General features: G+C 62.1%; 49 protein-coding genes. 16 read left to right on the top strand and 33 right to left on the bottom strand.

Features of this window, described 5'->3' with window-relative positions; genetic code table 11:
• Window positions 1-42: 42 nt before the first annotated feature.
• Together F2S13_RS26735 and F2S13_RS26730 are read right to left on the bottom strand one after the other, a co-directional pair.
• On the bottom strand, window positions 43-336 hold the full coding sequence (locus tag F2S13_RS26735) for a DUF1330 domain-containing protein (RefSeq protein ID WP_166366585.1): 294 nt from the start codon (window positions 334-336) through the stop codon (window positions 43-45).
• A 48-nt stretch (window positions 337-384) separates the two neighbouring features.
• Window positions 385-876, bottom strand: coding sequence for an Lrp/AsnC family transcriptional regulator (locus F2S13_RS26730; protein WP_166366583.1), 492 nt, complete (start codon window positions 874-876; stop codon window positions 385-387).
• 135 nt (window positions 877-1,011) lie between these two features.
• On the opposite strand from F2S13_RS26730, the gene kynB reads away from it, so the two are divergent.
• From kynB to kynA, 3 genes are read left to right on the top strand one after another with little or no spacing between them, the layout of a single operon-like run.
• The gene (kynB, locus tag F2S13_RS26725) at window positions 1,012-1,662 is read left to right on the top strand and encodes an arylformamidase (RefSeq protein ID WP_166366581.1); all 651 of its coding nucleotides are present in this window, start codon (window positions 1,012-1,014) and stop codon (window positions 1,660-1,662) included.
• On the top strand, window positions 1,659-2,909 hold the full coding sequence (gene kynU / locus F2S13_RS26720; protein ID WP_166366579.1) for a kynureninase: 1,251 nt from the start codon (window positions 1,659-1,661) through the stop codon (window positions 2,907-2,909). Before kynB ends, kynU begins: the two co-directional genes overlap by 4 nt.
• A gap of 11 nt (window positions 2,910-2,920) precedes the next feature.
• Window positions 2,921-3,766, top strand: a complete 846-nt coding sequence (kynA, locus tag F2S13_RS26715) for a tryptophan 2,3-dioxygenase (RefSeq protein WP_166366577.1) — start codon at window positions 2,921-2,923, stop codon at window positions 3,764-3,766.
• A 164-nt stretch (window positions 3,767-3,930) separates the two neighbouring features.
• Here kynA and F2S13_RS26710 read toward each other — a convergent pair whose 3' ends face one another.
• Window positions 3,931-4,941 (bottom strand): AraC family transcriptional regulator, encoded by a 1,011-nt coding sequence (locus F2S13_RS26710; RefSeq protein WP_166366575.1) that lies wholly within the window; start codon window positions 4,939-4,941, stop codon window positions 3,931-3,933.
• 313 nt (window positions 4,942-5,254) lie between these two features.
• Between F2S13_RS26710 and antA the strand changes: the two genes are divergently transcribed.
• Genes antA through antC form a run of 3 tightly spaced genes read left to right on the top strand, consistent with a single transcriptional unit; the run spans window position 5,255 to window position 8,182 of the window.
• The gene (antA, locus tag F2S13_RS26705) at window positions 5,255-6,649 is read left to right on the top strand and encodes an anthranilate 1,2-dioxygenase large subunit (RefSeq protein ID WP_166366573.1); all 1,395 of its coding nucleotides are present in this window, start codon (window positions 5,255-5,257) and stop codon (window positions 6,647-6,649) included.
• Window positions 6,646-7,137, top strand: coding sequence for an anthranilate 1,2-dioxygenase small subunit (antB, locus tag F2S13_RS26700; protein ID WP_166366571.1), 492 nt, complete (start codon window positions 6,646-6,648; stop codon window positions 7,135-7,137). The genes antA and antB overlap by 4 nt, the downstream gene beginning before the upstream one ends.
• Before the next feature lie 19 nt (window positions 7,138-7,156).
• Window positions 7,157-8,182, top strand: a complete 1,026-nt coding sequence (gene antC / locus F2S13_RS26695) for an anthranilate 1,2-dioxygenase electron transfer component AntC (protein ID WP_166366569.1) — start codon at window positions 7,157-7,159, stop codon at window positions 8,180-8,182.
• Between the two features lie 881 nt (window positions 8,183-9,063).
• Here the strand turns inward: antC and F2S13_RS26690 are convergent.
• From F2S13_RS26690 to F2S13_RS26680, 3 genes are all read right to left on the bottom strand, one after another.
• Window positions 9,064-9,384, bottom strand: a complete 321-nt coding sequence (locus F2S13_RS26690) for a hypothetical protein (protein ID WP_166366567.1) — start codon at window positions 9,382-9,384, stop codon at window positions 9,064-9,066.
• Window positions 9,385-9,834: 450 nt separating this feature from the next.
• Window positions 9,835-11,238, bottom strand: coding sequence for an amino acid permease (locus F2S13_RS26685; RefSeq protein WP_166366565.1), 1,404 nt, complete (start codon window positions 11,236-11,238; stop codon window positions 9,835-9,837).
• 81 nt (window positions 11,239-11,319) lie between these two features.
• Window positions 11,320-12,648 carry an OprD family porin gene (locus tag F2S13_RS26680; protein ID WP_166366563.1) on the bottom strand — a complete coding sequence of 443 codons (1,329 nt, stop codon included), beginning with the start codon at window positions 12,646-12,648 and terminating at the stop codon, window positions 11,320-11,322.
• 299 nt (window positions 12,649-12,947) lie between these two features.
• Here F2S13_RS26680 and ribBA point away from each other — a divergent pair, with 299 nt between their 5' ends.
• Window positions 12,948-14,057, top strand: coding sequence for a bifunctional 3,4-dihydroxy-2-butanone-4-phosphate synthase/GTP cyclohydrolase II (gene ribBA / locus F2S13_RS26675; RefSeq protein WP_166366561.1), 1,110 nt, complete (start codon window positions 12,948-12,950; stop codon window positions 14,055-14,057).
• Window positions 14,058-14,116: 59 nt separating this feature from the next.
• Here the strand turns inward: ribBA and F2S13_RS26670 are convergent, their stop codons facing one another.
• The 5 genes from F2S13_RS26670 to F2S13_RS26650 all read right to left on the bottom strand — a co-directional run bounded on the left by F2S13_RS26670 (window position 14,117) and on the right by F2S13_RS26650 (window position 17,640).
• The gene (locus F2S13_RS26670; protein ID WP_166366559.1) at window positions 14,117-14,881 is read right to left on the bottom strand and encodes an ABC transporter ATP-binding protein; all 765 of its coding nucleotides are present in this window, start codon (window positions 14,879-14,881) and stop codon (window positions 14,117-14,119) included.
• Between the two features lie 22 nt (window positions 14,882-14,903).
• Window positions 14,904-15,614, bottom strand: coding sequence for an ABC transporter permease (locus F2S13_RS26665; RefSeq protein ID WP_166366557.1), 711 nt, complete (start codon window positions 15,612-15,614; stop codon window positions 14,904-14,906).
• On the bottom strand, window positions 15,611-16,339 hold the full coding sequence (locus F2S13_RS26660) for an ABC transporter permease (RefSeq protein ID WP_166366555.1): 729 nt from the start codon (window positions 16,337-16,339) through the stop codon (window positions 15,611-15,613). Before F2S13_RS26660 ends, F2S13_RS26665 begins: the two co-directional genes overlap by 4 nt.
• A 55-nt stretch (window positions 16,340-16,394) precedes the next feature.
• Entirely contained in the window at window positions 16,395-17,180 is a 786-nt protein-coding gene (locus tag F2S13_RS26655) for a transporter substrate-binding domain-containing protein (RefSeq protein ID WP_166366553.1), read from the bottom strand.
• 271 nt (window positions 17,181-17,451) lie between these two features.
• Window positions 17,452-17,640 carry a hypothetical protein gene (locus F2S13_RS26650; protein ID WP_166366551.1) on the bottom strand — a complete coding sequence of 63 codons (189 nt, stop codon included), beginning with the start codon at window positions 17,638-17,640 and terminating at the stop codon, window positions 17,452-17,454.
• A 236-nt stretch (window positions 17,641-17,876) separates the two neighbouring features.
• On the opposite strand from F2S13_RS26650, the gene F2S13_RS26645 reads away from it, so the two are divergent.
• Genes F2S13_RS26645 through F2S13_RS26630 form a run of 4 tightly spaced genes read left to right on the top strand, consistent with a single transcriptional unit; the run spans window position 17,877 to window position 21,824 of the window.
• Window positions 17,877-18,902 carry a polyamine ABC transporter substrate-binding protein gene (locus F2S13_RS26645; protein ID WP_166366549.1) on the top strand — a complete coding sequence of 342 codons (1,026 nt, stop codon included), beginning with the start codon at window positions 17,877-17,879 and terminating at the stop codon, window positions 18,900-18,902.
• Window positions 18,899-19,840, top strand: a complete 942-nt coding sequence (locus F2S13_RS26640; protein WP_166366547.1) for an ABC transporter permease — start codon at window positions 18,899-18,901, stop codon at window positions 19,838-19,840. Before F2S13_RS26645 ends, F2S13_RS26640 begins: the two co-directional genes overlap by 4 nt.
• Before the next feature lie 6 nt (window positions 19,841-19,846).
• Entirely contained in the window at window positions 19,847-20,656 is an 810-nt protein-coding gene (locus F2S13_RS26635; protein WP_166366545.1) for an ABC transporter permease, read from the top strand.
• A 16-nt stretch (window positions 20,657-20,672) separates the two neighbouring features.
• Window positions 20,673-21,824, top strand: a complete 1,152-nt coding sequence (locus F2S13_RS26630) for an ABC transporter ATP-binding protein (RefSeq protein ID WP_166366543.1) — start codon at window positions 20,673-20,675, stop codon at window positions 21,822-21,824.
• A gap of 127 nt (window positions 21,825-21,951) precedes the next feature.
• Here F2S13_RS26630 and F2S13_RS26625 read toward each other — a convergent pair whose 3' ends face one another.
• The 20 genes from F2S13_RS26625 to F2S13_RS26530 form a co-directional block, all read right to left on the bottom strand.
• Entirely contained in the window at window positions 21,952-22,818 is an 867-nt protein-coding gene (locus F2S13_RS26625; RefSeq protein WP_166366541.1) for a CsgG/HfaB family protein, read from the bottom strand.
• 26 nt (window positions 22,819-22,844) lie between these two features.
• A complete protein-coding gene (locus F2S13_RS26620) occupies window positions 22,845-23,258 on the bottom strand; it encodes a curli assembly protein CsgF (protein WP_166366539.1) in 414 nt (137 codons plus the stop codon).
• Window positions 23,255-23,626, bottom strand: coding sequence for a curli production assembly/transport protein CsgE (gene csgE / locus F2S13_RS26615; RefSeq protein WP_425500252.1), 372 nt, complete (start codon window positions 23,624-23,626; stop codon window positions 23,255-23,257). The genes F2S13_RS26620 and csgE overlap by 4 nt, the downstream gene beginning before the upstream one ends.
• A gap of 80 nt (window positions 23,627-23,706) precedes the next feature.
• Complete coding sequence (locus F2S13_RS26610) at window positions 23,707-24,267, bottom strand: type II secretion system protein (protein ID WP_166366537.1); 561 nt, start codon at window positions 24,265-24,267, stop codon at window positions 23,707-23,709.
• Window positions 24,242-24,616, bottom strand: coding sequence for a type II secretion system protein (locus F2S13_RS26605; RefSeq protein ID WP_166366535.1), 375 nt, complete (start codon window positions 24,614-24,616; stop codon window positions 24,242-24,244). The genes F2S13_RS26610 and F2S13_RS26605 overlap by 26 nt, the downstream gene beginning before the upstream one ends.
• A 4-nt stretch (window positions 24,617-24,620) precedes the next feature.
• Window positions 24,621-25,094 (bottom strand): type II secretion system protein, encoded by a 474-nt coding sequence (locus F2S13_RS26600; protein WP_166366533.1) that lies wholly within the window; start codon window positions 25,092-25,094, stop codon window positions 24,621-24,623.
• The gene (locus F2S13_RS26595; RefSeq protein WP_425500251.1) at window positions 25,091-26,857 is read right to left on the bottom strand and encodes a secretin N-terminal domain-containing protein; all 1,767 of its coding nucleotides are present in this window, start codon (window positions 26,855-26,857) and stop codon (window positions 25,091-25,093) included. The genes F2S13_RS26600 and F2S13_RS26595 overlap by 4 nt, the downstream gene beginning before the upstream one ends.
• Window positions 26,858-26,952: 95 nt before the next feature.
• Window positions 26,953-27,489 (bottom strand): hypothetical protein, encoded by a 537-nt coding sequence (locus tag F2S13_RS26590; RefSeq protein WP_166366529.1) that lies wholly within the window; start codon window positions 27,487-27,489, stop codon window positions 26,953-26,955.
• Complete coding sequence (gene pilO / locus F2S13_RS26585; RefSeq protein ID WP_166366527.1) at window positions 27,486-28,037, bottom strand: type 4a pilus biogenesis protein PilO; 552 nt, start codon at window positions 28,035-28,037, stop codon at window positions 27,486-27,488. Before pilO ends, F2S13_RS26590 begins: the two co-directional genes overlap by 4 nt.
• On the bottom strand, window positions 28,024-28,569 hold the full coding sequence (locus F2S13_RS26580; protein ID WP_166366525.1) for a PilN domain-containing protein: 546 nt from the start codon (window positions 28,567-28,569) through the stop codon (window positions 28,024-28,026). The genes pilO and F2S13_RS26580 overlap by 14 nt, the downstream gene beginning before the upstream one ends.
• Window positions 28,570-29,376, bottom strand: coding sequence for a hypothetical protein (locus F2S13_RS26575; protein ID WP_166366523.1), 807 nt, complete (start codon window positions 29,374-29,376; stop codon window positions 28,570-28,572).
• On the bottom strand, window positions 29,357-31,081 hold the full coding sequence (locus tag F2S13_RS26570; RefSeq protein WP_166366521.1) for a GspE/PulE family protein: 1,725 nt from the start codon (window positions 31,079-31,081) through the stop codon (window positions 29,357-29,359). The genes F2S13_RS26575 and F2S13_RS26570 overlap by 20 nt, the downstream gene beginning before the upstream one ends.
• Window positions 31,082-31,151: 70 nt before the next feature.
• Entirely contained in the window at window positions 31,152-31,691 is a 540-nt protein-coding gene (locus F2S13_RS26565) for a response regulator (RefSeq protein ID WP_166366519.1), read from the bottom strand.
• A 221-nt stretch (window positions 31,692-31,912) separates the two neighbouring features.
• A complete protein-coding gene (locus F2S13_RS26560) occupies window positions 31,913-32,608 on the bottom strand; it encodes a SurA N-terminal domain-containing protein (RefSeq protein ID WP_166366517.1) in 696 nt (231 codons plus the stop codon).
• A gap of 12 nt (window positions 32,609-32,620) precedes the next feature.
• Window positions 32,621-34,156: an ABC transporter substrate-binding protein gene (locus tag F2S13_RS26555; protein ID WP_166366515.1), complete on the bottom strand. Its 1,536-nt coding sequence runs from the start codon at window positions 34,154-34,156 to the stop codon at window positions 32,621-32,623.
• A gap of 11 nt (window positions 34,157-34,167) precedes the next feature.
• Window positions 34,168-34,773 (bottom strand): SCO family protein, encoded by a 606-nt coding sequence (locus F2S13_RS26550; RefSeq protein ID WP_166366513.1) that lies wholly within the window; start codon window positions 34,771-34,773, stop codon window positions 34,168-34,170.
• Complete coding sequence (locus F2S13_RS26545) at window positions 34,770-35,423, bottom strand: SCO family protein (RefSeq protein ID WP_425500250.1); 654 nt, start codon at window positions 35,421-35,423, stop codon at window positions 34,770-34,772. The genes F2S13_RS26550 and F2S13_RS26545 overlap by 4 nt, the downstream gene beginning before the upstream one ends.
• Window positions 35,424-35,433: 10 nt before the next feature.
• Window positions 35,434-37,371, bottom strand: a complete 1,938-nt coding sequence (locus F2S13_RS26540) for a YncE family protein (RefSeq protein ID WP_166366587.1) — start codon at window positions 37,369-37,371, stop codon at window positions 35,434-35,436.
• A 147-nt stretch (window positions 37,372-37,518) separates the two neighbouring features.
• Complete coding sequence (gene mnxG / locus F2S13_RS26535) at window positions 37,519-43,305, bottom strand: manganese-oxidizing multicopper oxidase MnxG (protein ID WP_281354592.1); 5,787 nt, start codon at window positions 43,303-43,305, stop codon at window positions 37,519-37,521.
• Between the two features lie 249 nt (window positions 43,306-43,554).
• Window positions 43,555-44,160 (bottom strand): lytic transglycosylase domain-containing protein, encoded by a 606-nt coding sequence (locus F2S13_RS26530; protein WP_166366509.1) that lies wholly within the window; start codon window positions 44,158-44,160, stop codon window positions 43,555-43,557.
• Between the two features lie 209 nt (window positions 44,161-44,369).
• Here F2S13_RS26530 and gspG point away from each other — a divergent pair, with 209 nt between their 5' ends.
• Together gspG and F2S13_RS26520 are read left to right on the top strand one after the other, a co-directional pair.
• Window positions 44,370-44,801 (top strand): type II secretion system major pseudopilin GspG, encoded by a 432-nt coding sequence (gspG, locus tag F2S13_RS26525; protein ID WP_166366507.1) that lies wholly within the window; start codon window positions 44,370-44,372, stop codon window positions 44,799-44,801.
• Between the two features lie 17 nt (window positions 44,802-44,818).
• Window positions 44,819-46,006, top strand: a complete 1,188-nt coding sequence (locus F2S13_RS26520; RefSeq protein ID WP_166366505.1) for a type II secretion system F family protein — start codon at window positions 44,819-44,821, stop codon at window positions 46,004-46,006.
• Between the two features lie 187 nt (window positions 46,007-46,193).
• Here the strand turns inward: F2S13_RS26520 and F2S13_RS26515 are convergent, their stop codons facing one another.
• The gene (locus tag F2S13_RS26515; RefSeq protein WP_166366503.1) at window positions 46,194-47,477 is read right to left on the bottom strand and encodes a Zn-dependent hydrolase; all 1,284 of its coding nucleotides are present in this window, start codon (window positions 47,475-47,477) and stop codon (window positions 46,194-46,196) included.
• 14 nt (window positions 47,478-47,491) lie between these two features.
• Window positions 47,492-48,988: an NCS1 family nucleobase:cation symporter-1 gene (locus F2S13_RS26510; RefSeq protein ID WP_166366501.1), complete on the bottom strand. Its 1,497-nt coding sequence runs from the start codon at window positions 48,986-48,988 to the stop codon at window positions 47,492-47,494.
• A 363-nt stretch (window positions 48,989-49,351) separates the two neighbouring features.
• Between F2S13_RS26510 and hydA the strand changes: the two genes are divergently transcribed.
• The 3 genes from hydA to preA all read left to right on the top strand — a co-directional run bounded on the left by hydA (window position 49,352) and on the right by preA (window position 53,599).
• Window positions 49,352-50,791 carry a dihydropyrimidinase gene (gene hydA, locus F2S13_RS26505; RefSeq protein WP_166366499.1) on the top strand — a complete coding sequence of 480 codons (1,440 nt, stop codon included), beginning with the start codon at window positions 49,352-49,354 and terminating at the stop codon, window positions 50,789-50,791.
• Between the two features lie 165 nt (window positions 50,792-50,956).
• On the top strand, window positions 50,957-52,324 hold the full coding sequence (locus F2S13_RS26500; protein ID WP_166366497.1) for an NAD(P)-dependent oxidoreductase: 1,368 nt from the start codon (window positions 50,957-50,959) through the stop codon (window positions 52,322-52,324).
• Window positions 52,325-53,599, top strand: coding sequence for an NAD-dependent dihydropyrimidine dehydrogenase subunit PreA (gene preA / locus F2S13_RS26495; RefSeq protein WP_166366495.1), 1,275 nt, complete (start codon window positions 52,325-52,327; stop codon window positions 53,597-53,599).
• Window positions 53,600-53,942 lie beyond the last annotated feature (343 nt).

Here is a 53,942-nt window from a genome sequence, read left to right as displayed (position 1 = left end):
TTACCGGACACTAGTGACGCTGAGCGTGGGAACGAGATGGCGTCAGGGTTCGTATCCCTCGACAATAATCACCTCAGCCTTCGCCACCCCTTGGCGAAACCCGCAAGCCTCCTGATACTCCGCCGACCGATAACACGCCACCGCCTGCTCATACGACTCGAACTCGATCACCACACTGCGTTGCGGTGTCTCCCGGCCTTCCATCGCCTCCGAGCGCCCGCCCCGGGCCAGAAGCTTGCCGCCGTACAGCGCGAATGCCGCCGGTGCGCGCTGGGTGTATTGCTGATACTGCTCAGGGTCGGTGACGTCTACGTGGGCAATCCAGTAAGCCTTCATGTGTAACCTCGCTGACGGATAAATATGTATTATGGTATACCATAATATTCAATCCCCGCTACGCGATTGCGGGCGCACCAGATCAAGCAGGTTATCCCTGGATTTGATGCTCTGCAGGATGATGTCCGAACGGATGTCGGTCACCCCTGGCGTGCGATGCAGCTGATTGACGATAAAGTCGGTGTAATGCTTGAGGTTGCGGGTGCGCACGCGCAGCAGGTAGTTGCTGGCGCCGGTGATGATGTAGGCGTCCGCCACTTCCGGCCAGCGCTGCAGGGCTTCGATGAAGCGTTCGTGCCACCCCTCGACATCCTGGCGCACGTTGACGTTGACCATCGCCTGCACTTCGATGCCCAGTTGCTCGGCGTCCAGGCGCACACCATAACCGGCGATGATGCCTTCGCTCTCCAGGGCGCGCAGGCGGCGCAGGCAGGCCGAGGGTGAGAGGGAAACCTTTTCCGCCAGTTCCTGGTTGCTCATGCGTCCGTCCTGGCTCAGGCAGGCGAGGATGCGCAGGTCGATGCTATCGAGTTTGGCCATTGCAGAATGCACTCTTTGAAGGGCAATTATTCGAATAATATTCGAATATTCAGCCATCCCATGCTCATGTTCGCAAGATAATTCTCTCTCGACGCTCATATCATTTCTCTCACCAAACCGAGAGCGATCATAACAATGAGCCATGAGCCCGCCTGGTGGGATATCAGCCCGCCCTTGAACCCCCAGACCCCAACCTGGCCCGGTGACACACCCTTTGCGCAAGAGCGTGTCTGGCAACTGGGCGCGGATTGTCCGGTCAATGTGGGGCGCATCACCCTTTCACCGCACACCGGCGCCCATGTCGATGCGCCGCTGCATTACAGTGCCGACGGCCTGGCCATCGGCGCCGTTGCACTGGACACCTATATGGGGCCGTGCCGGGTCATGCACTGCCTGGGCTGCGGCCCGCTGGTCGAGCCGCGCCATATCGAACACCTGCTGCAGGATGTGCCACCACGCGTGCTGCTGCGCACTTGGCGGCAAGCGCCGCTGACCGAATGGGACCCGGACTTCAGCGCGGTCGCCCCGGCCACCGTCGAGCTGCTGGCCAGCCTCGGCGTGCGCCTGATCGGCATCGACACGCCATCGCTCGATCCGCAGAGCTCCAAGACGCTGGACGCCCACCAGGCCATTGCACGCGCTCATATGGCCATTCTCGAAGGCATCGTTCTGGATCTGGTACCGGAAGGTGACTACGAGCTGATCGCCCTGCCCCTTCGCTTCACCGACCTGGACGCAAGCCCCGTGCGCGCCGTACTCCGCCCCCTGAAAGGAAATCAAGCATGACAACAAAACAACACCTGCTCGAACTGGACCAGGCTGACCCGCTGGCCCCGCTGCGCGACGAATTCGCCCTGCCCGAGGGGGTCATCTATCTCGATGGCAACTCCCTCGGCGCCCGCCCCCACGCGGCCCTGGCCCGTGCGACGCAGATGATCGAAGAGGAATGGGGCCAAGGCCTGATCCGCAGCTGGAACACCGCCCAGTGGAGCACCCTGTCGACCCGTCTGGGCGACAAGCTCGCCGGCCTGATTGGCGCAGGCAAAGGCGAAGTGGCAATCACCGATACCACTACCGTCAACCTGTTCAAGATCCTCGCAGCCGCCTTGCGCGTGCAGGCTGACCGTGCGCCCAAGCGCAAGGTGATCCTGTCCGAGCTGCACAACTTTCCTGCCGATCTGTATGTGATCGAAGGCCTGGCCGACCTGCTGCAGCAAGGCTACGAGCTGCGCCTGATCGAACGACCGGAAGACCTGCCGGGGCAGCTCAACGATGAGGTGGCGCTGACCCTGCTGACCCACGTCAACTACAAGACCGGGCACATGTACGACATGGCCGCCACCACGGCCCTGGTCCATGACCATGGTGCCCTGGCCCTGTGGGATCTGGCCCATTCGGCCGGTGCCGTGCCGGTGGACCTGAAAGCCGCCAATGCCGACTACGCCATTGGCTGCACCTACAAATACCTCAACGGCGGCCCGGGCTCGCCGGCATTCGTCTGGGTAAAGCCTGCGCTGTGCGACCAGGCGTGGCAGCCCTTGTCCGGCTGGTGGGGCCACGCCCGCCAGTTCGCCATGGAGCCGCATTACGAGCCGGCTTCGGGCATCACCCGCTACCTGTGCGGCACCCAGCCGCTGGTGTCCCTGGGCATGGTCGAATGCGGCCTGGACATCTACGCCAAAACCGACATGCAGGCGCTGCGCAGGAAGTCCCTGGCCCTGACCGACCTGTTCATCGACCTGGTCGAGACGCGCTGCGGGCACTTCCCGCTGACCCTGGTCACCCCGCGCGCCCATGCCGAACGTGGCAGCCACGTCAGCTTCGAACACCCGCACGGCTATGCTGTAATGCAGGCACTCATCGCCCGGGGTGTGATCGGCGACTACCGTGAACCGCAGATCATGCGTTTCGGCTTCACCCCGCTGTACACCTCCTTCAGCGATGTCGGCGAGGCCGTGGAAGTCCTGTTCGACATCCTCGACAACGAAACCTGGCGTGACGCCCGATTCCAGACCCGTCACAGCGTGACCTGAGGAGCAGGACCATGAGCCAATGCCCTTATTCGCCAAACCCGGAATGGCACAACGCCCAGCTGAATTTCAAGGACGCCATGAGCTATGGCGACTACCTGGACCTGGGGCGCATCCTCAGCGCCCAGCATCCCCTGTCGACAGACCACAACGAGCTGCTGTTCATCATCCAGCACCAGACTTCCGAACTGTGGATGAAGCTGATGTTGCACGAGCTCAAGTCGGCCCGCGAACACGTCAAGCGCAATGAACTGCCGCCGGCATTCAAGATGCTGGCGCGAGTCTCGCGGATCTTCGATCAGCTGGTCCACGCCTGGACCGTGCTGGCGACCATGACCCCGACCGAGTACGCGGCGATTCGCCCGTCGCTGGGTCAGTCTTCAGGGTTCCAGTCGTTCCAGTACCGCGAGATCGAGTTCATCCTCGGCAACAAGAGCGCCGCCCTGCTGCAACCCCACGCCCACCGCCCAGAGCTGCTGGCCGAGCTGGAGCAGGCCCTGGCGACGCCGTCGCTGTACGACGAAGCGATCAGGCTACTGGCGCACGCGGGTCTGCCGGTCGATGCGCAACGCCTGAACCTGGTTGCAAGCGGGCCGACCGTACAAGACGACTCGGTGCAAGCCGCCTGGACGACTGTCTACCGCCATCCCGAACAGTATTGGGACCTGTACCAGCTGGCCGAGAAGTTCATCGACCTGGAAGACTCGTTCCGCCAGTGGCGCTTTCGGCATGTGACCACGGTGGAGCGCATCATTGGCTTCAAGCAGGGGTCTGGCGGGACGGAAGGTGTCGGGTATTTGCGCAAGATGCTTGATACCGAGTTGTTTCCGGAGCTTTGGCAGTTGCGTACTACTCTTTGAATTTCGCGGCGTCTGCATCGCTGGCAAGCCAGCTCCCACAGGGATTATCTGCGACCATTAATGGCAGGCTAGATACAAAACCTGTGGGAGCTGCGGTGCGACGATTCGACTTGCCAGCGATGAGGCCTTGGCAGGCAACATAAAGCCCCCTGCTAAGTTACCTGTCAGAGCTGACTCCCCCGCCCTTCCTGACGCTGCAAAGTCGCACTCGGCGCCTCCCCGAACTGCTTGCGATACTCACTGGCAAACCGCCCCAGATGAGTAAATCCCCAATCCATGGCAACAGCCGAGATATTACGTACCCCAGGCTGCTCCAGCAGCACCTGCCGCACGCAATTGAGGCGGTACTTCTTCAGATAAGCCATGGGCGACAGCCCCAGATACTTGCGAAACACCTCGAATAATTTTGATCGTGGAATGCCGCAGGCGCGCTCGATGTCTTCCAGACAGATCGGGCTCTGGGCGTTGGCCTCGATAAATGCGCGGGCCGCTTGCACGTAGTGCGGCAGTTTCACTTGCAGGCGTTGGCGCAGTTCGCCCGAATAGTTGTTCGGCTGGGCCAGGAGCAGGCCCTTGATCAACGCGCTTTCAATGTCACGACCGAAAAACACCTGATCATAAAGATCGCGGCAAAGGCTCAACTCGTCATTCAGATGGCTGACCATCCGCCACCACGAGGCACTGGCGCCCTCGACCGCGTCCATCACCGGTTCGAAGCACAATGGCGCATCCAGCGGGCGCTGCAACAACTGCTCGAGCACCTGATTGATCGAAGCCCGCGCAATGGCCACCTGCAGCTTGCGGCAGTCACCGGCAATGGTCAGCTCCTGCTGTTCATGGGGCGAGATGATCACCCCATGGGTACGGTCAGAACGCAGCAACCGGCCCTGCTTGGCCAATTCCTGCTCGCCCGTCAGCGGCAAGCTCAGGCTGTAGCAATTGAGGTTGGTTTCGGCGCTGATGCCGATGGTCACATCGGTCCCGTACTGCACCTGGCCGACCACCGTCGACAGGGACTTGAGCACATTGCCATGGTGCTGGAAATCCAGCCGCCCGGGTTGGCGCACATCGAGGGCGTGGGGACCGCACACATCGGCCATCCAGGAGCGCGCGCCCGCCGGATCGTAACGGTGCGCGGCCATGTCCTGGAAATGTCGATCTGGGCGGTTCATCACGCGGCACTCACGGTTGCAAAAATCACGCTCTGACGGCGCATCTGGTCAACATATAAAGCACATTTCGTACCAGAGCGCGGGCTGCTGAAAATAGCGACTTATCCGGATAGTAAATGCCCACTATCCGGCTAGCCATGACCACCTGTCGCGAACCTCTGCACCTGAGGTTACACCTGCGCTGCAGCGGTTTGTTACCGGTCGCGCAAGCGCCGATTTTATGGACTGGTTTTGCCCATTAAGCGGATAGACCCACTGGCCTGCCAAGCCCCTAAATGACACCCCTGATCAGCCCGATATCAGAGGTTAAAAACCCATGGATATTTCAAACAAGAATACAGCTCAATGGCGTGACTTCATCAGCGGCTGCCTGGACTTCCGCCCCGCCGAAGGCGTCTTCCGTATCGCCCGGGACATGTTCACCGAACCCCAGCTGTTCGACCTGGAGATGGAATTGATCTTCGAGAAGAACTGGATCTACGCCTGTCACGAAAGCGAAATCGCCAACCCCAACGATTTCCTGACCCTGCGCGCCGGCCGCCAGCCGATGATCATCACCCGCGACGGCAATGGCCAGCTGCACGCCCTGATCAATGCCTGCCAGCACCGTGGCGCAACCCTGACCCGCGTCGGCAAGGGCAACCAGTCGACCTTCACCTGCCCCTTCCATGCCTGGTGCTACAAAAGCGACGGCCGCCTGGTCAAGGTCAAGGCGCCCGGCGAATACCCCGAAGGCTTCGACAAGGCCACCCGCGGCCTGAAGAAAGCCCGCATCGAAAGCTACAAGGGCTTCGTCTTCATCAGCCTGGACGTCAACGGCAGCGACAGCCTGAAGGATTTCCTCGGTGACACCACGGTGTTCTTCGACATGATGGTCGCCCAGTCGCCCACCGGTGAGCTGGAGATCCTGCCGGGCAAGTCGACCTACAGCTACGAAGGCAACTGGAAGCTGCAGAACGAGAACGGCCTGGACGGTTATCACGTCAGTACCGTGCACTACAACTACGTGGCCACCGTGCAGCATCGCCATCAGGTCGACCGCGAACAAGGCCAGGCCGGCGACACCCTGGACTACAGCAAGCTGGGTGCCGGTGATGCCGAGACCGACGACGGCTGGTTCTCCTTCAACAACGGCCATAGCGTGCTGTTCAGCGACATGCCCAACCCGGCCGTGCGCCCCGGCTATGCCAGCGTCATGCCACGCCTGGTGGAAGAATACGGCCAGGCCAAGGCCGAATGGATGATGCACCGCCTGCGCAACCTCAACGTCTATCCCAGCCTGTTCTTCATGGACCAGATCAGCTCGCAGCTGCGCATCGTCCGCCCCGTGGCCTGGAACAAGACCGAAATCATCAGCCAGTGCATCGGCGTCAAGGGCGAATCGGACAAGGATCGCGAAAGCCGCATCCGCCAGTTCGAAGACTTCTTCAACGTCTCCGGCATGGGCACCCCTGATGACCTGGTGGAATTTCGCGAAGCCCAGCGCGGCTTCCAGGCCCGCCTGGAACGCTGGAGCGATATCTCCCGTGGCCACGACAAGTGGGTCGAAGGCGCTACCCCCAACAGCCAGACCCTGGGCATCGCCCCGGTACTGACCGGCACCGAGTTCACCCATGAAGGCCTGTATGTGAACCAGCACGCCAACTGGCAGCGGTTCCTGCTCCAGGGCCTGGATCAAAAAGCCCTGAAACTGCAGGAGGTGCAAGCATGAATCCGCAATTGCAATACCGCATCGAACAATTCCTCTTCCGCAAGGCCGAGCTGTGCGACGCCCAGGACTGGGATGCCTATATCGATCTGTTCGACGAGAACTGCGAATACCACCTGCCTCAGTGGGAATCGGAACACCAGTACACCACCGACCCCAAGCGCGGCATGTCGCTGATCTACTACAACAACCGCTCGGGCCTGGAAGACCGCGTGTTCCGTCTGCGCACCGGCAAGTCGGCGGCCTCCACACCGCTGCCACGCACACTGCACCAGATCAGCAACGTACGCATCAGCGAACTGGGCGACGGGCAACTGCGGGTCCTGGCCAACTGGCACACGCTGTACGCCCGCCTGGGCACCAGCGAACAGTTCTTCGGCCATGCCACCTACCACCTCAAGCCCGTTGGCGAGAGCTGGAAGATCACCCGCAAGCACATGCTGCTGCTCAACGACACGATCAATTCCGTGCTCGATTTCTACCACCTGTGATTGCCTGGGGACCTACACCATGAACCACAAGGTCGCTTTGAATTTTGCCGACGGCAAGACCCTGTTCTTTCCTGTGCAAGGCAACGAGCTGCTGCTCGATGCCGCCTTGCGCAACGGCATCAACATCCCGCTGGACTGCCGCGAGGGCGTCTGCGCCACCTGCATGGGGCGCTGCGAATCCGGCAGTTACGCCATGGATTACGTGGATGAGGAAGCCCTGTCGCCCCGCGACCTGCAACAGCGCAAGATTCTTGCCTGCCAGACCCGCGTGAAGTCCGACGCCTCCTTCTACTTCGACTTCGATTCCTCGCTGTGCAGCGCTGCACAATCGAGCGATGTACAGGCGGTGGTCAGCGCTGTCGAACAGGTCTCGCCGAGCACGGCGATCCTGCACCTGGATGCCAGCGCCGACCCACGCCAGCTGGACTTCCTGCCCGGCCAATACGCCCGCCTGCAGATTCCCGGCAGCGACGCCCGCCGTTCCTACTCCTTCGCCAACCGCCCCAACGAGCAGAACGCCCTGCAATTCCTCATCCGCCTGCTGCCCGATGGCGCCATGAGCAACTACCTGCGCGATCGCTGCCAGGTGGGCGATACGATCCGCTTCGAAGCCCCGCTCGGCGCGTTCTACCTGCGCCACGTCGAAAAGCCGCTGGTACTGGTGGCCGGCGGTACCGGCCTGTCAGCCTTCCTCGGCATGCTCGACGACATCGCCGAACGCGGCGGCTGCGGGCATCCGGTGCACCTGTACTACGGCGTACGCCAGGCCGCCGACCTCTGCGAACTGGCGCGCATCGAAGGCTATGCCGAGCGCATCCCGGGCTTTCGCTTCACCCCCGTGATCAGCGACGACGGCCCGCAATGGACCGGCAAGCGCGGCTTCATTCCCGAGCACTTCGACGCCACGGATCTGGGTGAGCAACCCTTCGACATGTACCTGTGCGGGCCGCCACCGATGGTTGAATCGGTCAAGAGTTGGCTGGATGCGCAGCCGTTCGATCATGGCCGGTTGTACTTCGAGAAGTTCACTGAAAGTAACAGCTAAGCCAAAACGCCCGGCAGGTTATCGACTTGTCGGGCGTTAGTTTTTTCAGACCTTTCTGATGGTTGCTTGGGAAACGTCTCAGTTACTCCCATCCCCTTTGCGTTAATTCTCTGACTCGGCACTTTGCTCGATTCCCGTTCATTCGTGAGTCGATGCAATCCATCGTCAGCAGAAAAAGGGGAATTCAATGGCTATTGGACATTTCATCCGTGTGGGTGACAAGACCACCTGCGGTGGCTAGGTTCAGGACGGAGATACAGGCTGGCTCATCGAGGGGCAACCTCGTGCTCGCGAAGGTGATCCGGTCACCTGCGGTGTGGACGGACAGACATACGCCATTGTCGGCGGGGTCTCGTACTTCCTGAGTGACGGCCGGCTCGTGGCCGGGACCCTGGATAGCTACAGCAATTGCCCCTGTAAAGCCGGTTTGGAGGCTTCGGTATTTTTTGCCTCCTACCAATCCAGCAATAGTGCGCCGCCAGCCACCAGGACCGCTGCTCGACCAGCAGACCATTCAACGCCGACGACATCCCGACTGGCTGATCAGCAGTTCGCAGAGAAAGCTTCCTCGCCACGCAGCGGATTCGGTGCAACAAGCACACAGAATGCGAATTCCGCAGTCTGTAACCATCCAGACCAGATGGAGGCGCTTGCTACATACATCGCCGATGAGATGAATCGCAACATCAAGCACCCTGCCGTACTTAGGATGAAAGAGTTGCTGAGCTACGACAGCAACACGACGGCAAGTAAATTCATGGGGCGGCCATGGTACGCCAGACTTGTGGGACGACCAGAGTTAAATACCATTGCATGGACGAAGCGGCTCGAGGCGATGGCGGTTTGGACTAAGCAAGTCCGGCCCGCATCTGACCGCCAGTTTAGGTGATGGGTTGCGGGCGTTTGATGATGTCGCCGATCGGGTATCGATCAATATCGGCATAAATCTCTACCTGCGATATCCCAATGGCGGCGTTTCCGCGAAAATCATCATGGACGAAGTGCTGGCTATTGCTCCAGAAGATTGGGGGGATGGCATTAATGTCCACGTCTGCAGGTGAATCACGCCTGGCTCGCTGGCGCTGGCTATGGGCGCCATTGTTGATATTGGCGCTATTGCCCCTGGCGCTAGTGGCGCTGGTATTGGTGGTGCTGTTTACAATTTCTTTCCGGAGGGGGCTTGTCCTTCCAGGTGCGACCATCCATTACCCCAAGGAGGCGAAGGAGGAGCTTAGATCCATCTGGAACGTACAGCACCGAATATATAAAGGGGGGTTGTCTCCCGGAAGCAGCACAAGCGATTACGGTCACTTGTTTCCAGATGAGAGATTCTTTATGAGGTTCGATTGGTGGGGTGAAAATTCGCGCCATCACTGCGTCAGCATCACCCCGAAGTGGCCCAACCTACATATCTATCTTGATGCCAATGGTGACATCGACCCTAGCCGCACCGACCTAAATCGGTTGAAAGCGTGTCCGGGGGATTTTAAGCCCTGAACAACCCTGCCCGGCGTTCAAATCTTATCTCGTTCCCACGCTCTGCGTGGGAATGCCGTGCCAGACGCTCTGCGTCGACCTTCGCGGGCGCAACGCAGAGCGTCGCTGGATGCATTCCCACGCGGAGCGTGGGAACGAGGAGGTACGGGTGCGCCTTAGGGTATCGATTGATAACGCGACTGCGCCTTGGCGCCTTTGACGAACACCTGATACGCCACCGCCAGCACCACCAGGAATGGAACACCGAACACCAGCGTCATCCGGAACGCCTCGGTAAAGTACGTGGTGATCATCACCGCCCCCATCAGCACCAACCCCAGCAAGGTGCTGTACGGAAACAGGCGCATGCGGAATGACAACGGCGCCCCGCCCTTGCGGTCATGGTAGCGACGGAAGAAGAAGTGGGTCAGGAAGATCATGAACCAGGTGAAGATGGCGCCAAACATGGAGATGGCCATCATCAGGGTGAAGGAGGTTTCCGGGAAGAACACGTTGAGCACGGCGGCAAGAGCAATGCCGATGCTCGAAAGCATCAGGGCGTTGACCGGGATGCCGCGCTTGCTCAGTGCGCCCATCGCCGCTGGTGCATGGCCGGCGCGGGACAGGCTGAACATCATGCGGGTGGTGATGTAGAGCTGGCTGTTCATGGCCGACAACGCCGCGATCAGGATGACGAAGTTCATCACGCTGGTCGCCCCTGGAATGCCGATGGCCTGCATGACCGTGACGAAGGGGCTCTGGCCCTGGCCGGCCTGGTTCCACGGCACGATGGCGAGCATCAGCGCAATGGTCAGCAGGTAGAACACCACCAGCCGGGCGATGGTAGCCTTGAAGGCTTTTTTCACTGCCTGCTCGGGGTTTTCCGCTTCGGCAGCGGCGACAGCGATCATTTCCACGCTCAGGTAACTGAAGATGGAGATGGTCACCGCCACCCACATGCCCTCGATACCATGGGGGAAGAAGCCGCCGTGAGCGACGTAGTTATGCACCCCGTACTGCGGATCGCCCGAGCCGAACACCACATACACGCCGAGCAGGATGAAGCCGACGATGGCGCTGATCTTGATCGCCGAAAACCAGTACTCGAAATTGCCGAAGGCTTTCACGCTGGTGGCATTGAGGCCGATCAGCAGGCTGGAAAACGACAGGATCCAGACCCATTCCGGTACGCCTGCGAACCAGTACTTCATGTACATGGCCACCGCGGTGACCTCGGCGCCAACGGCCAGCACGATCGCCGCCCAATAGGCATAGCGCACCAGAAAGCCAGCCAGGGGGCTGACATAGAATTCGGCAAAGGCGCCAAACGAACCAGAGGTCGAATGAGCTACGGTCATTTCCGCCAGGCAGCCCATCAACAGCAGTGTTATCAACGCACCGATGGCATAGCTGAGCAGCACGCTGGGGCCGGCGAAGCCGATGGCGAAAGCGCTGCCCATGAACAGCCCGGTGCCAATCGCACCGCCGATGGCAATCATGCTCATCTGCCCCGCCGTCAGTTGCCGTCGCAGCCCCTGTTCACGCCTGGAGATGGATTCAAAACCCTGGGTATCGGTCATTGCGGTGCTCTCAGATGGTTCTCGTGGGGTGTTGTCATTGTTTGCTGTCCAGAGCGCCTCCCTGCGCTGCTTGCCGGCCGGTCAGAACAGGCTCAGCGGGTAATCGATGATCACGCGCACTTCGTTGCTGTCGGCGGTGTCGGTGCGCGCCACTTGCTCGCTCGAGCGCAGGGTGGCTTGGCGCACGCGGACCGACAGGTCCCTGGCCGGGCCTGACTGGACCACATAACGCGCTTCCAGATCGCGTTCCCAGCGCCGGCCATCGCTACCGTAAGCGCCGTATACGCCCTGGCCGCCGTTGGGGCCGCCGTTGTAATGGCTGTCGTCGATGTTATCGCCGCGCACGTATCGACCCATGAAGCTCAGCCCCGGCACGCCATAGGCGGCCATGTTGAGGTCGTAGCGCAACTGCCAGGAGCGCTCGTTGGGTCCGTTGAAGTCGACGATCTGCACCGAGTTGGCGAGGAAGATCGAGGTGCCGGGCTGGCGGTCGAAGCCCAGGTAGTCGAAAGGCTCATCGCCGTTGACCCGCTGATGGGCCAGGGTAAAGGTGTGCGCACCCAGGCTGTAGGCGGCCGACAGCGACCAGGTGGTGTTGTCGATATCACCGGCCAGTTGGGCACCTTCATCGAGCGTGCGGTAGATATTGAAATCGAAGGCCAGTGCCTGTGCCTCGGCCAGCGGCAGATTGTAGTGGGCATTGGCGTAGTACTGGCGCCAGATGTCGGCGAACTCCGAGCCATACAGGCTCAGACTGAGGCTGTCGCTCAAGGCGTAATTGCCACCCAGATAATCCACGCGGCGGGTTTCCACGCCCGAATACAGCGAACGCAGGGCTCCGTCGGCATTGGTCGAATCGGCATCGTTGCCGGCAGTGAAGTGCCCGGCGTCCAGCTCAAGGCCCTGCAACTCCTGGCTGGTCAGCTGAAAACCGGTGGCGCGGGAAGTGAACAGCCGCGCGGTGCCGGTGCCGAACACCGGGTTGAGCGGGGTCAGGTTGCCATACTTGAGCTCCGTGCGTGACAGCCGCGCCTTGACCGCCCCGCCGGCTTCGGAATAGTCGTCCTCTGCCCGGCCGTCGGCCCCGACCGGCAGCAGCCCCGTGCCGGTACGGCCCTTGCCGCTGTCCAGCTTGAGCCCCAATTGGGCGTAGGCATCCACGCCGAAACCGACGACGCCCTGGGTGTAACCCGAGACATAGTCGAGGATGATGCCGTGGGCCCACTCGTCCCGATAATTCTGGCCGCCCGGGTTGTTCACGAAGTTGCGGTAAAAGTAGAAATTGCGATTGGTCAGCGTCAGGCTGCCATCTTCGATAAAACCCTTCGAAGCGGTCTCGCTGGCCTGGGCCCATTGGGCGAAACCCGCGGTCAAAGCCAGCGGCAAGACCGTCAACAGCATGGGGTTCATAAGCGCGTGTTCCTTGTTTTTATTGTGTTTACGAGTGGCTGACAGGCAGCGCGGGACCTCGGCACAAGGCCGGTTCCGGCAGGAAAATGATGAAGGGATATGCGAAGAATTTTCGTGCAAAGAAAGTCATCGATTGACGGTTTTTTCGTAGAAAATTCGAAACAACCGTCTTTTAGCGTGACTTTTCTTCGGTACGACGTGCGGTCGCGCTGCGGACCGTGCGAAACGGATCGCTGGATTGGCTTGATTTGTATTATGGCATACCATAACCACTTAACTGCCCGCACCGAGAATGACCCATGGCCTTTAACAGCATCGAAGAGATCCTCGAAGACTACCGGCAAGGCAAGATGGTCCTGCTGGTGGACGACGAAGACCGTGAAAACGAAGGCGACCTGCTGCTGGCCGCCGACCGTTGCACGCCCGAAGCGATCAGCTTCATGGCCCGGGAAGCCCGCGGCCTGATCTGCCTGACCCTGACCGACGAGCATTGCCAACGGCTGGGACTTGAACAGATGGTGCCCAGCAACGGCAGTGTCTTCAGCACTGCCTTTACCGTGTCCATCGAAGCGGCCACGGGCGTAACCACCGGCATCTCCGCCGCCGACCGCGCCCGCACCGTGCAAGCTGCCGTGGCACCCGGCGCCACCCCTGCCGATCTGGTGCAGCCGGGACACATCTTCCCACTGCGCGCCCGCGAAGGCGGCGTCCTGACCCGCGCCGGCCACACAGAAGCCGGGTGCGACCTGGCCCGCCTGGCCGGCTTCACCCCAGCCTCGGTGATCGTCGAAGTGATGAACGATGACGGCACCATGGCCCGTCGCCCGGACCTGGAAGTCTTCGCCAAGCGCCACGGCATCAAGATCGGCACCATCGCCGACCTGATCCACTACCGCCTGAGCACCGAACACACCGTGGTGCGCATCGGCGAGCGCGAACTGCCAACGGTGCATGGCACCTTCCGCCTGATCACCTATGAAGACCGCATCGAAGGCGGCGTACACATGGCCATGGTCATGGGCACCCTGCGTCGCGAAGACCCGACCCTGGTCCGCGTACATGTCATCGATCCCCTGCGCGACCTGGTCGGCGCCGAGTACACAGGCCCTTCCAACTGGACGCTGTGGGCGGCCCTGCAGAAGGTCGCAGCCGAAGGTCGCGGCGTGGTGGTGGTGCTGGCCAACCACGAATCGTCCCAGGCGCTGCTCGAACGCGTGCCGCAATTGACCCAGGCGCCACGCCAGTACCAACGCTCGCAGTCGAAGATCTATTCGGAAGTGGGTACCGGTGCGCAGATCCTCCAGGACCTGGGCGTCGGCAAGCTGCGCCACCTGGGGCCGCCGCTCAAATATGCGGGGTTGACCGGGTACGATCTGGAAGTCGTGGAGTGTGTGAGCTTTGAGGGTTGAGCTTCGAGGGATAACCCTGGGTCTTCGAGCGACCGAACAGTCGCTCGAGGACGGGTTTTCTACTTCAGATTGCCACTGAGGAACTGCTGCAGGCGCTCGCTCTTCGGATTGCCCAAAACGTCCTCGGGCGCGCCCTGCTCTTCCACCCGCCCCTGGTGCAGGAACAGCACCTGGTTGGACACCTTGCGCGCAAAGCTCATTTCGTGGGTCACCATGATCATGGTACGGCCTTCTTCGGCCAGCCCCTGAATGACCTTGAGCACTTCGCCCACCAGCTCCGGGTCCAGGGCCGAGGTCGGCTCGTCGAACAGCATGATCTCCGGCTCCATGGTCAGGGCCCGGGCGATGGCGACGCGCTGTTGCTGACCGCCCGAGAGGAACGCCGGGTACTGATCGGCGACCCGCGACGGCAGACCGACCTTGTCCAGATAACGCCGGGCGCGCTCTTCTGCATCCTTCTTGCTGACACCCAGCACCCGGCGCGGGGCCATGGTGATGTTGTCGAGCACGGTCATGTGGCTCCACAGGTTGAAGTGCTGGAACACCATTGCCAGGCGCGTGCGCAGGCGCTGCAGCTCATTGGCGTCGGCCACGCGCATGCCGTGGCGGTCATGGACCATGCGGATCGGCTGGTTGTCCAGGCTCATGGCGCCGTCGTTGGGCGTTTCCAGGAAGTTGATGCAACGCAGGAAGGTACTCTTGCCCGAGCCACTGGCGCCGATCAGGCTGATCACATCGCCGGTCTTGGCGTTCAGCGAAACACCCTTGAGGACTTCGTGATTGCCGTAGCTTTTGTGCAGGTTTTCAACGGTCAGTTTGTACATGTGCGCAAACGTCCTTTACGAATTAATGAGCCGGGCCAAGGAAAGACAACCAGCGGCGTTCGGCCAGACGGAACAGACCGACCAGGGAAAAAGTGACGGCCAGGTAGATGACGGCGGCAATGCCGAAAGACTGGAAGGTCATGAAGGTCGCCGAGTTGGCATCGCGAGCGACCTTGAGGATGTCCGGCACGGTGGCGGTGAAGGCCACGGTGGTCGAGTGCAACATCAGGATCACTTCGTTGCTGTAGTACGGCAACGAACGGCGCAGGGCCGACGGCATGATGATGTAGGCATACAGTTTCCAGCCGCGCAGGCCATAAGCCTTGGCCGCCTCGACCTCACCATGGTTCATGCTGCGGATGGCCCCGGCGAAGATCTCCGTGGTGTAGGCGCAGGTGTTCAGGGCAAAGGCCAGGATGGTGCAGTTCAAGGCGTCGCGAAAGAACGCATCGAGCACCGGCTGGGCGCGAACGGCGGCGATGCTGTAGATGCCGGTGTAGCAAATCAGCAACTGGATATACAGCGGCGTGCCGCGGAACAGGTAGGTGTAGAACTGCACCGGCCAACGCACCCAGACATTGGAGGATACCCGGGCGATCGACAATGGCACCGACATCACGAAGCCAATGAAAATCGAGGCGCTGAGCAACCAGAGGGTCATGGCCAGCCCGGTGATGTGAGTGCCGTCCTGGTAGAGGAAGGGTCGCCAGTATTCCTGCAGAAGTTCGATCATCGTACGGCCTCCCGGGTGCCAGCGGCGTAGAAGACTTCCAGCCGGCGCAAGATGTAGTTCGAAGCAGTGGTAATCACCAGATAGATCAGGGCGGCCAGTACCAGGAAGAAGAACAGCTGGTAGGAGCTCTTGCCCGCATCCTGGGCCACCTTGACCAGATCGGCCAGGCCGATGATCGAGACCAGCGCCGTGGCCTTGAGGATCACCATCCAGTTATTGCCGATACCCGGCAGGGCGAAACGCATCATTTGCGGGAACACCACGAAGCGAAAACGCTGGGCGCGTGTCAGTCCGTAGGCGGTAGCCGCTTCCATCTGCCCGCGCGGTACGGCGAGGATGGCGCCGCGGAAGGTCTCGGTGAAATAGGCCCCATAGATGAAGCCCAGGGTAATGACCCCGGCACTGAACGGGTTGATCTCGATGTATTCCCAGCCCAGGTATTCGGTCAGGCTGGTCAACCAGGTTTGCAGGCTGTAGAAAATCAGCAGCATCAGCACCAGGTCCGGCACACCGCGGATCAGCGTGGTGTAAGCCTGGGCCGGGACACGCAGCAGGGCCGATCTGGACAGCTTGGCGCTGGCGCCGATCAGGCCCAGGCCAACGCTCACCAGCAAGCACAGGAAGGACAGTTGGACGGTCATCCAGGTACCTTGCACCAGCAGCGGGCCGAAGCCCTTGAGGCTGAAGCCGGATAGACCCAGTATCTGCAACAGGTTTTCGAACATTGGGCAGCCCTTTGGCAATCGAAAAAGCGCCCATCAGTGGATGGGCGCAGGGTCGTTATTTTTTGGCGCTGTGGAGGTTCAGCTCGCCAAAATGCTGCTTCTGAATGGCGGCGTAGGTGCCATCGTCGTGCAGCGCCTGGATGCCTTTATCCAGAAGTGCCTTGAGCTCCTTGTTGCCCTTGCTGATGCCCACGGCGGTCTTCGCCGGCAGCAACTCGCTGTCGACCGGCTTGCTGACCTCGAAATCGGCACCTTGTGGCGACTTCAGGAAACCCAGCTCGGCTTGCAGCATGTCCTGGATCGAGGCATCGAGACGGCCGGAGATCAGGTCGGCATAGACCTGGTCCTGGTTGGCGTAGGCCTGGGTCTCTACGCCGGCCTTGTCCAGCACGGCCTTGGCATAGGCTTCCTGGATCGTGCCTTGTTCGTAGCCGACTTTCTTGCCTTTGAGCGCGGCCGGATCAGTACCAAGGGCCGCGCCCTTCTTGAAGACCAGGGCGGTCGGCCCCGAGAACAGTTCACTGGAGAAGTCGATGACTTTCTCGCGCGCAGGCGTGACCGTCATGGACGAGATCACACCGTCGAACTTGTTGGCCTTGAGGCCCGGAATCATGCCGTCGAAATCACTTTCAACCCACTTGCACTTGACCTTCAGTTCGGCACAGATCGCGTTGCCCAGATCGATATCGAAACCTACCAGGCTGCCATCGGCGGCTTTGGATTCGAAGGGAGCGTAAGACGGATCAACGCCAAAGCGCAGCTCCTTGTATTCCTTTGCCAGCGCAGAACCGGCAGCGACACACAAAGCCAATGCAGAAAGGGTCAGAAACGCTTTTTTCATTATTTTATTCCCTGGGACCAACAGAAGCGCTTGTGGCGCATGGGCATCGGTACTGCGCGCCGAAAGGGTCTTACGAACACGCAGATACTTGTACAGACAAGCATATGCAATCAGCCGGCCAATTCGTCGATCGCGTTTTGCAAAAAGTGCGGGAAGCGCTCTGGGATGGGGGTGACAAGCAGTTAAGCGCAAGAATGGGAACAGCCGCGATGCTGTTACCGCTGCACGATTCTGCACTTTGTTGGGGCGTGCGGTAACAAACCGAGGTGACTCAGTCGTCGGCTTTGGGGAAATTCCGGCAGCTCTTACGCGCTTTCATCTGCTCGGCGGTCGGTCGCTCATCGACCCATTTGGTCGACCTGTCGGAATAGATTTCCAGAAACCCCCAGCGCAGGTCTGCCTCGGTCTGGCCAGGCTTGGGCGGCTCGTACCACCACACTTCACGACAGATCAGCTTCATCTTTTTTCATCCTTTGCGCGTGTTGCTGGTCTAACTATAGCGGCTGCGCACACCTTGCCCGACTGGCCTCGCGGATGACCGGTAGCCCCAACCTCTTGCTAAAAGTTTGGAATACCATAATATGATATCCCGTAGACCGAATAATCGTTCACCCCGTCAAAGGGCTCGACCGACCTGCTGCTCCCGATAGGCGGGCATCTACAGCCCGCTCAAAACACAACAATGAGGGCGTACACATGGTGTTCAACAAACGTGCAACCGCACTGCTTTCAGCCAGCCTGCTGGCACTGAGCTGCACTGCAGCGATGGCAGCCGAGAGCATGAGCTTCGTCAGCTGGGGCGGTACGACCCAGGATGCGCAAAAGGCAGCGTGGGCCGAACCATTCAGCAAGGACAGTGGCATCAAGGTGGTCCAGGACGGCCCGACCGACTACGGCAAGCTCAAGGCCATGGTCGAAAGCGGCAACGTGCAATGGGATGTGGTCGACGTCGAAGCCGACTTCGCCTTGCGCGCCGCCAGCGAAGGTCTGCTCGAGCCGCTGGACTTCAACGTGATCAAGCGCGACCGGATCGACCCGCGTTTCGTTTCCGACCATGGCGTGGGCTCGTTCTACTTCTCCTTCGTGCTCGGCTACAACGAAGGCAAACTGGGCGCCAACAAACCCACCGACTGGTCCTCCCTGTTCGACACCAAGACTTACCCCGGCAAACGTGCCCTGTACAAATGGCCGAGCCCCGGCGTACTGGAACTGGCCCTGCTGGCCGACGGCGTGCCGGCCGACAAGCTCTACCCCTTGGACCTGGATCGCGCCTTCAAGAAACTCGACACCATCAAGCAGGACATCGTCTGGTGGGGCGGCGGCGCCCAGTCGCAGCAACTGCTGGCCTCCGGTGAAGCCAGCCTCGGCCAGTTCTGGAATGGCCGCGTCTACGCCCTGCAACATGACGGCGCACCGGTTGGCGTGAGCTGGAAGCAGAACCTGGTCATGGCCGATGTGCTGGTCGTGCCAAAAGGTTCGAAGAACAAGGACGCCGCCATGAAATTCCTGGCCAACTCAAGCTCGGCCAAGGGCCAGGCCGAGTTCGCCAACCAGACCGCCTACGCGCCGGTCAACCTCGACAGCGTCAGCCTGCTCAAGCCTGAGCTCGCACCCAACCTGCCGACGGCCTACGCCAAGGACCAGATCACTCTAGACTTCGCATACTGGGCTAAAAACGGCCCGGCCATCGCGACACGGTGGAACGAATGGCTGGTCAAATGAAAATGACGGCCGCGTCCCGTCAACCCACGCCCGCCGCCAGCGCCCCGAGCGCTGCCGGCGAGGCCCAAGGCAAGGCCAAGGTGATGAAAGACTCCACCTCCCTGGCTCAGCGTTGGCGCGGCGCCAGTAACCTGGTCCCCGCCCTGCTGTTCCTCGGCCTGTTCTTCTTCGCACCCTTGATCGGCCTGCTGCTGCGCGGGGTCATGGAACCCGTGCCGGGGCTGGGCAACTACGAACAGCTGTTCGCCAATTCCGCCTACGCCCGGGTGCTGTTCAACACCTTCTCGGTCGCCGGCCTGGTCACCCTGTTCAGCCTGCTGCTGGGCTTCCCGCTGGCCTGGGCGATTACCCTGGTGCCACGCGGCTGGGGCCGCTGGCTGCTGAATATCGTGCTGCTGTCAATGTGGACCAGCCTGTTGGCGCGCACCTACTCCTGGCTGGTGCTGTTGCAGGCGTCGGGGGTGATCAACAAGGCCCTGATGGCCATGGGCATCATCGACCAACCGCTGGAGATGGTGCACAACCTCACCGGCGTGGTGATCGGCATGAGCTACATCATGATCCCGTTCATCGTCCTGCCGCTGCAGGCGACCATGCAGGCCATTGATCCGATGGTGCTGCAGGCCGGTTCCATTTGCGGCGCCAGCCCCTGGACCAACTTTTTCAAGGTATTCCTGCCGCTGTGCCGTTCGGGCCTGTTCTCGGGCGCCTTGATGGTGTTCGTAATGTCGCTGGGTTACTACGTCACCCCGGCGCTGTTGGGTGGGGCACAGAACATGATGCTACCCGAGTTCATCGTCCAGCAGGTGCAGTCGTTCCTCAACTGGGGCCTGGCCAGCGCCGCCGCGGCGTTGCTGATCCTGATCACCCTGGTGCTGTTCTACTTCTACCTGAAGCTGCAACCGGAATCCCCGGTCGGCTCCAGTAACGCGAGGTAAGCCGTCATGCTCCTGACTCCCAACGCCATGAGCCGGCGCATGCGCTTCGGTCTCTACACGACCACGGGCCTGATTGCGCTGTTCCTGCTGCTGCCGATCGTGTTCATCGTGCTGCTCTCGTTCGGCTCCTCCCAGTGGCTGGTGTTCCCGCCACCGGGCTGGACGCTGAAATGGTACGGCCAGTTCTTCTCCAATGCCGACTGGATGGACGCGGCCTACGCCAGCCTCAAGGTCGCCATCCTGACCACGATCTTCGCGGTCGCGCTGGGGTTGCCGACGGCCTTTGCCCTGGTGCGCGGACGCTTCCGTGGCCGGGAAATGCTCTACGGCCTGTTCACCCTGCCGATGATCGTGCCGCTGGTGATCATCGCGGTGGCGGTGTATGCGCTGTTTCTCAAGCTGGGCTACACCGGGACGATGTTTTCCTTCGTGGTCAGCCACGTGATTGTCGCCCTGCCCTTCACCATCATCTCGATCATCAACTCGCTGAAGCTGTTCGATCAGTCGATCGAGGATGCCGCGGTGATCTGCGGTGCCTCGCGCCTGCAGGCGATCTTCAAGGTGACGTTCCCGGGGATACGTCCGGGCATGGTGGCCGGCGGCCTGTTCGCGTTCCTGGTGTCGTGGGATGAGGTGGTCCTCAGCGTGATGATGGCCAGCCCCACCCTGCAAACCTTGCCCGTAAAAATGTGGACCACCCTGCGCCAGGACCTGACGCCCGTGATCGCCGTCGCCTCGACGCTGCTGATCGGTCTGTCGGTATTGGTCATGGTGATCGCCGCCGCGTTGCGCCGGCGCAATGAAGTCAGCGCCTGAGCGCCAGGAGAACAACATGAGTGCCGTAATCCAAGACACCGCAGAACAAGGCAAGACCCTGGTCAGCCTGCGCAACCTGAACAAGCATTACGGCGACTTCGCCGCCGTGGACAACATCTCGCTGGACATCAAGGATGGCGAGTTCCTGACCTTCCTCGGCTCCAGCGGTTCGGGCAAGAGCACCACCCTGTCGATGCTGGCCGGCTTCGAGACGCCCAGCTCCGGGGAAATCCAGGTCAATGGCCAGTCGCTGGTCAACGTGCCACCGCACAAGCGCGACATCGGCATGGTGTTCCAGCGTTACTCGCTGTTCCCGCACCTGTCGGTGCGCGACAACATCGGCTTCCCCCTGGACATCCGCAAACAAGCCAGCGCCGAGCGCGAGCGCCGGGTCGAGGCCATGCTCAAGCTGGTTCAGCTCGAGCAGTTCGCCCACCGCCGCCCTTCGCAACTGTCCGGCGGCCAGCAACAGCGCGTGGCGATTGCCCGGGCGCTGGTCTACGAGCCGCGCATCCTGCTGATGGACGAACCTCTCGGCGCCCTGGACAAAAAACTGCGCGAAGACCTGCAGGACGAACTGCGCCAGCTGCATCGGCGCCTGGGCATCACCATCGTCTACGTGACCCACGATCAGGAAGAAGCCATGCGCCTGTCCCAGCGCATCGCGATTTTCAGCCATGGCAAGATCGTCGGCCTGGGCACTGGCTATGATCTCTACCAGAACCCACCGAATGCCTTCGTCGCCTCGTTCCTGGGCAACTCCAACTTCCTCAAGCTCAAGGCCCAGGGCAATGCCGTGGCCATGTTCGAAGGACAACCCCTGTCGATCCGCTTGACCTCTAGTCTGCACACCGACCAGGACGTACTGTTGATGGTACGCCCGGAAAAGGCCCTGGCCCTGAGCATGAAGCAGGCCGCCAGCGAACCGTTACCGGCGGGTTGGAACGAAGTGGCGGCCAAGGTGACTGAAGTGCTGTTTTTGGGTGAGAGCCTGACTTGCAGCGTGGTGACTGCTGGTGGAACGGCCATGACGGTCAAGGCGCTGTCAGCGGGTGGTATGCCGTTGTCGGCGGGGGATCAGGTCAAGGTGCGTTGGGCGGCTTCGGATGCTTGTGTGTATACCCAGTGGGCCGAGAGTGATTTGAACAAGGCGGCCGGGGCGCACTAAACGCGGCACCTCTCGTTCCCACGCTCCGCGTGGGAATGCCTCCTCTGACGCTCCGCGTCGCGACGCGGAGCGTCTACCACTGCATTCCCACGCGGAGCGTGGGAATGAGGCCCCCAGCAACCAGGCCTCACTGCGCCGGTGTTTCAGGCAAGTCGGTACGGTTCTGGCTCAGGTACTTGTCCACTGTAGGGTCTTCTAGCCCCTTGCCATCGGCCACTTGCCACAAGTGCCGCTCGATGCCCTGGGACAGCAGGTGCCCAACCGCCGATTCGATCGCCGACAGCACGCACAGTTGCGCCGGTTCGTTGGTGGTGTAGCCCACTTCCGCCTCCAGCAGTTTCTTGAACTCGATGAACTTGAACACCCCGGCGTTACGCGAGATCGAGTAGATGGTCTTGGTGGTCATCACGTTGGACAGCACCTGGCCGCTGCGCACATCCACCGCCCGCAGGTTCACGGTTACCTGGTCGACCCGGTATTCCTGCGAACCGCCGATCCCCAGGTAGCGCGCGCCCTCCCCGCCGCTGCGCACGTTGGTGTCGTAACCAACGATTCCGCCTTCGAGCATCAGGTTGGCCGCTTGCAGCGGCGGCAGTTCGCCCTGGATGTTGACCGGTGTATTGGGCTTTTTCTGCGAGGCGCGGATGATCTTGCGCTCGGTCAGCAGGTTCTGCAGGCCCTCGCGTTCGAGCACCACGAACCAGCCACTGGCTTGCAGGGCATCCATCAGCATGCTCGCCGCGCCCTGGGTCACGCTGGTGGAGAACGAGCTGTCCGGCGTTGGCTTGTATTGCCCGGTCTGGTCGCGGAAGCCGTAGACCACTGCCACCAGCCGCCCTTTGGGGCGAGGCATGTTGATCAGATCGTAATAGGTCGAAGCGCGTGGCGTAAGGGTTGGTATTTCAGCTTCCTGCTCGGCTGGCATGGGGGTGCGTATGGCCGTGCATCCCTGCAAGGCCGCTACCAGCGTGACCAACAGCAAAATTCTTTTCATGGTCTGTCATCCCGTTTGACGTTGGATCAATTGGCGCCGAGCCCATCGACGACGATTTCCGAAATTTCACCGCTGGCCTTGTCAGTCACCTGAATGGTCAAGGCGCCCGAGTCATCGATGATGTTGACCAGGAAGTCGTCGGTCTGCAGGCTCCCGGTCTTGCCGTTCTGGACGTCGTTCAACAATTGCGACAACAACCGCGACTGGACCTGGCTGGTAAACCGCTCCAATGGCGAGGTGCCGGCAGTGGATCTGTTCAGGCTGGGGTCGTTATGGTCGTTCTGCGCCTGCGCCTCGTTGAGCAGAAAGGTCCCGTTGAGCGGGTTACCGCCGAAGTTGGGGTTGACCGGGGTGTAGACCAGTTGAGTCGCGTTGACGGTACCTGCCAGCAACAGTCCGGTTGCCAGAGTGATCGAGAGCGAAGGGATTTTCTTGTTCATATTTCGTCCTTCTCCAAATCGGTTGTGTCCTGCAATAGAATTTCGAGCTTGCGCTGGGCGATCTGGTTCTTGACCAGGTCGGCGGCCTCGGTGGCAATGTCCTCCATCTGAACGGTGTTGGGCGCCAGGAAGCGCCGGTATAACGTGCGTTGTTCAAATTCGACCCAGATCAGGCTGCCCCAGCGAGGGTTGGGGCGTTCGCGGACCACCAGGTTGAAATCCAGGCGGCTGGTATTGCGCAGCCGGTCGGCAAAGCCGTTGTAGAAGTCGTGGCCGATGCGCGAAACACATTGGTCGACGATAAAGCCCTTCATCTCATCTTCTTCATCGGCCTGGGCCACGCCGGCCAGGCTGAGCGCTACCAGCATGCAGGCAACGCTTCGCCGCAAGCGGCAGGCGGCGGTCATACGAGGCTGCTGTTGGTGATAGCCGAACATGGACGCTCTCCTTACTGACTTGTAGCGCCAAGGGGGGTGGCTGGCTGCGCAGGACCTGTAGGTGCTGCAGGACCGGCTGGGCTGTCGAGAAAGGCCTTCTCGGCAACGAACTGCCAGTCCGCATGTGTCTTCAAACCTTCGAAATCCGACCACTGCGCCGGGAAGTTCGTCTGTATCAACGGCTTGCCCTCGTCCTGACTGTAGACGCCCGTTATGCGCCCGTCGATCGAATGCAAAAGTCCCCAATCGAGACTGTTGGTCAGCGGGTCCGGATAGAGCCTGCGCAGGTGCCGCTGTGGCGACGGAAAGCGCTTGTCCTCGAGTAAATCCTCCAGCTCCTTGGGGTATTGCGCCAGGCCCGGCGAGGACCGGTAGTAGCTGCGCAACGCCTGGGCATACTGGGTGCCGACCCAGAGCAGTTCGCGTTCGCGCTGGCGTTGCCCGATCGTAGACCAGACTTCGCCGGCCGTGGCCAGCAGCGAGCCCATCAACACGATCAGGAACAGGACTCCTAGATAAGTAAAGCCCTGCTGAGCGCAGACGGCGCTACCACTGGGCGTATTGGCTGCCATCACGCGCTCTCCCGGTCGCACCGCTTTTCACATCGGCCACCCCGCCGGCCACGCCATCGGGCGGTGGCACCAGCACCCACATGTCGGTGCGTTCGGTGATCGGGTCCAGCGGCAGGCTGCGCAGGTAGCGCTGGGTGACCATGTCTTCGATGGAATCGGGATAACGCCCGGTGTCACCGTAGTAATGGTCGAGCGCTTCGCGGATCACCGACAGGCTCTGGCGCAACGTGGTTTCGCGCGAAAGCTCCAGACTGCTGAAGTAGCGTGGCACGGCGATGGTCATCAACGTCGCGATGATCGCCATGACCACCAGCAGTTCGATCAAGGTAAAGCCCTGGTTGCGTCGCATGTGATCACCAATCCTTGTAGGCAATGCCATTGAGGCCCTTGCCACGCGCATGGGAGTACACGTCAAAGACATCCTCGCCTTCACGCGGGTTGTCCACCGAACTGTCATAACTGCGCAGGCCCCAGGCGTCTTCGGGTTTCTGGTGCGCCGGAGCCAGCGGGTCCTGGGGGATGCGCCGCAGAAAGTAGAACTTCGCGCCCTTGGCACTGCGCACATCGCGCACGCCTTCGACCAGTACCCGCAGGTTTGGCGGGTAGCCATTGCTGTCGACCGACTTCTCGATATGGCCGGCATCGGCGGCGCGCTTGTAGGCATCGATGGCATCGCGGATCTGGTACAGCGCCATCTTCAGATCCTGTTCCTTGCCACGCCGAACCACGGTTTCGGTCAAAGGCGCGGCCATGGCCGCGAGCAACCCGATCAGCGCCAGGGTCACGACCACTTCGATCAAGGTGAAACCGCGTTCGGTCCTTTTCATGGCTGCGGCTTCGTCTGGATCGGAGCCACAGCGAGCGGCTGTGCGGCCATTGGCTTGGCGACGGCGTCCTTGGCGTCGTCGCTGCCTTCCACCACCGCAGGCTCCTGCATGGGGATGCGCATGCTGGTTTCGGTGCCCGAGGAGAACTCCATGTCCGATGGGCTCTGGTACGGCAGGTTGCGCACGATGCGTGGGGTGATCGACAGCACCAGTTCGGACTTGCCGACGGTATCCTTGTTGCTGCCGAACAGCCGACCCAGGCCAGGAATGTCACCCAGGCCAGGGATCTTGTTGCCGGTGGAACCATGGTCGTTGCGCACCAGGCCGGCCAGGATCTGCGTTTCGCCATCGTGCAGGCGCAGGGTGGTCTGGGCATTGCGGGTGTCGACCTGGACCGGGATGGTGCCATTGCGGGTCGGTTCCAGAGGCGTGGCGTTACTGACTTCCAGGGCAACCTTGATCGCCACCTCATTGTTCAAGTGAACGACGGGCGTCACCTCCAGCTTCAGACCCACGTCCAGGTAGGTGATGCTTTCGGTAATGACCGGGCCCTGGGTCGAAGGCACCGAGGTGGCGCTGACGATCGGTACCCGCTGACCGATGTGGATACGAGCCTGCTCCTTGTTGCTGACGCGGATGACCGGGCTTGCCAGGGTGTTGATGTCGTTGTCCTGGGCGTTGACTTTCAGCTGTGGCGACGGCGAGATGGTGATGCGGCCCGGATCGATGTGGCGCAACTGGTCGAGCAGCGTTACCGCCGAGCCGTCGGTGTTGACCACGCCAAAGGTGTTGGGCCATTGCAGGCCAAGCTCGAGGATGCGGTTGCGGGCGACTTCCATCACTTCCACTTCCAGCACCACTTCGGGGTTGGACTGATCCTGGGATTGCAGGAGCTTCTCGGCCATGCGCACGGCGTCTGGCGTGTCGCGCAGGCTCAGGGTGTTGAGGCGCTCATCGACGAACACGTCGCGGGTCTTGAGCATGGTCTTGACCATGTTCAGGGCGGTGTTGGCATCGATGTTGGTCAGGTAGAAGGTGCGCATCACCAGCTCCTGATAGTCCTTGGTCTTCTGCGGTGAATCGGGGTAGATCAGGATGGTGTTTTCGTTCACCACTTTCTGGTGCAGCTGGTTCTGCTGCAGCAGCAACTCGATGGCATCCTCGATGCGTACATCGCGCACGAAGATAGTGGCCTTGAGTTCTGGGCGAAGGTCCTTGTCGAAGATGAAGTTGAGCCCTGCGACCTGGGACAGCACCTCGAAGATGACCTTGAGGTTGGCATCGCGGAACTCCAGGGTCACCGGACGCTCCAGACGCGTACGTAGCTGCGGGTTGGGCACGTTGGTGCGGCTGTTCACTTCATCGATGCTGTGACGCAGGGCCAGCGCCCCATCGTTCTTGGGATCCAGGGCAAGGATATAGCGAACCTGACGCTCGGCACCGACCAGGTCACCCCGGCGCAGGTCGGTCTCGCCCTGGGTCAGACGGTCTTTCACGGTAGTCAGTTGTTCGAGCTGGCGCAGGGCATCCTTGGCACGCTGATTGTTCGGTTCGATGACCAGCACGCGCTGGTAACCCTGGGCCGCCGAGGCGAAGTCGCGCGTCGAGCGATCCAGGTCGGCCTGGGCCAGCAGCGCCGTGACCGAACGGGCGCGGGCGTGGTTCAATGCCAGGTGCAGCTCGGTATCACGCGGATTGTCCCGCACCCCTTCTTCCAGCCGGCTGATCCCCGCTTCGTATTGGCCTTCCTCGATAAGTGCCATCCCCTCCTTTTTTGCCAACGTGGCGCTGCAACCGGCCAGCAGCACGCTGGCCCCCAGAAACAGCCACAACAACGGTGAAGACCGTTTGACCGAAATCATGGAGCACTCCCTACAGACAAAGTCTGGGACTGATGCAAGGGCAGATAGACCATGTTCATCTCAGTAGCGGAGATACCCACGATCCTGTAGGTGTCGTCGATCATGTCGCCGTTACGCACGACATAGAGCTTTTCGCCGTTTTGCAGGAAGACCTGCACATCGTTGTGATCATCGAGCCTGCCGATGAACTGAAAAGGTAGTGGTGGTGCAGTCGGGGCCACCACCTGCATTGCCGCCGCAGCGGCTGCCTGTTCCGCCGTCACCGTGGCCAGTACCGGTGCCGGTTTCCAGCTCTGGGCGGCAAACAGGTTGGCCCCGGGTTCTATCGAGCTGACATCGGCAGACTTGGCCTGCGCGGCAGTGGCTTTCGCGGCCAGTGGTTGTCCACCTGCCTTGACGGTCTGTGTAGCCTTGGCAGTGGCCGGGGCCACCGCCACCTCATCGGCGTCCTGGAACCAATGCCCGGGCGCCCAGGCAATGATTGCCGCTGCACTCAGGAACAGGCCCCACCCCAAGCGTTTGCGTGCGTTCATGATGACCTCGACAGATACAGGGTCAGTCGGATGCGGCCATTGAGCTCGGTGTCGGCAATGCGTTTGCGTTGCAGGTCGACATCCTCGAGCACCACTGCCGGCAGCGCGCCCAACAGCTCATGGATGAATCGGCGTACCTGCGGGTAGGTGCCGCGCACGGGCAACAGGATCGAGTAGCGCGCCAGGTGCGTCTTCGGATCGGTACCCAGGGCGTACTCACCACGGGACAGGACAATCTGCTCCTTGGATGCCAGGGCATAGATCTGGTCGATCGCTGAGGTCGCTTCCTTCTGCGCCGGCAAGCGCTGGCGGAACTCGTCCAGTTGCCGCGACGGCACTTCGGGCGCGGCGACGATGCCTTGCTCGATTTGCGTCAGGTAGGTGCTGGCTTCTTCGTTCTGCACAGACAGACTCTGCAAGCGCTGCCAGGTGGGTACCAGGGCGAAGGCGGTGTAACCGAGCGCCAGCACCACCAGTGCGGTACCGGCCAGGGCCGGCCAACCGTGACGTTGCAGTTGTTCGTGAAGAATCAGTCTAGGGATGTGCATCGCCCACCTCCCAGCTCGCTTGCAGGTTGAATTGCACGGGGTGCTCGGCCGACTTGGCGTCGACTTCGTGATTGAGCAGCGAAACATCGCTGAGCTCGGCACTGGATTCGAGCTGCCGGTGGAATTCGAGCATCGCCTCCAGGTCCTTCGCTTCAGCGGTTATACGGACCTGGCCCTTGCGCGCATCGGGTGTCAGCGACAGCAGTGCGACCTGGTCCCGGGGCAGCGCTTCGAGCATGGCGAACAGGCGCTCCCAAGGCCTGCGCAGTTGCGCGGATATGCGCCGCATTTCCGCCATCCGGGCGGCCTGCTCGCGGCTCTCGGCCGGTGACAGGCCGACCGTGCTCTCGCTGTCGCCGTGCAACTGCCCCTCGGCCTGACGCAGGCGACCGTGGGCCTGCTGTTCCTGGGCATCGAGTTGCAGGTGCGTCCACAGGCCGACGGCGCCAACCAGCAGCCCGACCAACAACAGGCTCCAACCGAAGGCACTGGCCCGGCGCCGGGGCTGAAAGTCCAGCATCAAGGCGCGCATTTAATTCACCGCCTGGGACATGACATACAACACATCGCGCACCGGCGCGGCGGCTTGCATGCCCAACAACACAACGGCGCCCTGCTCCAGGCTCGGCACGTTGTCAAAGCGCCCCGGTGCATGCAGGTAGATCGGCAGAGGGTGCTCGCTGTCACCGTCGAACAGTTCACACTCGCGGGCGATCAATGCGGCGAGCGCACCGTCGGAGTCGGGGCTGCAGACCGAACGGACCCCTTCCCAGCGACCCTCGCGTGCCAGCAGCAAGGTACTGCGGCCGGGCTCGGCGACCACGAACAGAAAGTCGTCCTTTGCCATCTGCGCATCGAAGTGGTTGAACGCCGCCATCAGGTAGGGCTGCACCGAAACCAGGCGCAGGCTCAGGTTGTCGGCCAGGGTGCGCAGACGCAGCAGCAGTTCGTCAGGCACGGCGGCGGCAACCCGCGCCTGCCCTGCTGCTTCGGCCGACAGGCTGAAGGTCCAGCTTTGCGCCGAGAGGCCGAAAACCTCCTCGAAGCAGACGCCGGCGTACACCAGCAGCTCGTCGCTGGTGTTGATCTGGTCGCTCCATGGAACACGGCAGAAGCGGTTGTAATGCCCCGAGAGCAACACACACAGCTCGGCACGACCGCGAACCTGCTCGGCCAGCAGCCGTTCAAGGGTTTCTGTTGCCACCGGCCAGGCGGGAAAGTGGTCGCTGATGAAGCCGACACTTCCCAACCACTCGCAGGTGCCGCCGCGACGACGGCACAAGCCGACCCCAGTGGGCCCGAGTACAGCGATATAACGCTCACCCCACGAATGTGACACGATTGATCTCCTCGAGTGTCGTGCGTCCTTCACGGACCAGTTCCAGCGCCGAGCCACGCAGCAAGCGCAGGCCACGGCTGCAAGCCACGGCCTTGATGCGGGCGATCGGTTGGCGTTCGATGATCATCTGGCGAATTTCATCGTCCAGGTGGAGCAACTCGGCGATGGCCGTACGGCCACGGTAGCCGGTGCCCCGGCAACGGCCGCAGCCGCTGCCATGGACGAAGTGGTAATCGGTGACCGCGTGCGGTTCGAGACCCGAGGCCGCCAGTTCCTCGGCGCTCGGTGGGCAGGGCCTGGCGCAGTCGCTGCAGACCAGCCGGATCAGGCGCTGGGCGAGCACGGCGTTGAGCGCCGAGACGAAGCTGTAGGGGTCGACGGCCATCTGGGTGAAACGGCCAATCACGTCGAACACGTTGTTGGCGTGGATGGTGGTGAACACCAGGTGACCGGTCAGGGCCGACTGAATGGCGATTTGTGCGGTGTCCGGGTCACGGATCTCGCCGACCATGATCTTGTCCGGGTCATGGCGCAGGATCGAGCGCAGGCCGCGGGCGAAGGTCAGGCCCTTTTTCTCGTTGACCGGGATCTGCAGGACGCCGGGCAGCTGGTACTCGACCGGGTCTTCGATGGTGATGATCTTGTCCACCCCATGGTTGATCTCGGTGATCATGGCGTAGAGCGTGGTGGTCTTGCCGCTACCGGTCGGGCCGGTCACCAGGACCATGCCATAGGGTTCGGCAGCCAGGCGGCGCAGGTGGCGCAAGGTGGCCTCTTCGAAGCCCAGGGATTCGAGGCGCACGCCATTGGCGCGGTCGGCCAGGTCCTGTTTGTCCAGCACCCGCAGCACGGCGTCTTCACCGAAAATGCTCGGCATGATCGAGACACGAAAGTCGATCTGCCGGCCGCTGATGCCAATCTTGAAGCGACCGTCCTGGGGCACGCGTTTTTCGCCGATGTCCAGTTCGGCCATGACCTTGACCCGGGAGATCACCTGCTCGGCGAACTCGCTGCCCTGGACCTTGCTGATGTTGTTGAGCACCCCGTCGATGCGGTACTTGATCACCAGGCCAGTGCCGGTCATGCCCAGGTGAATGTCACTGGCATGCATCTTCAAGGCATCGTAGAGCGTGGAGTTGACCAGTTTGACCACGACGCTGGCGTCTTCGCTGATGCTGGTCAGCGACAGGGTTTCCAGCGCTTCGTGCACGTCGTTGATATCGGCCTGGGCGTTGAGCGACTCCACGGCGTGGAAGCTCTCTTCATGGCGCGCCAGAAAGGCAGCGAGGTCGGCGGCATGGGCCAGGTACAAGGGGGCACCGCGCAGGTTTTCGTCGATCCAGGCCAGGCGGTTTTCATCGAAGGGGTCGGCGAATACGCCGACCAGCTCATCACCCAGCTGCACCATGACGAATTCGCGCTTGATCGCCTGGGCCAGGGTGATGCGGTCGAATGCCGGGACAGTGTCGAACAGGCTTTCGCTGTGGAGCACCGGGTAATGGAGGGTATTGCCCAGGCACTGGATAAAGGTGCGCGGATCGAGTGCCGAAAGGGTTTCCAGTGTTTCCAGGGTACGTTCGCCCTGGCTGCTGGCGGTGGCCCTGGCCTGTTGCAGGACTGACCGGGCAAAGCGCGATGGCGTGGGTTCAGGCTCGGGTGTAGCGTCGACTGACGGCGGCAACGCAGCAAAGGACAGACGTTCCATGGCATGCACTCCAACGCTCCGGGGTTTTCACCCATTCGGCGCGCCAGCACATGCTCGTCTGTACGCGCCCCTACTTCCCGTTTGCCTGTTGCGGGTCATCGGGAACCGGCGGCGTCGAGGTCTTGCTTCGACGTTCTGCCAGTACCCAACTGCCGTCAAACAACTGCAGCGGGAAACTATCGGTTCTGCCCTGGCGTCGCTCGACGAAACCTTCGCTGTGTTGCCCTGACGTACCCTGGAGTTTCAACCCGACCAAGTCACAGACCACTCGAGCCAGCTCCGCCATTGGAAAGGGTTTCAACAGGATGTGGCCGATGCCCAGCTGACTTGCGCGTTCGAAAACCTGGTCGCTCGGATGCGCGGTCATCAGTACGAAATGGCATTTCCTGTTGAGGCGGACTGCTTCGAGTACCTGGAACCCCTCCATATCGGGCAAGCGAAAATCCAGTACGACAACTTCGGGAGCAAAGCCCTCGGCAAGGCTGATGGCTTTGGCACCGTCGTGGGCTACACGAACATCCAGGCCCTTGGCCTCAAGAAACGCCTTGAGGTTCTGCGCAAGGATTTGTTCGTCCTCGACTACCAGTACTTTGTTCTTGTCTTTTTCCAAGGCGGACTCCTTGCAGCTGTCAGGTCCCGTACCGGGCCTGGAAGTGCGCGCCTCACTTAGGCTTACGCACACTTCATGCCAGACCGCGTATCGATAGTATTACTTAGCCATGCGACTGATTTGGTTGCAATTTTTTTCCACTACCCAACCGCCTCCCCCAATTTCGGGGAATGGTGATCAGGGCAAAATCCGGTTTTCCCCCAACTTGGGGGGCAAGGCACTTACTGGCCCTGTGCTAATTCGATGCGATTGCGCGAGCGAAGATCCTTCAGCGCTTTCACGCGAGCTTCGGCTTGCCGCTGGTTGATAATCATTTCTTTTACCATAGCAAGCTCTCTACTTCGTTCGACCGATGACGTCAATTTTTGGTTCGGGGCCAACAACAAATTTTTCGCCATCGCATCCGGGTGCTGATGGGCCCAGGCTTGCTCGACTTCCGCGGGTGTGGGCTCGCGTATCCGGGTGAGCTTGGCGAAAACCTGCTGGGCCGCCCACTCCTGGCGCAGGTACTCGGTGTAACTGGATTCATCGAAGCCCGCATCCGCCAGGCGCTGGGCAAACACTTCGGAGGAACCGAAGTCGCCTCGTACGGCGGCCAACTGGTGCGCCACGGCCTTTTCATCAACGACCAGGCCCTGCTTGCGCGCTTCTCCAAGCAGCAATTCCTTGTCGATCAACTCATCAAGTGCAGCCTGGCGCAGACGCTTGTAGGTGCTCGGGTTGCGAATACTGGCCAGCGCCCGGCCCTGGGCCTGCAGGTAGTCGGCAAAGTAGCGCTCCAGGCGAAACTCGGTGATCGGCACGCCATTGACCCGCGCTGCGATCGCCTGCTCCTGCGCCTGCACCTGTCCGCACGGCAGCGGCAGGGGCAGCGCCAGAGACAAAGCCAGGAAAAGCCCCCACTGTGCAGTACTCATGATCGATGACTCCTAGGGCACCCGAATGAACGGGCCCATTGAATAGAAACGTTGTTCAGGCAATTGCACCCGTACGATATGTGCACCACTGAGGCCAAGGCGCTTACCGGGGCCGAAGTTCATCTGCGGTGTCAGACCGGTATCGAAGTCGTGCAGGCTCTCGACAGCCTCGATCAGGCTCCGTCGGCTGACATCGCGCCCGGCCCGTTTCAGCCCTTCGCTGAGCAACAGTACCGAGCAATAGGCCCCAACCTGCAGCACTGCATGCTGACCGCCCAGGCCGCTGCGCTGGCGCAGATCGCTCAGGGCAGCCCGACCCGCGCTGGTCCAGTCCTCGGGCACGAATGGATACGCCAGGAACAAGCGCTCGGAAAACGCCTCGGGTACTTGCAAAACCTCACCCGCCACCTGGGTCGACGCGGCAAACAGCCAGGGCGCGAGGCCCGCTCTGTCAAGCCGCCCGGCCAGTTCGGCAAAGTCGCCGGCCGAGCCGAGATAAAATACAGTCTGCGCATTTTTCAGGGCCTGCAAGTTGTCGGCGCTGTAAGCCAACGTGGTGACGTGGGTCCAACCTTGCTCGCGCAGCCCCAGGACCAGGCGCTGGGCCAGGGCGGCCTGGGTTTCACTGGCCGGATGGATGATGACGCTCTGGCTGGCTTCCAACTGCAGACTGCCTGCGGCATAGCGTGCCAGCGCGAGCATCTGCTCGCGCAATCCCGGCAAGGGCTCGAATATCTGCCCGCTGCCTGCAAAGGCGCCGAACAGCGACAACGACCCCACCAGCGGCACCTGCGCCTGCTCCAGCAAACCGGGCATCTCGTCGTCCAGCGCCGGCGCCAGCGGCGCGATCAAGGCAAACACCCGCGCGTTGTCGATCAGGGTGTGCAGGGCCGCCCGGGCACTTGCCTTGTCATTGCCCGGATCCACATTCACAAGTTCCAGGATGCGTCCGTGTATGCCCCCGGTCTGGTTGATCTGCTCGATCGCGGCGGTCAGCACGGCGGCCACGGTATTGCCCAGTTCCGCCATTGGCCCCTGCCGCGGCAACAGGGTACCCAGGCGCAAGCGCTGGGGTTCCAGGCCCGGGTCGCGATCGTCTTCCAGGCGCTTGAGGTAGGCGGTCAGGTTCGCCTGGTCGCGCAAGGTCAGCACGAACCGCGGCATGGCCGGATCCAGCCGGTTGCCGGCCGGGTCTCGCCCTTCGCTGACGGCCCGGGCAAAAGCCGCCTCGGTATAGGCCGGGTGATGGCGACCATTGACCGATAACCCATAAGTTGAGCTCAGCCGTCGCCAGGTGATGTCCGGCGGCCGCACCCCGCCTTCGGGCCGGCCGCGGCCATCGGCGCCATGACAATTGGCGCAGGGCACCGCCTGCGCCGGCAGGAGCATGTCGGATGCGCCGACCCGGGCCGAAATCTCCACGTTCTGGGCCGAAAGCCCTTCGCGGTAGAGCCGCTTGCCGGCGGCTTCGCTGGCCGTCAATTCCAGCCCATGGGCCAGGCCGCTCAATGCCAGCAGGCACGACATCCACAGCGCGACAGGCTTCATGGTGGCCACTCTCAGCGCCCGGCTACAGGCATGGTCAACAATTGCAGACGCTGGGCGATCGCCGCAGCGGGTGCATCGGGGCGAATCTTGCTCCAGCGTTTATTGGCCACGTCTCCGACGATAAGTTGAGTCGAGTGTTGTTCCGGGCTTGGAATAAGGTGGCCCAGACGCCCCAGCACCAGGTCCATTTTTGCTTGCTCACCCGTCAGGAACAGCCAATTGGCCGTGTCCACGCCTTGTTTGCGGGCAAAAGCCTTGAGCACCGAAGGGCTGTCGTTTTGCGGATCGCTGGTCAGGGAGATGAAAAACACCTGGCTGGCCAGGGGCTCACCCAGGGCATCGCGCACTTCCTTGAGTTTGCGGGTGATCAAGGGGCAGGCATCGTTGCAATGGGTGAAGATCACATTGAGCAGCACCACGCGGTTCTTCAGCACGTCGCTGTAGAAGCGCACTGGCTGGCCGTCCTGATCGAGAAGCTGGGTGTCGGTAAAGTAAGTCTGTGCATCATGGGTGCCGGCGACCGGTTTGGCGGCGGGTGCCACCACCGCTTCATGGGCGAGTGTGGGCAAGGCCCAGCAGCACAGGGCCAGGGTGGCGATCCAGTGCAGCGGCTTCATGGTAGTTGCTCCATGGCGACGGCGGTGTGCCGGGCATGCACCCGCGCCGCGCCCAGCTCCTGGACGCGCTTGACCAGCAGCGCAGGATCGGTGAAACCGTAGTAGCGGGTCCAGCGCTCGCTGCGACCGTCGCCCACCAGGATCAATGGAGGATGATTGCGAAAGTCCGGGGTCCAGGTGCCGAGCCCCTTGAGGGTGTCGCTGATGGCCTGGGGACTGCCGGTCAGCCAGCTCCAGCCAGGGCCGCTCTGGAATTTCTTCGCATAGCCGAGCAGGCGCGGCGGATCGTCGCGTTGCGGATCGATACTGATCGACACCAACTGCACATCATCGCCGACCCTCCCCCCCAATTGCTTTTGCACCTTGCTCATGATCGATGACACCACCGGGCAGACCGTGGTGCAGCTGGTGTAGATGAAGCCCATCACCACGATCCGATCACGCACCAGATCCTCATTCAGCCGCACCGACTTGCCGTCCTGGTCAAGCAGGGGCACATCGACAAAGGAAACCCTCGCGCCCTCCTCCCGGGTTTCGGCCGCCTGTTGCCCGTGGCTGGCATGCTCGTCCTTCGAATGGGCCTGAACCAGGCCACTTGAACCCACCATTCCCAACAGTGCCAGGGCGATGCTTGCTGTCATGGCTTTCATGTGTTGCTCCTTAGGGCTTCTGGGTCACTTGCGGCACCGGGGACGTCAGCGGGTTACCCGGCAGGACGCGCAGGCTGGTGTAGGTCTGCTGATCGAACGCGCTGCCCAGGGTGGCCGAGCGGGCATGCAGGTAATACGCGCCCACTTCAGGCAACTCCAGCGCAGCTTCGTAGATGCCGTCGGCGACCTCCTGGGTCAGCACTTCCTGGGGCCGTGAGGACGGCGCCAGGTAATAGCGCAGGTGCAAATCCTTGAGACCCTTGCGCGGGTGACCGTTGCGCCCTTCGACTACGCGCAGGCGCACCTTGAAGGGGCTGCCCAGGGGCGCGGCAACCTTGTCCATGAGGAACTCCAGGCGCGGTGTGGCCAGGGCTTTTTCCAGGGCGGGATTGACCTCGACTTCAGTGGCGAAGCAATGCACGATCTGCGGTTGGTTGAGCAGAAACGCCACATCGAAGCGCCCGGCCGCCGGCAATTTCACCCGTGAGCTGTACACCCCGGGTGACACTTCGCGCAGGCTGCGGTCGATGACCATGGCGGCACGGGCGGTGTGTCCGCGGTTGGGGTAACCGGACATGGGGGCGTTCATGCCCTCGGCGTAAAAGTAGGTGGTGTTGTCGACCGGGTTGACCACGAACACCGAGTTGTCATCGCGTGACGGGCTCAACCCCGGAGCCAGCGGCAAGTCGCCAGCCAGTTTCGGCGCCGCCGGGCCGGCCTCGAAACCCTGGATGATCGGTTCGCGGCCCTTGCCCAGAGTGGACAGGTTGATCATGGTCACCCGTGGCGAGGCCAGGCCGCGGATATAGGCGTACGCTTTGGTGAAGGTCAGTTGAAAGGGTTCGGGTGAAACGTCCAGGCTGTGAATCACCTCGTCACTGGCCGCATCGATGACCTGCGCGCGGCTTTCCACGGTGTTGAGCACGATGCCGAAGCGCCCATCCGAACTGAAGCGCATCGGCCCCAGGCCCTGCTTGTCCTTGATGACTTTGCGCACTTGCAGGGTAGCGGCGTCGACGACCGTGATGGTGCCGTCCTTGCCGTCGGCCACATAGACCGCCTCGGACAATGGCGAGTAGGCCACCGACAGCGGGCTGGAACCTGTGCGCAGCTGTTTCAGCACCTCCAGTGTCGCCACGTCGATCACGCTGAGGGTGCCACTTTCCCGGTTGCTGACGAAGGCGTAGCGCGAGTCCTTGCTGAAGACGATTTCGTGGTGACCCACGCCCGTGGGCAGAAACTTGAGGGTATTGAGTGATTGGGCATCGATAACGGTCACGCCGCTTTTGGCTTCGTCGCGAACGTTGTTGCCGACCCACAACAGACGTTCATCCGGCTGCAGTGCGACCCTGACCGGCGCGGTGCCCGCCATCAGGTTGGTCAGCACCTGGAATTTCTCCGCATCGATAACCGCCACTTCCCCGGCTGTCGGCATCGACACGAATATCCGCTTGTCATCGGCGCTGGCCACCCAGTCCATCGGTGCTTGCTTGAGGGTGATGCGAGCCATGGTGCTGGTGACCCCACCGACCGAAACCGACGGGTCGATCACTGTCAGGCTGGGGTCCTTGTTCAGTACCACCAGGTAGTAGCTGTTGAGGTCGAGCAAGGGGCGTGAGCCGATGCTGCTCTTGAGGTAAAGGCCTACCCGGGCCTTGCAGCTTCTGGAGCGCTCCGAGGCAAGTTCGCCGGCCTGGGCCTTGTCGAGCCAGGCACCGGGGGATATGCCCGAGAGCGGCTGGCCGGTAGCGGTATCAGTCACACGAAAGCGGATATCGGCGAAAGTCCCTTCGGTCAAAATCTTGCCAGCAAGCGGAACGGCCTCGAACTCGATCGAGACGCCGTCGCGCACCAGCAACTGATGTTCATGCGGACTGCCAATCAACGGAAGAACGTCGTCACACTGCCCCTCATACCAGTACAACAGCGCGGCCAGGAACAGGCCCATTAGCAGCGCTACAAAGGATCCTTTGACAATTGTGGCGTTCACTGCGTATCCCTCCTGGCTCACCGGTACGACACGGTGACGGTCTTGTTTTTTGTGCGCAGCGAGCGCTTGCCATCGCGCCCGCTGCTCATGTGCCGCTGACAGTCCTCAAGGTGACGGCGCTACAGGTGGCTCCGGTTCGTTTGTCACACGCAACAGTCCCCACAGGCCGCCGGCGTTACCAAATCCAGCATAGTCACGCAACAGATAATCACCGGGGACCGCATTGGCTCCGCCGGCACTGGGCATCATGAAACTGAAGTGTCCGGCTGGCAGTACGCTCTCCTGGGCGCCGCTGTACATGGCCATCGGGTTGAAACCGAAGCGCACCGAGCCGATCCCCGGTGAACTCATCGGGAAGCCACTGCTGTCGGTCTTCTCGCTTTGCACTGAATGCAGCGGCCAGAGGTGCCCGTCGAGCTGGAAGGTCGAACTGCGCGCACTGCCGGCGGACATCAGCACGTGGGTACGGAAAGGCTGTCCGGGCTTGACCCGCAGGACCGGGGTCACCGGGTCGCCACCGACCAGGGCATTGCTGTAGGCCATGTGCGCGTTGTCGACATCCGCCCAGCCATGCCCCCCGGCATGGCCAAAGGGTGCATCGGGTGCCAGGCCGAAGCGGTACCACATGGGCTCGGTCTTGTAGTTGAATGCCATGCCCGAGTTGTCTTCCGGATCTTCCGGAATACCGCCCCCGCCAGACGCGATGCTTTCCACCGGCCGCCCGTTGGCCCAACGCAGGTTCAAGCCTTTTTGCCAGAGCAGCTGGAAGTCGCGGTAGGCCGTCTGGTTCGGTGCCTGCACGGTCGCCTGTGCACGGCTGCGGGCATCTTCGGTCCAGGTGGAGCCGACCGGCAGGATGCTCATGCCACCGGCCAGGCCTTTTTGCGCCTGCTTGATCACGTCGGCCGGCAGCAGGTTCAGCCCGCCGAACTCGATCGCGGTGGCGTTGATGTTGTCGACGTTGCGCCCCAGTTGCGAAACCGGCTTGCCTTCACGCTCCAGGTGCCCGGCGTAGTACTGGAAGGTCTTGCTCGGGTAAGCGCCACTGTTGCCGTAGCGCGGCGGCACGGTCTGCACCGGGTTGATCCCGACGTTGACGCCGTCGGCCTTGGTGATGTCATACGCCAGCAACTGGGCGTGCAGACCGACCTGGTTGGACGGACGCATCAGGTTGTTGTTGAAGGTGGTCGAGCCCTTGGCGCCGTTGCGATCGCGCTTGACCGTGCCCTGCATGATCGAGGTATTGACCAGGTCCGGCATCTCCACCGGCAGGCGATTTTCCAAAGTGACGCTGATGCAGTCCCCCGCGACCGCGCGCAGCATCAGCGGCTCGATCGGCACGCCTGGCTTGAGCTTGCCGGTGACCGGGTCCAGATCGGCCTTGCGCACATAGAGAATGGCGGTCGGGTCGTGCAGCGGGCCGGACTGACCGCCGAGGGTGATGGTCACGCCTTCTTCGGGCTCGAACACAGTGGCCTGGGGAATGCTGACAGGCCTTGGGTTGTACACCAGGGTGCCGCCGGCCGGGTTCAAGGGCGCGCCCACATGCTGTCCGACGCCTTCCGGATCGCCGATGGTCAGCCCCAGCGGATTGCTCAGGATATCGTTGGCCAGCGCCGCGACCACTTCAAAGCTGCGCTGTGGTGTCGGCCGGGTGCCGATGCCATTGGGATTGGCGCTGTAGCGCGGGCAGATCCCGTCGAAGGCCACGGTATTGCGCGCGGCCATCGGCTTGGGATTGCTTGGCAGCGCGAACAGGTCGTTGCGACTGGCGGTGTAGTTGCGCATCACCCCCCAGATACCACTCCAGTAACCCTCCATGGCAGCGTCCATCGAATACAGGTAGTCACCCGTGGCCGCTGCCGAACTCGAGGCCATTGCAACGGGCGCCAAGAAGCCCATCTGCTCGGAAATGCCGATCATTTGCGAGGCGCGCCAACCGGAGTTGGTGCTGCTGCCGAAGCCACTGCCGCTCTGCAGCCATTTGACCCCGTGCAGGGTCACGTTGTGCGCTTCTTCATAGCCACCGGCATGCACCCGCAGGCGTACGTTGTCACCCGAGTAGGTGCGCAGCATGGGCGTGAACGGGTCGCCTGGCTCATCGCCGCCACGGTTGATGTGCGGCGGGAACAGCGTGGTACCGCCAGTGGGACCGGTGGCCGCGGTGATTTTACTCGGCGCCAGGCTCATCGCGGCGATGGCGCGGTCGGTACGGGATTGCAGGGCAAAGCCAAGGTCGCCGGCCGGGCCGCTCGCCTGCATGCCGGGCTTGCCGTCCGGGGCGATGCGGTTGGGGTCGTAGATGCGCAACCCCAGCGGCTCGTTGCGGTAGTTGACCACGAACATGCCCGGGTCATCGACCGACATGGCTTGCGGACAAGGCCGGTTCGGGCAACCCGGCGCCTCGCCGCCCACCAGCTCCGTCACCGATTCAAGCAGGTTGTCCGCAGAGCCGCGCACCGGTGGGTTGATCGCGTAGCGGAAACTGTCGGCGGTCGCCGGGAACGCCCCGGCATCGGGTACGCCATTGGGGCCGGCACCGACATAGACGCCGGCTTCATAGGCATGCTGGAAGTCGCTGTATTCCAGGAAGAACTCGCGGAAACTGTCGTTGCGACCATCGCCGTCCATGTCACCGGTGGACACCACCGCCTGCCATGATGTCGGCCCGCCGTCCTGGCGCGTGCCCAGAGGCTCGCCGGTCTCGGCATGGAACCAGGTCGAGCCGGCAGGCTCGGCCAGCACGGTCGCATAGAGCCCCAGCTGCTGGTGAGTCGATGGGCCGAGGTGATCGTGGGTGAAGATGGTGCCCAGGCCCCGATCGACACCCCGAGTGTTCACCACGGGGTCGACGAACCAGCGCTGCATGGCCGTCCGCGCACCTACCCAGTCGGCCCGGCCGTACTGGCCGAAGTACGGATGTTTTTTCGCCACCGGGCAGGTGCTGGTGCCATCGCGCGAGTCAGGCTGCTGACAACCGTTGAAATCGCGAATGGCGTGGATACGCTCGACCACCGTGGCCGGCGACAGGATGCCGTCTTCGTAGTTCCAGCCGTTGGAAGAACCGTCGGCGGCGGTCAGGTCCCACTTGGGCAAGTGAATGTGCTGACCGATCACGTCGGTCGGCGTACGCACCTGGAAGTCGTCCAGCTCGTAGTAAGCGGGAATCAGGTTGGTGTGCTGGTACATCACGCAGTCGAAGGTGTTCATGCGCATGACCAGCGGCTCAGGCGGCCGCTGCTTGTTGATCACGGCCCAGGCGTCGTCCCAGAGCGAGATCATCCGTTGCTGCGGGAAGTGATAGCCGACCTTGTTGAACACAGCGTCGAACTGAATGTTGGCGCCTCTATAGATGCGCGGATGATCGGCGCTGAATGGTGAGGAGCCGGTAAAGGTCAGGCCGTCGGCGCGCTCGCCGCTGTTGAATTCGCCAACGCCGGCACTGGATGTCAGGCGTTTCTGCCGGTCGTCCATGCAGGGTTCGAAGAACGGCGCACCGGCCACCGGGGTCGAACCATTGGTGCGGAAATTTCCCGGCTTGACGATGTTGCCCGGCAGCACGGCATAGCTCGGGTGGTCGCGTTTGGCGTGGAAGGCCATGGCCGACTGCTCGACATCGTTGCCCTCCTCGGGGATATAGACCGCTTTGGCCCGGGTGATGCGTTTGGAGAAGTCCAGGGCGCTGGTCACCGAATCGGCTTCGCCCCCTGCTGCCACACCGTCCAGTGCGTGCCGCGGCAGGCCGCCATCCCAGCCATTGACTTGGCCAGGATCGAGCGCCGCCCACAAGGCCTTGCCGCTGTCGCGCAGTTGTTGGGCCTTGGCCGGGTCGAGCATGTCCAGGGGTGGGGTCGGTGGTCGTTGGCCCACGGTGCTTTCAATACCGCCGATCCAGAAGGGGTAGCCCGGGTTTTTCAGGGTGCCGTCGGCGTTGCGGTTGGCATTGCTGCGGTCGACCAGGGCCACCGAGCCGATAACCGACGATCCGCCGCTGCCGCCATGCTCGCCCTCCTCATCGTCGTCATCGTCATTGGCGGCAATCAGGCGCTCACCGAGCTTGGGCACCACCGCCACCTTGCCAGGCATCGGCGGCATGGCTTTGCCAGGCAGGGGCACCACGGCCGGAATCGGTGTACCGGCAACGATCTCGCCATCGGGCAAGGCCCGGGCGCCAGCCGCCGGCTTGCCGCTGCGCAAGGCGAACGGCGTGCTGTGATAGCCGTCCTGGCCTTGCTGGGAAACCTCCAGGCGCGTGCCTTCTTCAAACACATCATGGACCCGCCACATGCTCCACATGCCCTGGGCGAAGTGCGGATAGAAGTGGCAGTGATAGATGGCATCGCCCGCTACCCGGTTGCGATTGCCCGAACCGCCGTTGGCGATTTCATAGGTGTAGCCCGAGCCCGGTCCTATCCCCTGGGCATCGACATAGTCGGAATTGTCGTCGTTGGGGTTGAACAGCCATTGGTGGCCGTGCAGGTGGAAAATGTGTTGTTCCTTGCCCTGGTGGGTGTTGCGGAACTTGACGAAGTCACCAATGTAGCTGTGGTTGACGTTCGAAGGTTCGGCCGGGAACAGCGCCATGCTGGCCTTGATCCCGGTTTCGCTGGCCGGCGGCACCTGGCCGGGCCGGATACCCTCCAGACCGACGTTGGCCGGCACATCCACCAGCATGGCGACATCGCCCACGGTATGCGCGCTGAGGAAGAACTCTTCATAGGCGCATGACAGGCAGTCGTGCATCGGACCCACGCCAAGGCGATTGGCGACGATCTCGGCGCCCATGCCGCCGGAGCCGTAGTTGATCATGAAGCCATCACGCGCCGGTTCCAGCACATGGCCCATGACCGGGTCCGCCCAATAACCGGGGAACGCCTGGGTCACGGCCGACTCATCGTTGAATACGGCAGCAAAATCGCGGAACGGCTCGAGCCGGTTGGGCAAGGCCGGGTTGCGTTTGCCAATGCTCTCTAGCGGATAGGTCGCAGGGGGAAAGCTGCCGTCGGGATTGGACCCCATGACGATCGCATCGGTGTCGCTGGCGATGATCTCACTGCCGTCGACCATGTTCAGGATCGGTGTGCCAGCCTTGCCTTCACGAATCCAGGGCTCGCGTTGCGGGTAGCGGGCCTGGTAGTCGATGATCGGTTGCCCTGCGGGCGTGCGGCCGGTGCTGGCCAGGCGCATCTCTTCTTCGGTGACCGCGTTGCGATAGGTGCGCCCACCCTTGGGCACGACAACCACCTGGGCAAACAGTCCGTTGGCCATGTTGCCCGAAGTGCCCTCGCCGCCGAACGTGGCCCCCAGGCTGCTGGCAGCAAAGGCCCCCTCGCGTTCGGCAAAGATCGTATACGAGCGGCTGGCACCCGGGGCCAGCAGGAAGTTGCCGTTGCGCCCGGTGTTGGCGGCCAGGTCCTCGATGGTACTGACCGGTTGCATGCCGTTTATTTGCAGACCGACATGGCGGGTGTTGACCTGGTCGTCGGTGACAAAGTCTTCGGCTTCTTCTGCGCCTTCAACTTCGCCGCCCTCTTCACCCTCCTCAATCTCCCCATGCTTGTTGGGGTTGGCCTGGTACGCCAACAGGTTTTGCAGGTTGATGGTCAGGCAATCGCCGGCAGCCACCCGCAGCACCATGGGCCGCGGGCGCTTGTCCGGCCGCAGCGAGACCTTGCCGGGGACGGCCGCGCCGCCCTGGACCAGGGAGACATTGTTTTCATCGACCACATCGCGACGCAGGGCGAAGATCATGCCGTTGGCATTCTGCGCACCGAGGCGGTTGAACATCAACGGCTGGTCGAGCGCGACGACATTGGCCACCAGGTTACGCTCGCAGCGCGCGGCAGCCTCGGCCTCGTCGAATGTCTCTGCGCCCAGCATGGCGACTGCCATCAGGCCAAGACTTTTCAGGCGACTGGGTTGGCGTTGGCTGTTCATGATGACAATTCTCCGTAGTCATTGCGCCGGCGCTGGGGTCCATACAACCTTTGGAGCAAGGCTCGTGCCACATATTTTTTTGTTTAAATTCAATTAGTTAGAAGACACTACTCGAAGTTGGATTGGGGTTTTACCCACCAATCCCCATTTATCGGGGGGCTGGCGATGTGCCATTGATGGCCCCCCCAAAAACGGGGCAAACCTTCAAAGCGGTTCATCCGGGTCCAGGCCCTGCAAGGCACGGTAGGTGCGCAGGACGTTGGGTACATAGCGCTGGGTTTCACTGAACGGCGGGATGACCCCACCACGGCTCAAGACTGCTCCGGGGCCGGCGTTGTAGGCTGCCAGGGCCAGGGCCATGTCGTTGTCGAACATCACCATCAGGCGTTTCAGATAGCGTGCGCCACCCTGGATGTTGGACGCAGGGTCTAGCACGTTGCGTACGCCCAGCTCCCGGGCGGTGTCAGGCATCAGCTGCATCAGGCCTGCCGCGCCTGTTTCCGAGCGCGCCTTGGGGTTGTAGCTCGACTCGGCCTGGATGACCGCATGGAGCAACGCGGCCGGCAGTTCGTTGGCCGTGGCCGCCGCTGCGACCATCTCGGCATAGGGTCGTTCTGCCGTGGCGGCCGACAGGCCAACCGGCGTGCCGGAGCTGGCCGGCTCCGGGATGACCCGCGTGTAGTGGCGACCGGGGCGGTGTATGTTGGAAACCACATAACTGCCATCGGCCTTCTTCGTCAGATAGATATCGGCCTGTGCAGCGCTCGGAAGCACCAGCCAGGCCAGGACATACAACGTCAGCATTCGCATGCTCCTACCTCCCTGCCCAAACCGCCCGGAAAGTGGGGACAATTCCCCAGTTTCGGTGCGAGTTCCTGCTCGCACGCAAGCACTGTGCCGAAACCGCAAAGCCCCGCCGGACGGGGCTTTGCGGCCATATCCTGAACACGAGCACGACATTTGCATCTGCCCCTGCGCAAACGGCACATCGAAGCCGTCCTGGCCTTTGGGAGGTCCTCATGTCGATCAATCAACGCCGTGCCTTGCACCGTCAGCAAGGCTTTACCCTGCTCGAGCTTCTGGTGGTGCTGGTGGTACTGGGCCTGTTGGCCGGTCTCGTCGCCCCCAAGTACTTCACTCAACTGGGCAAATCGGAAGCCAAGGTTGCCCGGGCGCAGATCGAAGGCCTGTCCAAGGCCCTGGATCTCTACCGCCTGGAAATCGGCCACTACCCGTCTTCGGAGCAGGGTCTTGCCGCGCTGACCACTGCGCCCACCGATGAAACCCGCTGGGCCGGGCCGTACTTGCAGAAAGCCGTTCCGCAAGATCCCTGGGGCCGCAACTACATCTATCACTCGCCCGGCGAGCACGGTGACTACGACCTGCTGTCGATGGGCAAGGACGGGCAGCAAGGCGGCGAAGGTGAGAACGCCGAAATCACCAACTGGTAATCAGCGAGGGTAAAGCCATGCGTTATCAGCTCAAGGCAGTCGGCAAAAACGCCGTGGTGTCACTGATGATCGAAGCAAGCGGGCCCGCCGAAGCGAGGCAACAGGCCGAGGACCAGGGGCTGCGCGTATTGAGCCTGCGCAGCATGCAGCGCATGCCCAGCCTGCGCTGGAGCCGCGGCGAAACCTTCGCCCTGGTGTTGTTCAGCCAGGAATTGACCACCCTGCTCAATGCCGGCCTGCCCCTGATCGATGCCCTGGAAAGCCTGGCCGAAAAAGAAACGGCGCCCCAGGCGCGCAAGACCCTGAGTGAGCTGGTGCGTTTGCTGTACGAAGGCAAGTCCTTCTCCCAGGCCCTGGCGCAAAACCCGCAGGTGTTCCCACCGCTGTATGTGGCGCTGGTGCAGTCCAGTGAAAAGACCGGCGCGGTCGGCGAGGCCCTGGGCCGCTACGTGAGTTATCGCCAGCGCATGGATGAAGTCCGGCAGAAGATTGTCAGCGCCTCGATCTACCCCATGTTGCTGTTGATCGTCGGCGGCGGCGTGGTGTTGTTCCTGATGGGCTATGTGGTCCCGCGTTTCAGCCTGGTGTTCGAAGGGCTGGGCTCCAACCTGCCCTGGCTGTCACGCATCCTGATGCACGCCGGGCTGTTCCTGCATGCCCATCAGGGCGAATTGTTCGGTGGCATGTTCGCGCTCGTGGCCGGGTTTGCGGTGCTCATGCGCCAGGCGAGTTTTCGCCGCTTCCTCAATCGCCTGGTCGAGCGGGTACCGGCGGTGCACCAACGCTTGTTCATGTATGAACTGGCGCGTTTCTATCGTTCGCTGGGCATTCTGCTGCAGGGCGGCATCCCGATCCTGACGGCCATGGGGATGGTTCGTGGTTTGCTCAACGTGGAGTCGAGATGTCGCCTGGACAAGGCCAGCGAGCGCATCCGCGAGGGCCATTCGTTATCCAGTGCGCTGGAGGAGAACAAACTGTCGACGCCGGTTTCGCTACGTCTGCTGCGCGCCGGTGAACAGTCCGGCAATCTGGGGCAGATGATGGAGCGCACTGCGGATTTTTATGACGAGGAGATGAGCCGTTGGCTGGAGTGGTTCGTGCGCTTGTTCGAGCCGTTGCTGATGACGTTTATCGGGTTGTTGATCGGGGTGATCGTGATCTTGATGTATATTCCGATCTTTGAGTTGGCATCCAGTATTCGCTAACCGCTCTCGTTCCCACGCTCTGCGTGGGAATGCCGCGCCAGACGCTCCGCGTCGACCTGCACAAACCCGACGCAGAGCGTCGCAGGATGCATTCCCACGCGGAGCGTGGGAACGAGGAAGGGGGGTGGCCACACCGGCCACTGTAGGAGCGGCGGTGCGACGACTCGACTTGCCCGCGATGAGGCCCTCAAGCCGCCAACTGACCGTTGGCAACCGCCTCTGAAGCCGCCAGCATCGCCCGCAACAAGACCGCACACCCCGCCGCCAGATCCGCTGGATCGGCATTCTCGATTTCGTTATGGCTGATGCCCCCTTCGCACGGCACGAAGATCATCCCTGCCGGCCCCAGTTCAGCCAGAAAAATCGCGTCATGCCCTGCACCGCTGACGATGTCCATGTGCGACAGGCCCAGGCCTTGCGCCGCATCGCGCACGGCATCGACACAGCCCTTGTCGAAGTACAACGGTGGGAAATCGGCGGTCGGTTTGAGTTCGAAGCTCAGGCCATGCTGCTGGCAAGTGCTGTCGATGACCTGGCGTACCTGATCGATCATCGAGTCCAGACGCGCAGGCTCCAGGTGCCGGAAGTCCAGGGTCATCCTGACCTCCCCCGGGATCACGTTGCGCGAGCCCGGATAGGCCTGCAGGCAGCCCACGGTGCCGCAGGCATGGGGTTGATGCGCAAGCGCCACCCGGTTCACCGCAGCGACCACGGCGCTGGCGCCCACCAGGGCATCCCGGCGCAGGTGCATGGGCGTCGGCCCGGCATGGGCCTCGACACCGCGCAAGGTCAGGTCGAACCACTTCTGCCCCAGGGCACCGAGCACCACGCCTATGGTCTTGTGCTGATCTTCGAGGATCGGGCCCTGTTCGATATGCGCTTCGAAATACGCCCCCACCGCGTGCCCGCTGACCGCACGTTCACCGGCGTAGCCAATGGCATTGAGGGCCTGGCCCACGGTGATGCCCTCGGCATCGGTCTTGGCCAGGGTTTCTTCCAGGGTGAACTTCTCGGCGTATACCCCGGACCCCATCATGCAGGGCGGGAAGCGCGAGCCTTCCTCATTGGTCCAGACCACCACTTCCAGCGGCGCCTGGGTTTCGATCTTCAGGTCATTGAGCGTTCGCAGCACTTCCAGGCCCGCCAGCACGCCGAAGCAGCCGTCGAACTTGCCGCCGGTGGGCTGGGTATCGATATGACTGCCGGTCATGACCGGCGGCAGTTGCGGGTTACTTCCGGCGCGCCGGGCAAAAATGTTGCCCACCGCATCGATGCTGACGCTGCACCCCGCCGCCTCGGCCCATTGCACGAACAGGTCGCGGGCCTGGCGGTCCAGGTCGGTCAGGGCCAGCCGGCAAACACCACCCTTGGCCGTGGCACCGAGCCGGGCCAGGTCCATCAACGACGTCCACAGGCGATCGCCGTCGATATGCCTTTGGGTGGATTGCAGTATGTCTTGCGCTGCGCTCATGGCGATCTCCGCTGTCAGAGGTTGGAAGAAGGTTTGGCCACGCGGGCCGCCTGGGCACCACCCAGGATGTTCAAACCGTAATAGATCAGGCCACCCAATGCGGATCCGGTGAACCAGCCGAAGTCATAAAACCAGCTGAAGGCCGAACTGCCGAGCGACAGAATGGTCAGCGCCACCGGAATGGCGAAAGCGATGAAGCCGAACCAGTTCCAGGCCGGATAGACATCGTCGCGGTACAGGCCGGCCAGGTCCAGGGTTTGCCGGCGGACCAGGAAATAGTCCACCACCATGATCCCGGCGATCGGCCCCAGCAGGCTCGAATAGCCCAGCAGCCAGTTCGAATAGATCGACTCCAGGCTGAGGTCCGAGACCAGCAGGCCGAGCTTCTTGAGCAGTTCATGGGCCATCAGCGCCAGGCCCACGAAGCCGGTCAGCATCACGGCGGTGGTCCGGTCGATCAGCCTGGGGGCGATATTCTGGAAGTCGTTGGTGGGCGAGACGATGTTCGCCGCCGTGTTGGTCGACAGGGTGGCGATGATGATCAGGAACATGGCCAGCGCCACCCAGACCGGGCTCTGGATGTGACCGATCAGGTTGACCGGATCGGAGACGGTTTCGCCGACCAGGGAGGGCGAGGCGGCGGTCATCACCACACCCAGCGCCGCGAACAGGAACATGGTCAGCGGCAGGCCGATGACTTGCCCGACAATCTGGTCTTTCTGGCTTTTGGCATAGCGGCTGAAGTCCGGGATATTCAGCGACAGGGTTGCCCAGAAACCCACCATGGCGGTCAACCCGGCGAAGAAGTAACCGTACACGCTCGCGCCTTCCGGGCGCTTGGCCGGTTGCGCCATCAATTCGGTCAGGGAGACATTGGGCAGCGCCCACACCAGCAGGCCGGCACCTACCAGCAACAGCAAGGGCGCTGACAGGGTTTCCAGCCATTTGATCGATTCGGCGCCGCGCAGCACCACCAGCAGGTTCAAGCCCCAGAACAGCATGAAGCCGACGACTTCGCCGGCGCCGCCCAGGGCTTTCCAGTCCGCCGACAGCGAGCCCAGGAACAGGTGAATGGCCAACCCGCCGAACATCGTCTGGATTCCGAACCAGCCACAGGCGACCAGGGCCCGGATCATGCACGGTACGTTGGAGCCGATGACCCCGAACGAAGAGCGCAGCAGGACAGGAAACGGGATGCCGTACTTGGTCCCGGCAAAGGCGTTGAGGGTCAAGGGGATCAGCACCACGATATTGGCCAGCAGGATCGCCAGCAGCGCCTCGCCGACCGTCAGGCCGAAGTACGCCGTGAGCACACCGCCCAGGGTATAGGTCGGCACGCAGATCGACATGCCGACCCACAGTGCGGTGATATGCCATTTGTTCCAGGTTCGCTCGCGTACCCTGGTCGGGGCGATGTCGTGGTTGTAGCGGGGGCTTTCGAGCACATCGCTGCCGGCCTCGAGTTCGTACAGGCCGTGGTGCTCCGTCACTTGCGAATGGGTCTTTGTCATGGCCGCTCCCGTGCTTCTCTGTCTGTCCGCTGAACAGCGGCTGACCCACTCCACTTCTCTGGACGACCGGCACAGGGACGGGATTCAAGCCGCTGATTTCTAATGTGGAATCTTGACCATTTCTGCTTCCTGTCAAGGTGGTCAAGCGGGCTGGCGGTCAGCCATAAGCCGATAATTTCAATTTATTGCTTATATTTCAATACGTTAAGCAAGTTATAAGCTTATGCAAATAATCTTGCTCAATCGAAAATCAGCAACTAGATTCAAATCTTGACAGTACTGGCAGGAATTGAATCCGCGCCGCACTGCCCTGCATAAAAACCAGTACCGGCTCGAACCGGTCAAGCCTGCGAGGAACTCGGTATGACGCTGTTGATCCGTGGTGCCACCGTGGTCACTCACGAAGAACACTATCGCGCGGATGTACTCTGTGGCGGCGGCCTGATCCAGGCCATCGGTGAAAACTTCGACATCCCGGCAGGCTGCGAGGTGCTCGATGGCAGCGGCCAGTACCTGATGCCGGGGGGCATCGACCCGCATACCCACATGCAACTGCCTTTCATGGGCACGGTGGCCAGCGAAGACTTCTTCAGCGGTACCGCCGCAGGGCTCGCCGGCGGAACCACCTCGATCATCGACTTCGTCATTCCCAACCCGCAGCAATCGCTGCTCGAGGCCTTTCACCAATGGCGTGGCTGGGCTGAAAAATCCGCCGCCGACTACGGCTTTCACGTCGCCATCACCTGGTGGAGCGAACAGGTGCACCAGGAGATGGCCGAACTGGTCAACCAACATGGGGTGAACAGCTTCAAGCACTTCATGGCCTACAAGAATGCAATCATGGCCGCCGACGACACCCTGGTCGCCAGCTTCGAACGCTGCCTGGAATTGGGGGCGGTGCCCACGGTGCATGCCGAAAACGGCGAACTGGTCTATCACCTGCAACGCAAACTGCTTGCCCAGGGCCTGACCGGCCCCGAAGCCCACCCTTTGTCGCGCCCCTCGCAAGTGGAAGGCGAAGCCGCCAGCCGCGCCATCCGCATTGCCGAAACCCTCGGCACACCGCTGTACCTGGTGCATGTGTCGACCCGCGAGGCCCTCGACGAAATCAAATACGCCCGGGCCAAGGGCCAGCCGGTCTACGGCGAGGTACTGGCCGGGCACCTGCTGCTCGATGACAGCGTCTATCGCCACCCCGACTGGCAAACCGCAGCCGGTTACGTCATGAGCCCTCCCTTCCGCCCTCTCGGGCATCAGGAAGCCCTCTGGCAGGGCCTGCAGTCCGGCAACCTGCACACCACCGCCACCGATCACTGCTGTTTCTGCGCCGAGCAGAAAGCAGCCGGGCGCGATGATTTCAGCAAGATCCCCAATGGCACGGCCGGCATCGAGGACCGCATGGCCGTGCTCTGGGATGAAGGCGTCAACAGCGGCAAATTGTCGATGCACGACTTCGTCGCCCTGACCTCGACCAACGCCGCGAAGATTTTCAACCTGTTCCCACGCAAGGGCGCGATCCGCGTCGGTGCCGATGCCGATCTGGTGCTCTGGGACCCTGAAGGCACCCGCACCATCTCGGCGGCGACGCACCACCAGCAGGTCGACTTCAATATTTTCGAAGGCAAGACGGTGCGCGGCATCCCCAGCCACACCATCAGCCAGGGTCGCCTGGTCTGGGCCAACGGCGACCTGCGCGCCGAACGCGGCGTGGGGCGATACATCGAGCGGCCGGCCTACCCGGGCGTGTTCGATCTGCTGCAAAAGCGCGCCGCATTGCAGCGTCCGACTCCTGTGGAACGCTAAGGTCGCCGCCAATGTAGCCGCTGCCGCAGGCTGCGCTGGAGTCCCGCAGGGGCTCCCCCGGCGATCTTGAAACCTTGCGCCCGCTCCGCGCGCGAGCGTCGCAACGGCGCACCGAGCCATGCGGCAGCGGCTACGGAGATCCACCAGACATATGAGGTCATTTGCATGATCGAATCCCTGAACCACCTGCCGCATCCTCGTGACAATGCGGCCACCCTGGCGGACAACTTCAGTGACCTGGCGCCACCGCTCAATGACCGTCAGGCCAGGCTGGAAAGCTCGCGTTGCCTGTATTGCTACGACGCGCCCTGCGTCAATGCGTGCCCCAGCGAGATCGACATCCCCTCCTTCATCCGCAACATCCATCAGGAAAACATCCAGGGCGCTGCCCAGACCATTCTCTCGGCCAATATCCTGGGTGGCAGTTGCGCCAGGGTCTGCCCTACCGAAGTGCTCTGCCAACAGGCCTGCGTGCGCAACCATCATCAGGAATGTGCGCCGGTGCTGATCGGACAGCTGCAACGCTATGCCCTGGACAATGCCAACTTCGACGCTCACCCGTTCCAGCGCGCTGCCGCGACCGGCAAGCGGGTCGCCGTGGTCGGCGCGGGCCCGGCGGGTTTGTCCTGTGCCCATCGACTGGCGCTGCACGGTCACGACGTAGTGATTTTCGAACGCTGCGAGAAAGCCGGCGGGCTTAATGAATACGGGATTGCCAAATACAAACTGGTGGATGATTTCGCCCAGCGCGAGGTGGATTTCCTGCTGCAGATCGGCGGCATCGAAATCCGCCATGGCCGTACCCTGGGCGTTGACCTGACCCTCACCGAGCTGCGCCAGCAGTTCGACGCGGTGTTCCTCGGGCTCGGCCTTGCGGCCAGCCGGCAGTTGGGCATGGCCGACGAGACAGCGCCCGGCATGCTCGCCGCCACGCAGTTTATCCGCGAACTGCGCCAGGCCGACGACCTGACGAAACTGCCGCTGGCCGACCGCTGCATCGTCCTGGGGGCCGGCAACACGGCCATCGACATGGCGGTGCAGATGGCCCGCCTGGGCGCCCGTGACGTCAATCTGGTGTACCGCCGTGGCCACGAGGACATGGGCGCCACCTTGCATGAACAGGACATCGCCAAGGCCGCTCAGGTCCGCCTGATGACCTGGGCGCAGCCGCAGCAGGTATTGCTCGACGATCAAGGTCGGGTGCGCGGTATGCGCTTTGAACGCACCCACCTGGTAAACGGCCGCCTGTGCGCCACGGGCGAAACCTTCGAACTGGCGGCCGATGCGATTTTCAAGGCCATCGGCCAGGCCTTCGACGACAGCGCACTGGACGACCCGATGGCCCGCGAACTCCAGCGCGATGGCGAACGCATCCAGGTCGACGGGCAGCTGCAGACCAGCATCGCCGGAGTCTATGCCGGTGGTGACTGCACCGCCCTGGGCCAGGACCTCACCGTCCAGGCCGTGCAACACGGCAAACTGGCGGCCGAAGCCATCCATGCCCAACTGATGCTCAACGTGGAGGCCGCATAAATGGCCGATCTATCGATACAATTCGCTGGCATCAAGGCGCCCAACCCATTCTGGCTGGCCTCCGCCCCCCCGACCGACAAGGCCTATAACGTGGTGCGCGCCTTCGAGGCAGGCTGGGGCGGCGTGGTCTGGAAAACCCTTGGCGAAGATCCGGCTGCGGTCAATGTGTCATCGCGCTATTCGGCCCACTACGGGGTCAACCGCGAAGTCATGGGCATGAACAATATCGAGCTGATCACTGACCGTTCCCTGGAAATCAACCTGCGTGAAATCACCCAGGTGAAGAAGGACTGGCCCGATCGGGCCCTGGTCGTCTCGTTGATGGTGCCCTGCGTGGAAGAGGCCTGGAAGGCCATCCTGCCGCTGGTGGAGGCCACCGGTGCCGACGGCATAGAACTGAACTTCGGCTGCCCCCACGGCATGTCCGAGCGCGGCATGGGCTCGGCTGTCGGCCAGGTACCCGAGTATGTGGAGCGCGTGACCCGCTGGTGCAAGACCCACTGCTCGCTGCCGGTGATCGTCAAGCTCACGCCCAACATCACCGATATCCGCCAATCGGCACGCGCTGCCCATCGCGGCGGCGCCGATGCGGTGTCGTTGATCAACACCATCAACTCCATCACCAGCGTGGACCTGGAGCGCATGGTCGCCCTGCCCATCGTCGGCAACCAGAGCACCCATGGTGGCTACTGCGGCCCGGCGGTCAAACCGATCGCACTGAACATGGTCGCCGAAATCGCCCGCGATCCCGAGACCCGCGGCCTGCCCATCAGCGGTATCGGCGGCATTGGCAGCTGGCGCGATGCCGCCGAGTTCATCGCCCTGGGCTGTGGCTCGGTGCAGGTCTGCACTGCCGCGATGCTCAACGGCTTTCGCATCGTCGAGGAGATGAAGGACGGCCTCTCGCGCTGGATGGACAGTCAGGGCTACAAAAGCCTGCAGGACTTCTCCGGGCGGGCGGTGGGCAACACCACCGACTGGAAGTATCTGGACATCAACTATCAGGTCATCGCAAAAATCGACCAGCAGGCCTGTATCGGTTGCGGTCGTTGCCATATCGCCTGCGAAGACACCGCACACCAGGCCATCGCCAGCCTGAAGCAAGCCGACGGCAGCCATCGCTACGAAGTCATCGACGCCGAGTGCGTGGGTTGCAACCTGTGCCAGATCACCTGCCCGGTGCAGGACTGCATCGAGATGGTGGTGCAGGACAATGGCAAGGGGTTTCTGGATTGGGAGCATGATCCGCGCAATCCGTATGCTGTGAGGGCTTGATTAACCTCACCGGCCTCATCGCTGGCAAGCCAGCTTGTATGGTAAGACTTGAAGGGGTGGTGGGACTAAATGCCAGATTCTGACTGTTCGCAGCAGTACAGACCGTGGGAGACATCGCCCCACCCCTTCCACCAAAGCGCCGATAAAGAATGCATCGTTTGCAAGCGACGATAGAAGCAAGCCAGCGCCTCTTGGTGAAACCCCTTCAAGCAGCAAAACCTTAACGTGGAGAGTCGGCAATGGCAACGCGAGTGGCGCGATCAATTACGGGCGTGGATGTCGCCAAAGTTGAGCTAGTCACCTATCAGATAGAGGCCGATGAACTCGAGTCAGTCAAAAGCGA

Source organism: Pseudomonas akapageensis (genome assembly GCF_011355085.1).
GTDB classification, from domain to species: Bacteria; Pseudomonadota; Gammaproteobacteria; order Pseudomonadales; family Pseudomonadaceae; genus Aquipseudomonas; species Aquipseudomonas akapageensis.
This window is presented reverse-complemented; position numbering and strand designations above follow the sequence as displayed.

What these genes read in the sequence shown, in the direction of transcription:
- F2S13_RS26735 (WP_166366585.1), bottom strand. Translation starts at nt 336, where the DNA reads ATGAAGGCTTACTGGATTGCCCACGTAGACGTCACCGACCCTGAGCAG.
- F2S13_RS26730 (WP_166366583.1), bottom strand. Translation starts at nt 876, where the DNA reads ATGGCCAAACTCGATAGCATCGACCTGCGCATCCTCGCCTGCCTGAGC.
- kynB (WP_166366581.1), top strand. Translation starts at nt 1,012, where the DNA reads ATGAGCCATGAGCCCGCCTGGTGGGATATCAGCCCGCCCTTGAACCCC.
- kynU (WP_166366579.1), top strand. Translation starts at nt 1,659, where the DNA reads ATGACAACAAAACAACACCTGCTCGAACTGGACCAGGCTGACCCGCTG.
- kynA (WP_166366577.1), top strand. Translation starts at nt 2,921, where the DNA reads ATGAGCCAATGCCCTTATTCGCCAAACCCGGAATGGCACAACGCCCAG.
- antA (WP_166366573.1), top strand. Translation starts at nt 5,255, where the DNA reads ATGGATATTTCAAACAAGAATACAGCTCAATGGCGTGACTTCATCAGC.
- antB (WP_166366571.1), top strand. Translation starts at nt 6,646, where the DNA reads ATGAATCCGCAATTGCAATACCGCATCGAACAATTCCTCTTCCGCAAG.
- antC (WP_166366569.1), top strand. Translation starts at nt 7,157, where the DNA reads ATGAACCACAAGGTCGCTTTGAATTTTGCCGACGGCAAGACCCTGTTC.
- F2S13_RS26690 (WP_166366567.1), bottom strand. Translation starts at nt 9,384, where the DNA reads ATGGTCGCACCTGGAAGGACAAGCCCCCTCCGGAAAGAAATTGTAAAC.
- F2S13_RS26685 (WP_166366565.1), bottom strand. Translation starts at nt 11,238, where the DNA reads ATGACCGATACCCAGGGTTTTGAATCCATCTCCAGGCGTGAACAGGGG.
- F2S13_RS26680 (WP_166366563.1), bottom strand. Translation starts at nt 12,648, where the DNA reads ATGAACCCCATGCTGTTGACGGTCTTGCCGCTGGCTTTGACCGCGGGT.
- ribBA (WP_166366561.1), top strand. Translation starts at nt 12,948, where the DNA reads ATGGCCTTTAACAGCATCGAAGAGATCCTCGAAGACTACCGGCAAGGC.
- F2S13_RS26670 (WP_166366559.1), bottom strand. Translation starts at nt 14,881, where the DNA reads ATGTACAAACTGACCGTTGAAAACCTGCACAAAAGCTACGGCAATCAC.
- F2S13_RS26665 (WP_166366557.1), bottom strand. Translation starts at nt 15,614, where the DNA reads ATGATCGAACTTCTGCAGGAATACTGGCGACCCTTCCTCTACCAGGAC.
- F2S13_RS26660 (WP_166366555.1), bottom strand. Translation starts at nt 16,339, where the DNA reads ATGTTCGAAAACCTGTTGCAGATACTGGGTCTATCCGGCTTCAGCCTC.
- F2S13_RS26655 (WP_166366553.1), bottom strand. Translation starts at nt 17,180, where the DNA reads ATGAAAAAAGCGTTTCTGACCCTTTCTGCATTGGCTTTGTGTGTCGCT.
- F2S13_RS26650 (WP_166366551.1), bottom strand. Translation starts at nt 17,640, where the DNA reads ATGAAGCTGATCTGTCGTGAAGTGTGGTGGTACGAGCCGCCCAAGCCT.
- F2S13_RS26645 (WP_166366549.1), top strand. Translation starts at nt 17,877, where the DNA reads ATGGTGTTCAACAAACGTGCAACCGCACTGCTTTCAGCCAGCCTGCTG.
- F2S13_RS26640 (WP_166366547.1), top strand. Translation starts at nt 18,899, where the DNA reads ATGAAAATGACGGCCGCGTCCCGTCAACCCACGCCCGCCGCCAGCGCC.
- F2S13_RS26635 (WP_166366545.1), top strand. Translation starts at nt 19,847, where the DNA reads ATGCTCCTGACTCCCAACGCCATGAGCCGGCGCATGCGCTTCGGTCTC.
- F2S13_RS26630 (WP_166366543.1), top strand. Translation starts at nt 20,673, where the DNA reads ATGAGTGCCGTAATCCAAGACACCGCAGAACAAGGCAAGACCCTGGTC.
- F2S13_RS26625 (WP_166366541.1), bottom strand. Translation starts at nt 22,818, where the DNA reads ATGAAAAGAATTTTGCTGTTGGTCACGCTGGTAGCGGCCTTGCAGGGA.
- F2S13_RS26620 (WP_166366539.1), bottom strand. Translation starts at nt 23,258, where the DNA reads ATGAACAAGAAAATCCCTTCGCTCTCGATCACTCTGGCAACCGGACTG.
- csgE (WP_425500252.1), bottom strand. Translation starts at nt 23,626, where the DNA reads ATGCTGGTAGCGCTCAGCCTGGCCGGCGTGGCCCAGGCCGATGAAGAA.
- F2S13_RS26610 (WP_166366537.1), bottom strand. Translation starts at nt 24,267, where the DNA reads ATGGCAGCCAATACGCCCAGTGGTAGCGCCGTCTGCGCTCAGCAGGGC.
- F2S13_RS26605 (WP_166366535.1), bottom strand. Translation starts at nt 24,616, where the DNA reads ATGCGACGCAACCAGGGCTTTACCTTGATCGAACTGCTGGTGGTCATG.
- F2S13_RS26600 (WP_166366533.1), bottom strand. Translation starts at nt 25,094, where the DNA reads ATGAAAAGGACCGAACGCGGTTTCACCTTGATCGAAGTGGTCGTGACC.
- F2S13_RS26595 (WP_425500251.1), bottom strand. Translation starts at nt 26,857, where the DNA reads ATGGCACTTATCGAGGAAGGCCAATACGAAGCGGGGATCAGCCGGCTG.
- F2S13_RS26590 (WP_166366529.1), bottom strand. Translation starts at nt 27,489, where the DNA reads ATGAACGCACGCAAACGCTTGGGGTGGGGCCTGTTCCTGAGTGCAGCG.
- pilO (WP_166366527.1), bottom strand. Translation starts at nt 28,037, where the DNA reads ATGCACATCCCTAGACTGATTCTTCACGAACAACTGCAACGTCACGGT.
- F2S13_RS26580 (WP_166366525.1), bottom strand. Translation starts at nt 28,569, where the DNA reads ATGCGCGCCTTGATGCTGGACTTTCAGCCCCGGCGCCGGGCCAGTGCC.
- F2S13_RS26570 (WP_166366521.1), bottom strand. Translation starts at nt 31,081, where the DNA reads ATGGAACGTCTGTCCTTTGCTGCGTTGCCGCCGTCAGTCGACGCTACA.
- F2S13_RS26560 (WP_166366517.1), bottom strand. Translation starts at nt 32,608, where the DNA reads ATGAGTACTGCACAGTGGGGGCTTTTCCTGGCTTTGTCTCTGGCGCTG.
- F2S13_RS26555 (WP_166366515.1), bottom strand. Translation starts at nt 34,156, where the DNA reads ATGAAGCCTGTCGCGCTGTGGATGTCGTGCCTGCTGGCATTGAGCGGC.
- F2S13_RS26550 (WP_166366513.1), bottom strand. Translation starts at nt 34,773, where the DNA reads ATGAAGCCGCTGCACTGGATCGCCACCCTGGCCCTGTGCTGCTGGGCC.
- F2S13_RS26545 (WP_425500250.1), bottom strand. Translation starts at nt 35,423, where the DNA reads ATGAAAGCCATGACAGCAAGCATCGCCCTGGCACTGTTGGGAATGGTG.
- F2S13_RS26540 (WP_166366587.1), bottom strand. Translation starts at nt 37,371, where the DNA reads ATGGGCCTGTTCCTGGCCGCGCTGTTGTACTGGTATGAGGGGCAGTGT.
- mnxG (WP_281354592.1), bottom strand. Translation starts at nt 43,305, where the DNA reads ATGGCAGTCGCCATGCTGGGCGCAGAGACATTCGACGAGGCCGAGGCT.
- F2S13_RS26530 (WP_166366509.1), bottom strand. Translation starts at nt 44,160, where the DNA reads ATGCGAATGCTGACGTTGTATGTCCTGGCCTGGCTGGTGCTTCCGAGC.
- gspG (WP_166366507.1), top strand. Translation starts at nt 44,370, where the DNA reads ATGTCGATCAATCAACGCCGTGCCTTGCACCGTCAGCAAGGCTTTACC.
- F2S13_RS26520 (WP_166366505.1), top strand. Translation starts at nt 44,819, where the DNA reads ATGCGTTATCAGCTCAAGGCAGTCGGCAAAAACGCCGTGGTGTCACTG.
- F2S13_RS26515 (WP_166366503.1), bottom strand. Translation starts at nt 47,477, where the DNA reads ATGAGCGCAGCGCAAGACATACTGCAATCCACCCAAAGGCATATCGAC.
- F2S13_RS26510 (WP_166366501.1), bottom strand. Translation starts at nt 48,988, where the DNA reads ATGACAAAGACCCATTCGCAAGTGACGGAGCACCACGGCCTGTACGAA.
- hydA (WP_166366499.1), top strand. Translation starts at nt 49,352, where the DNA reads ATGACGCTGTTGATCCGTGGTGCCACCGTGGTCACTCACGAAGAACAC.
- F2S13_RS26500 (WP_166366497.1), top strand. Translation starts at nt 50,957, where the DNA reads ATGATCGAATCCCTGAACCACCTGCCGCATCCTCGTGACAATGCGGCC.
- preA (WP_166366495.1), top strand. Translation starts at nt 52,325, where the DNA reads ATGGCCGATCTATCGATACAATTCGCTGGCATCAAGGCGCCCAACCCA.